Source organism: Anabaena sp. CA = ATCC 33047 (genome assembly GCF_963870205.1).
GTDB lineage: Bacteria > Cyanobacteriota > Cyanobacteriia > Cyanobacteriales > Nostocaceae > Trichormus.
Window position 1 is genome coordinate 254262 of sequence record NZ_CAWMSA010000044.1, and the last position, 43812, is coordinate 298073.

A 43812-nucleotide genomic window follows, 5' to 3' on the forward strand; every position below is an offset into this window, starting at 1 on the left:
ACCCCAACCCAGTGACAGACTCAACAGGTATTCCCATGAATGGCAACCCCGGAAACGACAAACCTGTGGGTAATGCTGGAGAAAATCCCGGAAATAGTCAGACTAACCCCAACCCCAACCCCAACCCAGTGACAGACTCAACAGGTATTCCCATCAATGGTAACCCCGGAAATGATAAACCTGTGGGTAATGCTGGAGAAAATCCGGGGAATAAGTGAGTGCTGGTTTCTTACCTCGGTTCAGGTGTTCGCGTATAAATAGGTTGTCCTTGAGGATTGTAAATAAACAAAGGCAGATTTGCATTGTCACTAATCACCGTTAAAGCTTCCTGAAGGATTTGCCAGTGATTATTCAGATCAATTTGAGCATTGGTATTCTCAGAGCTATTATCAGACATACCACTTTGCAGGATTTGGTCATACTCAGGGGTGATTCTGACAATAATGCCTTTATCGTCTACAGTAAAGTTACAAATTTTAATGGTACTAGAACAAGTTTTATTTAAATCGGCGCGGGTTTGTTGCCAAGCATTATTGAGTTGTAGTTTTTCTTGTGCTTGCTTGAGGGCTGCTGTGTATGGTGCTATGAGAGTTTGAGCTTGATTGTAGTACAAGCTATCGCGAGAAATTTGTTGAGCAGACTGTAAAGCTTGCTGCCAATAAATAACTGCGGCTTGCCATTGTTGTTGTTGCTCGTAAGCTTTGGCTTGTTTGGCTATATTGGTGAGTTGTTGATAGCTTTTGGCTGCTAGTTGTTCTACGGTGACGCGATCGCGCGCTCTTGCTAGTTTCGGTTTATACTCTATTAACAGTTGTTGTGCTTCTGCGTGTGCCGGACTATTTTGCGGAATTATATTTAAAGCATTGATGACTACTTGCCAAGTTGATTGCACTTTCTGCCAATCTTGTAAGGTTTTAGCCGTGGTTTCGCGTTTTGCCGCTACACTAGCTACAGCTTTGGCATCTGCCAACTTTTTCAGCCATTTTTCTTGTGTGACGATTTGCTGATTGATTGTTTGCAAATTGACGCGATACTTACGTAAATTTGACTGTGCCAAGTTATAGAGTTCACTATTGCGCTTGACAGATTCCAAAGGTGCGATCGCCTGCCGCCATAGGCGTTGTCTAGCTTGTAATTCCTGTTGACTATTGGTGGGTGTTTGCATTTTTTGCTCTGCCACCGTGGCTGTTTGCAAAGCTGTTAACACCTGGTTAATTTCTTCAGCCTGACCTGATAGACTTACTTTCAGTTCTTCTGCTTGTTGATAGCGGGAAGACCAACGGGGAATAGTTGTTAAGCTGTTGTTGGTTGCTTCCAGTTGCTGTTGTATAGAGGCTAATTCAGTGGCTGACTTAGCACGACGCATTAATTGTCTAGACTCAGTTTGAAATTGTGCGGCGGTTGCGATGGCTGGACACTCAGACATGACGCAAGGACGAGTCAGTAAGTAAGCACCACCACCACCTAACCCAATTACGCCCAACAAAACCGTACCCAGCAGTATAGGATTAATTTGACGCTTGGGTGGATTCACCAATAAATCTGGTGCATCCGCTAAAGGATCGAATGGTTCTTCTTGCGCCTCATCTTCAGTCTCATCTGTTGACAAAGAATCAGTCAACGAAAATGCAGAGGATGAAAAAGGTGTGGCTTCTTCAACGTCTTCGTCTTCATCTACCTCGGTGAGTGGGTTTTGTGGCTGTCCATGCCCCTTAATCATCAGGTAACGTTGAGCATAGGGCAATTTTTCGCCCATAATTCTCATAAAACATTGTATTCGCTGTTCTTTATAAGTCGTTAGCGACTGAAGAACTTCTTCAATCACAGCGAAAATCTGCTCTACGTCAGCATTGATACTGAGTGGATGTTGAGTTAAAATCATCAACTCATCTTTGTTGACAGCACACTTAATCTGGAAAACCTCACCAGATGGCACTTCTGCCAGAAATTGTTCTTGCAAAGTTCTGGCTAACAGATGTAAATCTTCCTGCTGGACTGCTACTTTCATAGAGCCTTCCTGCTGGCCTGCTATATTATGTTTTTTATCGGTGGGCGAATGAAATGGCATTTGTTCGTTTATTGAATGCAGATGCACAGTTTAACCAACCATAATCACAAAATCTGATAGACCATTTTTTAACACAAATTCTGAAATTTCACCAAAAATCAAATCAACGGGTAAAATCATCAGTCTCATGTTAGTACCAGGGGCATCTAGGTGAATAGTCTACATTTTCTGATGTTTCCCACACTAAACATTATGAGTAATTTTCAGTTTTTTACACAATAGATCATAATAATTTTTATAATTTTACCTTTGGTAGAATTCAACCTCAAACATGGGAATAATAGATGTTTAAGTCATGACTGAGAAGATAGCATTGATGTATGAACCACTAGGAAAAGGTCAAAACTCATCGTGCTGGTTGCTCAACAGTAGGAAACTCAACAGAATTACCTGTTTGGGGAAATTGCCAATCGCCTGGGTAAAGCCAGCATTTCGGCAGGTGATGCGCGGGTAAACAACATCAAAAAATCCCTGACTCTCAGCCGGGAATTACCGCCAAGGGTTGCTTCCTCCTGAGTTGTGAATTTTGAGAGTTGAGAGTTTGAGTTAATAACTGGTTTAATTATACAGTAGTGAATTCACTGGATTTACAAGTATTCAATTATAATTTAATACTCAGGATTGCCTGCTAGCAATTAATGTGCGACATTGACTGAATTCGATAAAATTGTTACGTGCAGAAGAATTTTTTATAGCTAACTAAAGCTTGATTATCTAATTAGGGTGCGCTAAAAACAAAAAAACAGCACCAGATTAATTCTCTGTAAGCGTAGATATTAGGTGCATAGCAATGGATTTATTGGAGTATCAAGTTAAAGAATGGTTTAGGGAAATAGGCATTCCTGTATTGCCTTCTCAACGTATTGACCATCCTACAGATTTGAAACGGCTGAAAATTCACTATCCCATTGTACTAAAATCGCAAGTACACGCGGGAGACAGAGAAAAAGCAGGGGGAGTGAGGATTGTTGAAACTACAATTGATGCGATCGCATCTGCCCAAACTATCTTTAACTTGGCAATTTGGGGCGAACTACCAGAAGTCATCTTAGCAGAGTCCAAGTATGAAGCCACCCAAGAATTTTATTTAGCTGTAGTTTTAGATACAGCAGTTTGCCGACCAATACTTTTAGGTTGCCAAGAACCGGACGTAGATTGGGAATCAGCCGGCGAGAAAATGCAGCACGTAGTTGTAGAACAGGAATTTTCGCCGTTTTATGCGCGCAGACTGGCGTTAAAGATGGGTTTGCAAGGCGCACTCATGAAGTCAGTAAGCGGCGTTTTAGAAAAAATGTATCAGCTTTTTATACAAAAAGATTTAGACTTAGTAGAAATCAATCCTCTAGCTGTCAACGCGGCTGGGGAAGTGATGACATTAAATGGTAAAGTCAGGGTGAATGAACGAGCTATTGGGCGACACCCAAAAATTGCGGAAATGGCCGCCAAAATAGCCACTCAACATCATGGCAGAAGTCAGATCAATAACCGATTTGGTGACTGGGATAGTTTAGAAATGCACGGTAAAATCGGCATTTTGGGCAATGGTAAAGGTTCGATGATGGCAACGGCTGATTTAGTGGCTGACGCAGGTGGTAAACCGGGTATTTGTTTGAATCTCAGACACGCTTCGATTATAGATACATCACCGACAACATTTTGCGATCGCTTAGTTCGAGGTTTAAACCTGTTGGCGGCTGACAACAGCATTCAAGTCATACTGATTAATCTTCTCGGTAGCATTCCGCAGCCAGAAGCCACCGCCACCGCCATAGGAGAATTTTTACTCCGCGACACAGGCGAACTACCTTCAGTAGTTGGGCGTTCCCATGCTAGTAGAAACTCTAGGGAGCATTCATTACCCCATTTAGTCATCCGTCTAGCTGGTTCCGAGTTAAACCCGGCTAAAGAAGTTTTAACATCTTTAAAAACGCCAAAAAATCAACTCATAATTGTGGAAAATTTAGACGAGGCGGTTGCAGCAGCAGTCAAACTCGTGAAATCACCGATTTACAAAAAAGTTTCTTAGTGTTATGGAAAGGAGGCAGGGGAAGCAGGGGAGGCAGCCGCGTGGGCGGGTTTCCCGACTTGAGCGGACTGCCGTGAGCAGGGAGCAAGGGAGAGGGGACTTTCCCCTTTTCCCCCTGCAAAGAGCCACAATTCTTCTTTCCCAGTCCCCAATCCCCAATCCCCAATCCCCAATCCCCAATTCCCGATAGTTTATGAAGTTAACGCCAGATAGTAAAGTTATCATCCAGGGCTTTTGTGAATTTATCTCAGCAAGTCATATTGCTCAAATGCGGGCTTATGGTACAAATTTGGTGGCTGGTGTCGATCCTGGATGTGGTGGGCAGGAAATTTATGATCTGCCAGTATTTGATTTGGTAGAAGAGGTAGTAGAGAAGTTTGGGGAAATAGACACCACGATTATTTGCGTACACCCTTATCAAGTTCTCGATGCTGCCTTAGAAGCGATCGCTGCTCATATCCGCCAGATTATCATCATTTCTGGGGGGGTGCCGCCCTTGGATATGGTGCAATTACTCCGCAAAGCCGAAGCCGGGGAAACTCTAGTCATCGGGCCTAACAGTCCGGGAATTATTGTCCCAGGGAAAATTCTGTTAGGCACACAACCAAGTGAATTTTATACACCCGGTTCAGTAGGAATTGTCAGCCGTAGTAGTACCCTCACCTATGAAGTGGCTTGGGAATTGACAAAAGCGGGTTTAGGGCAATCAATTAGTGTCAGTATTGGTAGTGATGCCATTGTCGGTTCTTCGTTTTTGCAATGGCTACAAATTTTAGATGAGGATGATAGTACCGAAGCGATTGTTTTAGTCGGGCAACCAGGCGGTGGCAGTGAAGAAGCCGCAGCTAGATACATTGCTGAAGCCATTGATAAACCAGTTGTGGCTTATATCGCCGGCAGACAAGCACCACCGGGAAAAACTTGGCGACAAACAGGGACTTTAGTCACCGTTGTTGGTCGTCCACCCAATTTCGGCACGGCACAAAGTAAAATAGCCGCTTTTGCAGCCGCAGAAGTCCCCGTTGCGGAACGCCCTTCATTAATTCCTGAATTACTCAAGAAGGCGATGAATTGGAGTTAGGGATTGGGGACTGGGGATTGGGGACTGGGGATTGGGGACTGGGGATTGGGGACTGGGGACAAATCAATTCAAAATTCAAAATTCGTCTTGAAAAGTTTCCTACGCCGGGAAACCCGCCTACAGAACTTTTCGCAAAATTCTTGCATTAAAGAATTCTGGGGAAAAATCTCCCTTGCTCCCCTGCTCCCCTGCTCCTCCGCTCCTCCGCTCCCTCTGCTCCTCCGCTCCCTCTGCTTCCCTGCTCTACCTGACTCGACTAGGAAATGCTATCAATTGTTAGTTGTTGTTTTTCTGTGAAATACATCGCAATACCCTTTTCATAGTAGGCAGCTTCGTTAATAAAAATGGGGTAAACTGTAGATGTACCTTGATAAGAGATCGCCTGTCCGTCGAAGGTTAAAAACATCGGTTCACCAGGATTTAACGGTTGATAATCTCGAAACTGAAGCTGCGGGTGAATCATCGCTTGTAATTCTCCGGTTTCATTTCTGGGATAATCTATAGTTTCCAAATATTTATAAAAAGTTAATGTATTATTGGTTTGTGGTGTGATGCCTTGGTTAAATTTATCTAAATAATTTAAAATACTAAAAATCAATGCTTCGGTTTTTTGAAACCACTCGGCATTTAATACACCCTGAGCTATAGGCCCCACTTCAATCACAATACCAAATTCACAGAGCGATCGCAGAAAATTACTACCTTTTTCAGCTTGTGTATAACACACCCTAACTAAAGGATTAATTTCACATAAATAAGCTGCCAATTGCAATAAAAAGGGATGTTGATTACCGATAATCATACTTAATCCCATGTTGGCAGTTGTACTATGTAAATCAATAATTACATCTACCTGGCTTGGGCTTGAATTTAGCAGTGTTTGATATATAGTTTTTGCCCTATTATCTTCATAACTATTGAGTGTGGTATCTTGCAAATTTTCAACTAAGAAGCAACGATTTAAGTCTTTTTCTATGTAGCGTTTACCTGCGGCGAAAGCTTGAGGATTGCCCAATAATGTCAGAATTTCAAAGTTATATTTTTGAATGAGATGGGGAAATTTTTCTAATTTTTTAACTAGGTATGCGCCTGTAAATTCATTCCCATGAGTACCACCAACAATCACAACCCGATTAATTTTTTTCATAGTCAATAACTTTCAGGTAAAGAACTGGGGAATGGGAAGAAGCAGGGGAGCAGGGGAGGCAGCCGCGTGGGAGGCAGGGGAGAAAAATTTTTAACCAGTCCCCAGTCCCCATTTTGAATTTTGAATTTTGTAGGCGTAAGCCTTCCCGTAGGGTATTTTGAATTTTGAATTTGTTTGCGCCATGCGCTTTTTCTGTTAACATCCCGAATTGTTTGACAGCCAAGCTTGTAAATCATCTAAACTCGTGAAATCTAACAGTGCTTCAGCAAGATTTTCTAATTGTTCGAGGGAGAGATTTTCTACCTGTTGACGCACTGGTGGGGGTAATTCTCCTAGTCTACGAGTTAATTGACGCAAAATGAGCGATCGCGCTTCCACTTCCCGCCCTTCTTCCTTAATTTCCCTGTAAACTCGTGTTTCTTTCAGTGTAATTCCTAACATCTGTTCTACCTCAACTCTACTTAATTGTTCAAACTTGTACATTATGATTGTGGTCACTAAGTCAATTATGGCGTGACTTGCGGTTTCAGGTTGTTCAACTGCGGCACGTTCGAGCAAATATCTGGCTTCTTGGGCTGCTTGTGCTTCTTCTACAGTCGTCAACACCATCAATGCTACCCACAAGGATAATTGACGAATATCCCCCAATTCATTCAAATACACCCGATGCACTTGATTACTATTGAACCATCCCCGATACGGATAAATGTCACTTTGTTCTACACTCCGTGACGGATAAATAATCACTGCTTGCCAATCACTAAATCGGTCACGGTTGCGGTAAAAATATAATGATGATTCTGCGAATAACCTTTCGTACAGTCGTTCATCTTTTTGGAATTGCACCTCACAGAAATATACCACCCCTGGACTTTCGTTTTCTGGTGGAAGAAATACCCCATCAATTTCAAATTTTGCTTCTTTGACGGCTACAGAATCAAATCGATAAGCTTCTGCATTTGTTGGTCTATTTGTCAATAGTTCAAATAGCAGACTAGGAGATTGTTGAAATAGTTGATAAAATATTGAATCTCTACGCATAAAGCATTTTATTAATTCTTAATTTGGCATGAGGCATCAAAGTAAAAAGTAAAAATGTAAAATCTTGTCTTATTTTTATTTTTACTTTTACCTTTTACCTTTTGCCTTTTACCTTGCTTACCTTACACCAAACCCCAACGTTCGAGGATAAAAGCATACTCAAAAGCTAATTCTTTTAAGCTTTCGTAACGTCCAGATGCGCCACTATGTCCAGCATCCATGTTTGTTTTGAGTAAGAGAAGGTTATTGTCGGTTTTAAGTGCGCGTAATTTGGCTGTCCATTTGGCAGGTTCCCAATATTTCACACGGGAATCATTTAAGCCAGCCGTAATCAGCATATCGGGATAATTTTGTGCTTTGACGTTATCATAGGGTGAGTATGATTTCATGTAGTCATAGTAGACGGGATCATTAGGATTTCCCCATTCTTCCCATTCCATTGCTGACAGGGGGAGAGAGGTATCTAATATTGTAGATACGACATCAACAAACGGCACATTAGCAACGACGACTTGAAACAAATCAGGGCGCATATTAATTACTGCTCCCATCAATAAACCGCCAGCACTACCACCAGTAATGGCAAGGCGATCGCTTGCTGTCCAACCTTCATTAATTAAATATTCCGCACAGGCGATAAAATCAGTAAAGGTGTGCTTTTTGTGTAAGAATTTGCCATTTTCATACCACTTGCGCCCCATTTCTTCGCCACCACGAATATGAGCGATCGCAAACACTACACCCCTGTCTAATAATGCTAGTCTATTAGATGAAAAAGATGCTGGGTAAGAAACACCATAAGAACCGTATCCTGTGAGAATCAGGGGATTTCTCCCATCTTTTTGTATTCCCTGTTTGTAAACAATTGATATGGGAACTTGAATACCATCTTCGGCTGTAGCCATTAACCACTCACTTTGATATTGAGTTTGATCATAGCCACCCAGCACTTCTGTTTGCTTTTTCAATTCCCGTTCTTTTGTCTGCATATCGTAATCAAACACCGATGGCGGTGTGATTAACGAAGTGTAATTAAAGCGCAGAATATTAGTATGAAATTCTGGGTTATTACCTTCTGAAAATTCATAAGTTGGTTCAGGAAAGATAATTTTACTTTCCTCACCTGTAGATAATTTTTTTACCCTGGCAGTTTGTAGCCCATCTTGGCGTTCATAAATTACCAAATAATTAGCAAACAAACTAATTCCTGATAACAAAACATCTTCTCGGTGAGGAATTACTGTTTCCCAGTTTTCTTTTGATGGGGCAGCTATAGGAGTCTTGACTAATTTAAAATTAGTAGCTGCTTCATTAGTAATGATGTAGAAGTAATCACTATGATGGTCTACATCGTATTCTATACCGGGCGTGCGTGGGTAAATTATCTGAAAATTACCACAAGGATGATTGGCATCTAAATAGTGAACTTCTGTGGTGATACTGCTCCGCAAAGTCATCAAAATATATGCTTGTGAGCGAGTATTATCAACATATAAAGCATAACCATCATCCGGTTCGTGATAAATTAACACATCTTCAGATGTGGGAGTGCCTAAAGTATGCCTGAATAACTGGTAAGGACGATTAGCAGCATCAATCGTGGTATAAAAACCTGTTTGATTATCGTTAGCCCAACAAAAAGAAAAATAAGTATCCTCTATTCTTTCTGGGTATAACTGCCGGGTATTCAAGTCCAAAAAGTAAAGTGTATATCGCTCAGAACCAGTAGTATCAAATGAATAAGCTAAGATTTGATGATTCGGGCTAATTTCAAAGATACCTAAATCAAAGAAATCATGTCCGGCGGCTAATTCATTTTCATCTAGTAGCACTTCTTCAGGCGCATCTAAACTACCTTTTTTACGGCAATAAATCCGATAAGCTTTTCCCGCTTCAGTACGCGAATAATAATAGTAATTATCTTTACGGTACGGCACTGATAAATCAGTTTCTTTAATGCGAGACAGCATTTCATCATAGAGTTGAGTTTGCAGCGATTCTGTATGCTGCATCATCTCCTTGGTGTAGGCGTTTTCTGCTTCTAGATATGCTATGACTTCGGGATTATCAATGTCGCGCATCCAAAAGTAGTTGTCTATGCGGCGATCGCCATGTAACTCTAAAACTTGGGGGTGTTTTTGTGCAACAGGTGGATAAATATTTGTTTGTAAAACTTGTTCTTTAGTCATTATGTTTGTCACCTTGATCCCATATCAAACAACTAGCCAGCACAAATTTAGGCGCGGCTAGCAATGCCAGCTTGACGCTGTGAGCGTTTTTTCAACCGACACAAGCCAATTGCTGGTACAACTCCGAGAATCATAGCCGTAATTCCTTGTTGACTCCAATACACTAGAGAAGTACGATGTAATTCCGGTATGAAACTTTGTCCCACAGACAGCACCCAAACCGCCATACTAATACACAAAAAAGCAACAGAGGGTAAAAAATTCCACCACCAAGCTTTGACTGTGTAACGTCGCAAAACTAACCATTGACACAACCCAAACCAAATTCCTGACAGAATATATAGAATTGTTGACAACAATCCCAAAGTCAACGCAACTTCAGAAGCTAAACTTTGCTCAAGTGAATTGGCCAGAGTGGAAATATAATTAATCCAAGCAGTAGAGACACTGTGAGCAAGCAGCCAGCCCAGGCTTGTAGCTAGCAGCCATCGCCAAAAAGGAAAGTAACGCCGCACAACTAGAGCTTGATCAGCAGCGAAAAGTACCGCAAAAACAATATTAGCAATCAATCTGATCCAAAAATTCCAAATTTGTGGCTGTGCGGCTAATGTCGCTGGAAGACTTTGCCAAATCACTCTTTCAATCGCAATGCTGGCGATACCACCGGCAACCCAACCGATAACAGTCATCAATGTGAACTGAAAACAGAACATCCGACGTTGAGAACGGGGAATTAATAACTTTCCTGAGTAATATTTACTATCAGCAGATGCAAAACTAGAGGATTTATCAGAGTTGGCTTGCATATTAAGTTAAGTTAAGAAATAAGTTAAGAAATTTGAGCATCAGTTTAGGGTGAGAAGCTAGAGACAAGAAGTGAGGAATGTGTGACTGCTGCTCACAAATTCCCTGGCTAATCTCTGTTTAATGCGGGTTTTCCAGCTAATTAGAGTCAATCAAAGCATGAATATTAAACCTCAAATTTATTTGGTTTCTGCCGCCCTCTGTCCTTTGTCTTGTGGCTGTCTATTGATAAAGCGTAATCCCAGAATGATAAGCTAAACATTGACATAAAAAAGTGACTTAGGATGAAGTGTTAAATGGGTGTTGCGACAACGGCTCCTCTTTTATTGCGGGCTGCTCGTGGTGAAATTGTAGATCGTCCCCCTGTATGGATGATGCGACAAGCGGGACGATATATGAAAGCTTATCGGGATTTAAGGGAGAAATACCCTTCATTTCGCGATCGCTCCGAAATTCCAGAAGTAGCGATTGAAGTCTCCCTACAACCTTGGAAAGCTTTCCAACCCGATGGAGTAATTTTATTTTCCGATATTGTCACCCCTTTACCCGGTTTGGGGATTGAAATGGACATTGCGGAAGGTAAAGGCCCGATCATTCATGCGCCCATTCGCACTCAAGCACAAGTTGACGCGCTGCATACCTTAGAACCAGAAACAGCTCTACCGTTTATCAAAACTATCTTGCAGGCGTTGCGTCAAGAAGTAAGCAACAAATCAACGGTATTGGGCTTTGTGGGCGCGCCTTGGACTTTAGCCGCCTATGCGGTAGAAGGGAAAGGTTCAAAAACCTACTCTGTCATCAAAAATATGGCGTTCTCAGAACCCAAGGTTTTGCATCATCTCCTAGAAAAATTAGCAGATGCGATCGCCATTTATGCCCGTTATCAAATCGATTCCGGGGCGCAGGTAGTACAGATGTTCGATTCTTGGGCAGGACAACTCAGCCCCCAAGATTATGACACCTTTGCTCTACCCTACCAACAACGGGTATTCCAGCAAATCAAAGCCACTCACCCAGACACACCATTGATTTTGTTAGTCACTGGTAGCGCAGGTGTATTAGAACGCATGGCGAAATCCGGTGCTGATGTCGTCACCGTAGACTGGACATTAGACATGGCAGAAGCCAGAGCCAGATTAGGTAAACACGTTAAAGTTCAAGGTAATCTTGACCCAGGCGTATTATACGGCTCAAAAGAATTCATCCGCGATCGCGTCATTGATACCGTTCGCAAAGCTGGTAACTGGGGTCACATTCTTAACCTCGGTCATGGTGTACTACCAGATACCCCAGAAGAAAACGTAGCTTTCTTCTTTGAAACCGCCAAGCAACTCAATGTGCTTGTGTAGTTATTAGTCAATAGTCATTAGTCATTAGTCAATAGCAAACCAGTTAATCAAGTTGTGACCAGAATGTTGACTGGGAACTATTGGCTTTAGACTAGAGACTATTGACTTTTATGTGAGACGGTAAATATTTTTGCCTTGTGCTTGTTTATGACTCAAAAACGTATTTTAGTCACCGGTGCTAGTGGCTGTATCGGTCACTATATCAGTGAAAGCTTAATTAAAGAAACAGATTACGAATTATATTTATTGGTGAGAAACCCCAGTAAACTGCAAGTTGATACTCAGGTGCGCCCTGGTCTTCATGTTTTGCAGGGTGATATGCAAAATATCAGCCAATTAGCTGAATTATTACCAACAATTGATATTGCAGTTCTCACCGCTACAGCTTGGGGTGGTGAACAAACTTTTGATATTAATGTAGTTAAAACATTAGAATTACTCAACTTGTTAGATGCTGACCGTTGTCAACAAGTTATATATTTTTCTACAGCCAGTGTTTTAGACCACCAAAATCAACCACTCAAAGAAGCAGGAGAAATTGGTACAGATTATATCAGGTCAAAATATGAATGTTTACAAAAAATTTCAGGACTAGCGATCGCACCCAAAATTACCACTGTATTTCCCACCTTAGTATTAGGTGGTGATGGCAACAAACCCTATTCACACCTGACATCAGGCATACCCGAAGTCACCAAATATATTAATATAATTCGCTTCTTAAAAGCCGACGGCAGTTTTCACTTTATCCACGGTAAAGACATCGCCAGCGTCGTTAAACATTTAATTATCCATCCTCCCCAACCCAACGCACCCCGCAAATTAGTATTAGGACAAAAACGCTTAACCGCCAACCAAGCCATAGAACAAGTTTGTGCTTATCTCGGCAAAAAGATTTACTTCCGCATCCCCTTATCCATATCCCTAGCCAACGTAATTATTGCCGTCTTTAAAATTCAAATGGCAGCTTGGGATAGATTCTGCATGAACTATCGACATTTTACTTATGACACAGTAGTTAACCCTGAAAGTTTTGAACTACCAAATTACTGTGCAACCATGAGTGATGTCTTAAAAATTAGCGGCGTTAAAAGCCCACAAATATGATTTGATCAAGCAGAGGCGAGACAGTGCATTGGGCTGCTCCACCGACTTAAAGCAACGGGCGTGCAAACACGCAGAGAAAAAGCGGAAAAACTCTCTTAAACTCTTCTTCTCTGTGCCTCTGCGTCTCTGCGTGAGCCTTTCACCCCATATTCCACAACACTACACTCTCGACTGTAAACTCACCTTAGCAGAAGCAGCATTTTTCGGTGTATACCATTGCCAAAAAGTATCACGATTTTGAAACAAAACCAACGCCGCCACCGCCAGCACAAAATAACCAAAACTCTTTTGTAACCTCGCCGCCGGAATAAATCCAGACAAATACCCACCAACTATAGTCCCGACACTAGCAGCTAAGATAAACGACAACATCAAACCCCAGTCGAGGGTGACGTGTCCCCAGTAGCCAATCAATCCAGCGATCGCATTCATGGTAATAATTAATAATGATGTGCCAATCGCTGCTTTCATCGGCACTTTACCGAGTAACACCAAGGCGGGTACAATCGCAAACCCCCCACCCACACCCACTAAACCCGTCAACGTACCGACAACTATACCCTCACTCATCAACCACAACCAACAATATTTACAAACAGGTTTCGGATATGGTATAATATCATCTGTTTTTTTAGGGCGTGCGCTACGCTGAATCATCAATAGACTAGCGACTAGCATTAACAGCGCAAACAGCAGCATTTGTATAGCATCGGTAATGAATGGTAAAGTGGCTAACTTCGCTCCCAGGAATGCACCTACCATCGTTGCTGAACCGAAAATATAAGCAGTTTTTAACCAGACATTTCCGGCGCGCCAGTGGGGGATTAATCCCAGAATGCTGACTGTACCAATGATGACTAGAGTCATGGCGATCGCATTTTTTGGTGCTACCCCCATGACATACACCAACACAGGTAAAGCTAGCACCGAACCACCGCCACCTAGTAAACCTAAGCTAATACCGATACCAACGGCGAGTAGATGACCGATAATCCAAATCATAATACCAATTCAAAATTCAAAATACCCTACGGGAAGGCTTACGCCTACAAAATTCAAAATGAAGAAATACAGATGACCTCTGGCTTTTCAAGCCAAGCATCTATTTCTTGCTTTTGGAAAATTGGTATAGTTACCCCATGCGTCGGTTATAAGGTAGTTTCGCCAATAACATTCCCATTGCACAGGTATTTGTCACCCCTGCAAACACTAAGCCACCACCAACAAAGCCACTCAAAATTAAAAACCAAGGTGAAACAAACGCACCTAACAAAGTCCCTGTTAACACTAATGAACCTGCAACAATTTGTACTTGTCGCATCATGCTAATTGGCGCACGAGGATTGATTTTAGTGGGGAAACCTGCGGCTTTCCAGGTTGGTAGTCCACCACGCAAATGATACACGTTGTTAAGACCAGCCGCTATCAGTTTATTAGCAGCTTGTCCAGAACGATTACCGGAACGACAATATAAAACTATGGGTTCTCCCTGTGAGGTGATTTGCTGCGGTTGCAAACTGGAGAGAGGAAATAACTTTGCACCGGGGATATGTTCTTCTGCATATTCTGAAGGTTCACGCACATCAATCAGTGAGATGTTGTTATAGTCTAACCACTGTTTAAGTGTGGTTGCGTCAATTTCTGGGAGTTTTGTAGTTTGTGCCATGTTCTTTATTTTGAATTTTGAATGAGAGAATTTTGAATTTTTAGCTTGCTTGACCACAGCGTTGATTAGCTGGTACTGCTTCAACTATTTTTTTCGGATTGGGTAGATTTAAATTCCCCATGAATGCGATAAAATCAGAGCGATCGCGTCCAACAAAACGTGGATTATATTTTTTCTCCTCGCCTATCGTTGAAACAGTCTGTCCCCGATAATCATGTCCTGGGTAAACCAGTGTGCTATCAGGTAGGGTGAATAAATTTTGGGTGATACAGTCATACAGCACACCTGCATTACCGCTTTGAAAGTCTGTACGTCCACAACCGCGAATCAGTAGGGAATCTCCCGTTAACAAATGGGTTTGATTCACCAAATAAGTCAGATGACTGTCAGTGTGTCCTAAAGTGGCGATCGCTTTAATTTCCACTGAGCCAATTTGCAACACTTCACCATGTTGCATTTTGCGGTCAGCACAAACAGCATCAGCCCCAAAAGGTACAATAGTCTGACATCCTGTTAACTCGCGCAATTTCCCCGAACCTGTGATATGGTCGGCGTGAATGTGGGTTTCTAAACAGTAACCCAATCTCAAACCCAATTCCTTAATTAACTGGCGATCGCGTTCCACTTGTTCCAACACCGGATCAACTAAAACCGCTATCTGACTAGCTTCATCTGCAATTAAATAGGTGTAAGTGCTGGTTTCTGGGTCAAAAAGCTGGCGAAACAACATAGTTTTGACTCCTGGGTAGTCTTCAGTCTAGTTTTGTCTACTCTACTACTATATAGTAATACAATATAACCATGTTACAATACAAAATGTCAACAAAAAAATTATTCAATTTGATTGCACTATGCTGGAACCATCTCCATTGACGCTTTCACCCATTGCAGAGTATTTCAAAGTTTTATCAGAAGTCAGCCGTTTACAAGTCTTGTGTGCGCTGAAAACAGGTGCAAAGAACGTTACAGAAATCATGGAAATTACCCAGCTAAAACAAGCTAATGTTTCCAAGCACCTGCAAATTTTGGCGCAGAAAGGAATTATCAAGCGTCAACCCCAAGGTGTGAGCGTATATTATGAAATAGCCGATCCGATTATTTTTGATTTATGTGATTTAGTGTGTCAGAGTTTAACGGTAAGATTAGAAGAACAGTCACAAACACTCAAACAACTAGAAAATAGTGCATTAGCTTTGAGTGAACGCCGTTAACATAGCCTTCAAAAGATAAAAAACATCAGATGAGCCTTGTAGGGTGCGTCAGACAGTTTAAATGCTGTCAATAAACATATTGTTGACATCTGACGCACCCTACTAATATGCCAGTTGCCTAAGTCCTGTAATAATAGGAAACCCCACCACTTTCCTCTCGTCTCTAACACCTAGCCCCTATTTTGAATGACAAAGTTGCGGTAAACTAAAGCCAATTTAGTGAAAAGTCAGTAAGTAATTATTTTCGTTAAATTGGAATCACTATCACAGCGTGAGGATTGATACGAGATGCGTGTTCTACTGGTGTATCCAATATTTCCCAAAACTTTTTGGTCATACGAGAAAATTTTGGCTTTAGTTGATCGCAAAGTGCTGTTACCACCATTGGGTTTAGTGACAGTAGCAGCGATTTTACCCCAAGAATGGGAATTTAAGCTGGTGGATCGCAACATTCGTCCAGCCACAGAAGAAGAATGGGCTTGGGCGGATATCGTGATTTTCTCCGCGATGATAGTCCAAAAACAAGACTTACTAGAGCAAATCCAAGAAGCTAAACGTCGTGGTAAATTAGTAGCTGTCGGTGGCCCTTATCCCACATCTACACCCCATGAAGTCCAAAACGTGGGCGCAGATTTCCTAATTTTAGATGAAGGGGAAATCACCCTACCGATGTTTGTGGAAGCGGTGCAACGGGGCGAAACCTCTGGTACATTCCGCACCGCAGAAAAACCAGATGTCACAACTACACCCATCCCCCGGTTTGACTTATTAGAATTTGATGCGTATGACATGATGTCGGTGCAGTTTTCCCGTGGTTGTCCCTTCCAGTGTGAATTCTGCGACATCATTGTATTGTATGGACGCAAACCCCGCACCAAAACCCCAGCCCAACTATTAGCCGAGTTAGATTACCTATATGAATTAGGTTGGCGACGGGGTGTATTCATGGTTGACGACAACTTTATCGGTAACAAGCGCAACGTGAAGCTGTTGCTGAAAGAGTTAAAAGTCTGGATGGCAGAACATCAGTATCCATTTAAGTTTGATACCGAGGCTTCCGTAGATTTAGCCCAAGACCAAGAACTGCTAGATTTAATGGTAGAGTCTGGTTTCTCCGCCGTATTCTTAGGAATTGAAACACCAGACGAGGATAGCTTGGAACTAACGAAGAAATTCCAAAATACTCGTAGTTCCTTAACTGACGCAGTGCAAACCATCATTAAAGCTGGGTTGCGCCCGATGGCTGGGTTTATTATTGGGTTTGATGGAGAAAAAGCCGGTGCAGGCGATCGCATCGTCAGATTTGCCGAACAAGCTGGAATTCCCTCCACCACCTTCGCCATGTTGCAAGCCTTACCCAACACAGCATTATGGCATCGACTGAAGAAAGAAGGAAGACTACGGGAAAATCAAGACGGTAACATCAACCAAACCACCTTGATGAATTTTATCCCCACCCGTTCCTTAGAAGATATCGCCAGAGAGTACATCGAAGCTTTCTGTACTTTATATGATCCTGTGAAATATTTAGATCGCACCTATCGGTGTTTCCTGATGTTAGGTGCGCCCCGTTACAAAACACCCTTTAAAATGCCAGAGTTAATAGTAATTAAAGCCTTACTGACAGTAATTTGGCGACAAGGAATCAAACGGGAAACACGCTGGAAATTCTGGCATCACTTATTTAGCATTATCAAGCATAACCCTGGAGTAGCCGAACATTATCTAGCAGTTTGCGCCCATAACGAGCATTTTCTAGAATACCGCCAAATCGTCCGCGACCAAATCGAAAAACAACTCGCAGAATACTTAGCCCAAGGTGCAGAGAAACCCTATGTACCAGTAGAGAAAACAGCCGAACCCATAGCTAGTTAAGTTTGTCAGGTGCGTCAGACGGCTTAAACGCTGTCAATCAACAGATTTTTGCTATCTGACGCACCCTACTGATATACCTAAACCCCTACCTACTCCCCACTCCCTTGATTGATAACAAAACATAGCAGATTACAACCGAATATAATCCAGATTCATCTGCGTCTATCTGCGTTTATCTGCGTTCAATTTTTTCCTATCCTCATCCCTAACCCCAGTGATTTCTGCGACTAATTCCGATGCTTGTCTCATCAAAGAAATATCAATATTAACTTGAAAATTTTCCCGTTGAATTGCCATCACCACCTTTTCTAAATCTGCATTTCCTTTCCTTGCACCCAAACCATTAATTGCACACTCAACTTGTCTCACACCACAATTTAAAGCCATCAGCGAATTTTCTACCGCCATCCCCAAATCATCATGACAGTGAACGGAAACAATAGCTTGCTCAATATTAGGGACTCGCTGAAAAATCATCTCTAAAAGTTGTGAAAATTCTGCTGGTGAGGATAAACCTAAAGTATCGGGTATACTAATAGTAGTCGCGCCGCTTTTGATTGCTGTTTCAATAGCTTTGCATAAAAAATCTGCATCACTTCTGGGAGCATCAAAAGCACTCCATTCCACATCATCAGTATAATTGCGTGACAAGGAAATACTATTTTTAATTATTTCTAAAGTTTCTGATTCTCGCAATTGAGAAGAATGCTTTAAATTGACAGGTGTATAAGTATGAATTCTGTTTTTTTTAGCTGGTTTTAGTGCTTCTGCCAGAGTGATGATTTCATTGGTATTTGCATTAGCTAAACCACAAATAGTAGACTTTTTAATGATTTTAGCAATATGAAATACTTCATCAAAATCCTTCGGTAGTTTCGCCGGATAACCTACTTCTATAATATCTACTCCCATTTGTTCGAGTAATTGGGAGATAGCAATTTTTTGTGTTAAATTCATCTGCACACCAGGCGTAAGTTCTCCATCACGCATGGTAGTATCAAAGATTATGACTTTATTCATTTAATATTTAATTAATTTTTTAGGGTATTTTAGCTAATACTCATTTTATGTAAAATAGGGGTTTAGCATTGCTAAACCCTTACACTAGATATTAGGCGGGGTTAAATTCCAACGCTACACCGTTCATACAATAACGTTGTCCTGTGGGTGCGGGGCCGTCTTCAAAAACGTGACCCAAATGCCCACCACAACGGCTACAATGTACCTCAGTTCTGGTCATAAAGAAAGACCTATCTACGGTAGTAGCAATTGCGCCTTCAATGGGGGCGAAAAAGCTAGGCCAGCCAGTACCACTGTTAAATTTGGTATCAGATGTAAATAGAGGCTGTCCACAACCAGCACAGACATAAGTACCCTCAGCATAGTTCTTGTCGAGTGAGCTGGTAAAAGCGCGTTCAGTACCGTGTTGACGCAAGACTTTAAATTGTTCTGGTGTTAAAATGCTGCGCCATTCTGCGTCAGTTTTGGTAATTTCAAAATTAGTATTAGAAGTTGCCATGATGTTTGACCTTTGTAAAATGTAAGGTGATAACAAAGCTGTGCTAACTAATGCAGCACCAGATTGTAAAAACTCACGTTTGTGCATATATCTATTATTTTGTATTTTTACCTAACTAAGCAAGAAATTTATGGCGTAATTTCACTACCATGAAGATTAATCCGCTTGGCGGTGGGAAATTATTGACGGAGGAAGCGGAGGAAGCCGAGGAAGCAGGGGAAGCAAAGGAGAAAAACTAATGACTAATGACTAATGACTAATGACTAATGACTAATGACTAATGACTAATAACTAATGACTAATCACTTAATAAAGCTGCCATTCTTTGTAATTTTCTGCCTACTTCTTCCATTGTATAAAAGAAGGTAAAAAACCGCAGCAACTCATCCATTTTATCATCGGTTTGTTTAGTTGCTTGTAGTTGATTTAATTCTCTGGTTGCATGAGCCAGTGCAATTTCTATTTCTGGTAAAGATATCTGCGAGTGTGTAGATTTAACAGCTATTGCTAAGGTGAGCATAGCATTTTGAGTTTCTTGTGCGAGTTCGCTAATTTGGGGTGATAGCATTTGCCAGAAGGTATCTTGATGTCGAGCTAATACGGTATGTTCCATAGCTAAAATGTGTTCCCAAATGCGGCGCATGAGAAATTCCCAAGCTTGATTGATTCGTGTTTCTGGTGGTTCGCTGGTTTGCCCGTGTCTGACTTCTTGCCAGAGTTCCTTGCCTGTGCGGAGGGAAGTGATAATATTAGCTTTTAACTCATTAGCAGCAGGGCGATCATAGATGCCTGTAAACGCACAGTGGACAACTAAGCTGTACAATTGTTGCAAATTTATCAGTGTTTGAGATAAGCAACGCCGGAGTTCTTTACCTGCACGGGCGGGAAAAATTAAATTATTTACCAGTACGGCGACACTAATACCCAAAAGTGTGTCTAGAAATCTGTGCCAAGCATATAACCAAGGTGAGTGATTGTAGCTCAAAATCACAATTGCGGAAACGTATCCTGCTAACTTGGCTGCTTCATGATATTTCCAATGGGAAGCTAGAAAGATTGTGATAAATACACATATTCCCAGTGACCAGAAATTACTGCCTAATATAACAGTAAATGCTGCACCTGCGATCGCACCAATCACTGTCCCGATTAATCGCTGAATGCCTAGCTTGAGAGTGCTACCGTGGGTAGATGACATGACGATAATCGCCGCTATCACTGCGTAAAACGGGTAATGGGATTGCAAACTCTGGGAAATTACTAAGGAGATGGCTGAGGCTATAGCCATTTTCAGAGCCATTTTGCCTTGCAAAATCAATGATAACCCTTGGGGAGTACCTGCCCAAGTTGTAACTTTCGAGAACAGTCTGTCAAAATGCGATCGCCAGCGACTGTTTACAGAACTCACCACCGTTGGAGGGTTATCTGTATGTTTTACCATGCCTGTTAGAAGAATAATATCTGATTTGTCTGAAATTTAGCGCAAATTGGGGATTGGAGATGAGGAAATGGTAAGAATTGGCCATGGAAATTTTCTAGCAGAAGGCAGGAGGCTCTTGAAACAGAAGTTATTCCATGCGATCGCGTTGCCGTAATTGCCACTACTCCCCTGACAGATAACGCAATTTGGACACCAATTCAACCGGGAGAATTGCTAGTATTTCAGGATGGGTTGCCTAAAAAATATTGATCACAACTATTTGGTTAAGACGCAAAAAATGTTATTCTCTATGTGGCTGGTTGCAGGATTTTCTATACTGGTGAAGTAATTCACAAGCGAACGCAAAACCATTTTTTTCAGATAAGAGACAGCAAATCATTAACCTTGGAATGGCTTGAAGCCTATGCCGAAAAAACGCCAATCGACGATTCTCATTGTTGATGATTTACAAATTAATCAGGAAAAGTATCAGTCTTATCTGAATGCTGATGAGAACATTTATTATACAATAATAACAGCAAAATCGGTCAAAGAAGTTTTTGATTTGTTTCGTGTTCCGGCTAACCAGCAGCAGAGTAGCAGAATCGACAGCATTATCCTGAAATCTTACCTCAATCAGCAAGAGGGCTTAGAAATTTTACAAAAGCTCAAATCCCAACTGGGAGAAATCTGTCCTCCTGTGGTGATGATTGGTGGCGAAAATACCGCCTTAGCAGTGCGCGCCATCAAAGCGGGAGCAGAAGATTATTTAGTGCAAGCACAACTGACACCAGAGCAGTTACGCAGCACGATCAAGAGTGCGATTGAGAAGAGCAAACAGTCTGAGCAACTGTATTCAAGTCAACAGCGATTCCGAGCAATTTTTGATGCCACTTTTCAATTTATCGGACTACTCACCGTTGATGGCATTGTCATAGAAGTTAATCAAACAGCACTGGATTTTGGTGGCTTAACACTGGCAGATGTGATTAATCGCCCGGTGTGGGAAACAAGATGGTGGACGATTTCACCGCAAACGCAAGCACGACTAAAGACAGCGATCGCGCAAGCTGCTAGAGGGGAATTTGTTAGGTATGAAGTCGAGATATTGGGAACAAACGATGGACTACACCCCACCGCAGGCGATCGCATCATCACCATAGATTTTTCCCTCAAACCTGTACTTAATCAATCAGGGCAAGTCAGCCTGTTAATTGCCGAAGGACGCGATATTAGTGAACTGGTGCAAATCAGAACAGAACACCAACAGCTACAAGCTGAATTGCAAAAGACAAACCAAGAATTAGAGCAACGGGTAGCACAACGTACTGCTCAATTACAACAAGCTCATGCCGCCTTAGCTCAAAGAGAAGCCACACTCAGGAGTTACTACGACAACGTGCCGATGCTCATGGGAGTTGTGGAATTAACAGAAAATGATATTCTTCACATTTACGATAACATCGCCACCTGCCGTTTTTTTGGCAATGAACCAGGTAGTACAATTGGTAAACTAGCCAGCGAACTAGGTGCGCCACCAGCTATTATTCAAAAATGGCTGACTCATTACCGGGAATCTCAACTGCAAGGTAAACCAGTGCAATTCGAGTATGTTCACGACGATAGGCAAAAGAAACCGCAATGGTTAGCAGTTACAGTCTTCCCGATTAATTCTCCCCTGTTTGAGCGTCCTCGATTTTGCTATGTAGCAACAGATATTACAGACCGTAAACAAACAGAAACAGCTTTGCGACAAAGTGAAGAACAGCTACAGCAACAACTCATTGAGATTGAATCAATTTACCAATCTGCCCCCATAGGACTGAGTGTTTTAGACACAGACTTGCGCTTTGTACGGATTAACAAACGATTAGCAGAAATTAATGGATTGTCTGTAGAGGAGCATATCGGCCGCACAGTCCGCGAGTTACTACCACATTTAGCCAATGAAGCCGAGCCATTGTTACGGCAGGTACTGGCAGGGGAAGCACGGCTAAATGTAGAAATCTCTGGGGAAACTCCGGCTCAACCTGGAGTCCAGCGCACCTGGCTAGAGCAGTTTTTACCTTTAAAGAATGGCAACCAAATTATTGGCATCAGTATTGTTTGTGAGGAAATCACTGAGCGTAAACAGCGTGAGGCAGAATTAAGACAAGTGCTACAAAAGCTGAACTTCCATGTAGAAAATTCGCCGCTAGCAGTAATTGAGTGGGATCAAGAATTTCGGGTGTCCCGTTGGTCAAAAGCCGCCGAACGCATTTTTGGCTGGCAATTAGAGGAAGTATTGGGCAAGCGATTTGATGAATGGGATTTCGTTTTTGAGGAAGATGCCGCAGGAATGACAACTGTAGCCACACGATTGGCTCAAGGCATAGAATCACAAGTAGTCATCCAGAACCGCAACTACACTAAAGCCGGGAGTGTGATTGATTGTCAGTGGTATAACTCCGCCTTAATGGATGAGTCTGGTAACTTGGTTTCAGTGCTGTCGCTGGTTTTAGATGTGAGCGATCGCCTACGCATGGAAGCAGAACGTGAGCGGCTATTACAACAAGAACAAGCCGCCCGTGAGCAAGCCGAAGCCTCGAACCGGATTAAAGATGAATTTCTCGCCGTTCTCTCCCACGAACTTCGTACCCCACTTAACCCCATCCTCGGTTGGATTAAACTACTCAGAACTGGCAGATTAAACGCCCAAAAGCAAGAAGAAGCCTTAGAAATTATTGAGCGCAATGCTCAATTACAGGCGCGTCTGATTGAAGACTTACTTGATGTATCTCGGATTCTCCAGGGCAAAATCAACCTGAATATTTCCACAGTCAATCTTGCTGCCACCATTTCCAATGCCACAGAAGCACTGCGTTTAGCATCAGAAAACAAAAAAATTCAGATTCAAAGCATTATTCAGACAAACTCTGTACAAGTAGCCGGTGATCCAGCCCGCTTACAACAAATTACCTGGAATTTGCTCTCTAATGCTGTGAAATTTACGCCTCCAGGCGGACAAGTAGTAGTCAGACTAGAGCAGATAGAAGATTATGCTCAAATCAGCATCCGTGATACAGGCAAAGGCATCAGTCCCGATTTTTTACCATACATATTTAATTACTTCCGTCAAGAAGATAGTAGTATTACCAGAAAATTCGGTGGTTTAGGATTAGGATTGGCAATTGTCCGACACTTAGTAGAATTACACGGTGGCACAATTGCAGCTGATAGCCCTGGTATTGGGCAAGGTGCTACTTTCACCGTGAGATTACCAACAACCATTCCTAATTCTGATACTCCACAGCACCATCAAAAGCCAGATATCTCGTTCGACTTCAACGGCATTAAAGTTTTAGTAGTAGATGACGACGCGGACACGCGGGATTTTGTCACCTTTGTGCTGCAAATGTATCAAGCAGAAGTAATTACAGTATCATCTGCATTAGAAGCCCTGCAAGTCCTAGCACAATCCCAACTCAATATTTTAGTTAGCGATATTGGAATGCCCTACATGGATGGCTATGAACTGTTACGCCAAGTCAGGACGAAAACCCCAGATATTAATCGACAAATTCCCGCGATCGCCTTGACTGCTTACGCAGGAGAATTTGACAAGCAACAAGCCTTAGCGGCAGGGTTTCAAATGCACATAGCCAAACCCATCGAACCAGATACTTTAGCCTCTGCCGTTGCTAGCCTTGTGGACAACGATAGCATTTATTATTGACACTCCTCGTCCTAAAGTCCGAGGATTCTTGGTTCATTGACACACCTTAAAACTAGAAGGAATCAGGCTCGCTAATTCGACTCCCTCACCAAATAACCCTACCCAAAGGTGGTATTACTTAGCTATGGCAACTAGCCCCAGTGGGCTTATCTCCCCAAGCGTTTAGGTACTTTACCGAGAGTGCCTTAAAATCTGTTCCTCTCTTTTCCCCACGTTCCTGTATGCCCTACAGTACGCTGTTTCTGGCAACGCCAATTATTGAACTTTACTGGTATCGGCACTCTTGAGAGTCCATGCGTTTTATTGAGGTATGCACGCTCCTCACGTACTAGCATCGCTTTACGTCGTAGGTTTGTGGCAGTACCGACGGATTCCTGCCTGTGCTAGACTACTTCTATAGTGTAGCACAAATACTGCCACAATGCCGAGAGAAAAAACTTTAAGAGTACGACTTTCCGAAGAAGAACTTGAAAGATTGAAAAACTATGCCGATGATACTAATAGGATGGTTTCAGAAGTTATTCGGGACTATATCAAAAAACTCCCTAAAAAGCCGTGCTAGAAGCACGGGGCTTGTATCCCATTATTTTGGTCAGGAATAGGGAACAGGGAACAGTCTTGTAGGGTGCGTCAGACTGTTTAAATGCTATCAATAAACGTATTGTCGATATCTGACGCACCCTACATTTTGGATATTTTTTTATCTGGATGTCCCTAATATGCCAGTTGCGTAAGTCATGAAACAATCAAAGCCACCGCGAAATATTTAACCCAAAATTTCTGCTTGTTTTCCGGAATTGCTAAAAATGCAGTGGTATTACTTATTAACAAAGCAAAGTACAGCGATTTATACAGAAACTTTATAACGAACCTCTTGGGGAATATATCCCCTTCACAGAATCAAAAGCCCGGTTGTTAAGACTGGGCTTTTGTCTGCGATATCTCCCCCTGGTAGCAAACAACAGACTCACATTTTTGAGTAAAGTTAACAGTAGGCTATCTTAAAGGCGGGTATGACTTTTGTAAGAGATGAAGATTTGGTATTAGTTGCTGGTGCGACTGGTGGAGTCGGACAACTGGTAGTAGCAAAGCTGTTAGAGAAGAATGCCAGAGTTCGCATCTTGACACGCAACGCCCCAAAAGCGGCAAAGATGTTTGATAACAAAGTGGAAATTGCTGTCGGCGACATCCGCGAACCCAGCACACTCACCACCGCATTAGAAAATATCACCCACATCATCTGTTGTACTGGAACTACAGCTTTCCCTTCTGCCAGATGGGAGTTTGACTCCCAGCTTAACTTATTTGACTGGCCGAAGATTTTTTTAGATGAGGACTTCAGAGAAGCCAAGGCAAAAAATACCCCGACAAAAGTCGATGCTGAAGGTGTGAGTAACTTAGTCAACACCGCCCCCCGCAGTCTCAAAAGGTTTGTTTTTGTCTCATCTGTGGGAATTCTCCGTAAACATCAGCCACCTTTTAGTATTCTCAATGCCTTTGGTGTCTTGGATGCGAAACAAAAAGGAGAGGAAGCAATTGTCACTTCAGGATTACCTTACACTATCATTCGTCCGGGACGCTTGATTGATGGCCCTTATACTTCCTATGATTTGAATACTCTCTTAAAAGCTACCACAGACAGTAAATTAGATGTAGTCATCGCTAAAGGTGACACCCTGGGCGGTGATGCTAGTAGAATTGATGTTGCTGCCGCTTGTGTAGAATCGATTTTTTATCCTGCTACTCAAGGACAAGTTTTTGAATTAGTCAATAAGGGAACTAGACCACCTGTAATTGACTGGGAAAAACTGTTTTCTCAATTATAGTGTAGGTTAGTTTGTAGTGAGGACTTCAGTCCTCAAAACCGGACTAAAGTCCTGACTAAGAACCTATTTAATCTATTGTTTTCTCAGTTATAGTTGAGGTGAGTTTGTAGTGAGGACTTCAGTCCTCAAAACCGGACTAAAGTCCTGACTAAGAACCTATTTAATCTATTGTTTTCTCAGTTATAGTTGAGGTGAGTTTGTAGTGAGGACTTCAGTCCTCAAAACCGGACTAAAGTCCTGACTACGAACCTATTTAATCTATTATGTTCTCAATTATAGAGTAGGTGAGTTTGTAGTGAGGACTTCAGTCCTCAAAACCGGACTAAAGTCCTGACTACGAACCTATTTAATCTATTGTTTTCTCAGTTATAGTGTAGGTTAGTTTGTAGTGAGGACTTCAGTCCTCAAAACCGGACTCAAGTCCTCACTACGAACTTAATATTGATAATTTTGCCTTATACCAAATTAATATGAAGCTGCATAGAATAAATATGTCAAGAATAATTGAACGCAGATGTACGCAGATAAACGCGGATAAATCAATGGATTTTAGATTATGTGCAACCTCATATAAAATTGGTCTTACCAAAAATCCCAGTATCTTGAAGATGCTGGGATTCTGAAACTTTATTAACAAATCAAGTCAAAGTCTACATTAATACTCTGGAACCGAAGGATCTACTTCCCGACTCCAAGCAGTAATACCACCTTTGACATTTGTACCCACAATTCCGGCTTCCTTGAGGATAGCTAGAGCTTTTGCAGACCGCCCGCCCATTTTACAATGAGCAATTAAGCGATGACCGTTGAGTAATTCTTTGACTTTGGCGACTCCATTACCGTTTTCAATGTCTGGTAAAGGTACTAATACCGAACCAGGAATTTTGGCAATGTCGTACTCATGAGGGTTACGCACATCTAAGAGTACAAAATCCTTAGCACCACTATCCAGTAATTCTTTTAACTGGGTAACAGTCATTTCTTGAATGTCTTGCTGTTGTTGCGCCTCTGCTGCTTTTGCTTGGGGGATTCCACAGAATTGTTCGTAGTCTATCAACTTCTCAATCACTGGGCGCACCGGGTTAGGACGCAGCTTTAACTCCCGGAATTTCATATCTAGGGCATTATACAGTAAAAGTCTACCATTCAAGGTTGTACCTTTACCTAAAATAATTTTGACGGTTTCTGTGGCTTGAATTACGCCAATGATTCCTGGCAGAATACCTAATACTCCACCCTCTGCACAGGAAGGAACCATTCCTGGTGGTGGTGGTTCTGGGTATAAGTCGCGGTAGTTCGGCCCGCCTTCGTAATTAAATACGGTTGCTTGTCCTTCAAAGCGGAAAATTGAACCGTAGACGTTAGGTTTATTCAACAATACACAAGCATCGTTGACTAGATATCTGGTGGGGAAGTTATCTGTACCATCCACGACGATATCGTAATCTTTAACGATATCTAGGGCATTCTCGGAACTTAGACGAGTTTCGTACAGGTCAACCTGACAATAGGGGTTAATCTCGTGAATGCGATTTTTCGCTGATTCAATCTTGGGTTTACCTACCCAGGATGTACCGTGAATCACTTGGCGTTGCAAGTTGGAAGTATCCACTACATCGAAATCAACAATACCGATGCGGCCGATACCTGCTGCTGCTAAGTATAACAGTAATGGTGAACCGAGTCCACCAGTCCCGATACATAATACACTGGCAGCTTTTAGGCGTTTCTGTCCTTCTACTCCCACCTCCGGTAAAATCAGGTGGCGCGAGTAGCGTTCATAATCATCTTTGGTCAACTGGATATCATCCAGATTGGGATTGAGCATAGCAGTTGAAATGAGGAAGCGCGGATTCTTGATTGTATCGAAAAATGATATCTATTTTTAAACGTAAGTGTTTAAATTATGTTATCAGTAAAGGTGGGGACTGGGGACTGGGGATTGGGGACTGGGGATTGGGTAAAAGTTCTTATCCTCTACATCCCTGCTTCTTCCTAGTCTCTAGCTTTGTGCCAAAATCTCGGCTTGAAATTGATGATTTTCGTCAAGAGTCCAACTTTTGATGTCACTAGCTACACCATGTTGAACGGACACTATTATATAAGAGTATCCTTGCCAAGCATACAGGCGATCGCATTCTGAAGGCTTGGCTGGATAATTAGGATGGGAATGATAAATACCAATGATGTTTAGTGAACGTTCCCGTGCTTGCTTTTGTACTTGTAACATGATTTGGGGAGCGATCGCATATCGTCGTTCGGTGCTATATGTGGTCTTATCCTCAGTGAAATTATCAGCTTCCCTATCCCAAACATTTGCAGTTGGTATCACCTCAACAACAGTGTTCACTCCATCTACCAGATATCCCAAAATCAACCCACAGCACTCGTTAGGGTACGTACTTTCAGCATGGTTAAAGATAGTTTGTTGATGTTCTGGTAGAAGTTTAATCATGGGCATGGGGCATTTAAATTCAAAATTCAAAATTCAAAATTAAAGCATCGTTGGGTAAAAATCTCCTCTGCTTTTTTGCCCCCCTGCCTACTTCGGCGCATCTCGGTGCATCAACAGGGGACGCAAACCATTTAACCCGGCGGCTATGGCTGAACCATTATGTACTACTGTCGCCGCTAGGGGATGTAGTCCGACGGTGGTGGCGAATCCTAATGCTGCTAAATTGGGAACGACTGCTAAACCGATATTTTGCTGAATTACGGCTTGGGTTTCACGGGCGATCGCTATTGCTTCTACAAAGCTGCTCAGGTTATCATCCATCAAGACTACATCTGCGGTTTCTCTGGCAACTTCCGAACCGCCACTAAAGGAAATGGAAACATCTGCATAGGCTAAGGCGATAGAATCATTTAAACCATCACCTGTAAATGCAACTGTCTTTCCTGCTTCATGTAATTGGCGGATAATTTCGGCTTTTTGTTCTGGGAATGCTTCCGCATGAACTTGCGCTAAGGGTATTGCCAATTGTTCCGCTACCGCTACCGCCCTTTGTTGATTATCCCCCGTCAACAGATGAATTTCCATGCCGTATTCTGTTTGTAATTGCTCAATGACGCTGGGACTTTCTGGGCGCAGGGGGTCAGTATAATAAATTACGCCTTGGAATTCCTGATTAACTGCCACATACAGCAAGGAATCATGGGCGGAAATGCGACAATTGAGGTGATGGGGACATTCTGCATGGTGACATTGATGTGGTTCATAGAGACAATCTAAGGGTACACCACATTGCCGTAAAAAGCGATCGCTTCCCACTAGCACCTGTTCCCCATCAATTTTAGCTTTCACACCTAAACCAATTTCATAGACAAATTCTTCACGGGGTAAAATTTCTAAATCTAGTTTTTCAGCATAATTTACCACTGCTTCCGCCACGGGGTGAGTCAGACGTTGTTCAGCTGCGGCGGCAAGTTGTAATAATCTCTGTGTAGACATTCTCCCCGCTACGGTTTCTACTTCCACAACTTCAATATCGCCTTTCGTTAACGTTCCCGTTTTATCAAAGACTAAGGTATCTATCTGTGCTAATTTTTCTAAAGCGTGACCACTACGAATTAACACACCATGTCTAGAAGCATGATGTAATGCGGCTAAGAATGTTGTGGGTAAGGAAACGCGAATACCCGTTACAAAGTCGAGGGTGAGAATAGATGCAGCCCTAGCCGGGTTGCGAGTCGCTGCTAAGACTAACCCGGCAAAAACTAACGCTGGCGTAATCGCTTTATCTGCAACCATCGCCGCATAATTGCCCATGCGGGTATCATGTACGGGGGCTTGCTTGACTAACTCTATACTAGCACCTGCACGGGTAGCATTTCCTACACGCTCGGCTAAAATATAAATCTCGCCTTCCCGCACTAAGGTAGAAGCATAAACTGATTGTCCTATTTCCCGCATCACAGGCATGGACTCGCCTGTAAGTTTTTGCTGGTCGATTAAAGCTTGACCCCGCAAGATTTCCCCATCTACGGGTATTTGCTCACCTGGATAAACAATTACTGTATCTTTTATTTGTACATCTGTAGCTAAGATGCGTTTTTTCTGTCCATCTGGTTGTTGTACCCAGGCGAAATGTCCGAGAGAATTGAGTAAATCGGTAGCGCGATTTTCTGTAACTCTAGCGGTGCGATCGCGGATCATATCGCCTATTTCGTGCAGTGTCATCACTAAAGCTGGGGTGAGAAGATTTCCTTGGCTGGATGTGAGTGCGATCGCCATGAAATCCAAACAATCGATATTTAATTTCTGTTCTTCGGTTATACTTGTGTATGCACGTTTAGCAATGGGTAAAGCCGCTATTGCCACAGTTAAACCAATTATAGCTCTAGGAATCGGGAAACCTAACCCCAATAAAGCTAAAACCGTAGCTAAAGCAGGTAATTTAACGCCACCGTCTGCTTTTTCTGCTACTTTCTGCCGTTTAGCTACTATTTTTTGCTTTGTCTTCCCCGTTTCTAGCAGATGTACTAAATAAGCTGGCATTAAGTCAGCATTCCCAGGAGATAATTGATATTCAATCGCAATAGAAGCCGCAGCGCGACTAATACGCACCTTAGTTATTCGACTATCAGAGGCTAGTAAATCTTGTAGATGTTGGGCATAATGGGGGTCATGAGCCAGTAAGGGAATGCGAAATCTTACCCTACCCGGAATTTTATGCACTACAAAACAATCAATTTTCTGGGCTGGGATAACTTCCCCTTGGCTGACTTCTGAGTGAGTGGCTATTGTCATCATGATTTCCCCCTCATGGTGGTGTAGCGATGTGATGGGTGGGAATTCATCCTTCAAGAGATTGCAAAATCCCACGAACCTGTTAGTTATTCACGGTAGGGTTAGGATAACAGCGAACTGTGAATCTTAGTCTATTCAATAATTTTGCTAGTTAATTTTTGACCAATGTGATTATTTTGTAAGATAACGCAACTAATTTTAAAGTTTCAACACATAACAATAGTTTCGCCGTTAATCTACATCCTATACTTTCAACATTTTTACGGTTTTTGGAATGTATTAACCAATTCTTAAACAAAAATTTAGTTTGTTCAAAATTCGTCTCAATTATATTAAAAATAATTCTCAACAAATAAAATAAAACTAACTGCAATTACCTAATTCAGTGTGAATAGCTGCAAATGAGACAAATAGGAAAGCAGTATTCGATTTGAATAGATGATGTGAGGACATTGTTACCGTCAATTATCGCCTATCAAGGACTGCTATGAGTGTAAAACTATCAATACTCAAACCAGGTCAAATTGCTACCATCACTGCAATTAATACTCAAGAATCAGGTTTGCAAAGAAGGTTAGAAGCGATGGGCTTCAAAGTAGGGCAACAGGTAAAGGTACTCCGTAAAGCGTGGTTAAAAGGCCCTTTACATCTGCGCGTGGGCTTAACTACAGAGGTAGCCATGCGCCGACATGAAGCAGAGGGAATTTTGGTGAATTTGGGGAATGTTGACGGTTGACTGATGACTAATGACTGATGACTAATGACTAAAAGAGGTGCAAAATGTCACATTGCCATAATTCTGGTTCAGGTATGGCTACACTCAAAAATCAACCCGGAGTAAAAAGGGTGGCGGTTTTGGGGATGCCGAATGTTGGTAAATCTACTTTGTTTAATCGTATTACTAAAGCGGGGGCATTTGTCGGGAATTGGCCAGGGGTGACAGTCGATCTTTTGCAAGCACAAGTAAATTTGCATGGCTACAGGGTAGAGTTTGTTGATTTGCCGGGGATTTATGACTTAGAGGGTTACTCGGAAGATGAACAGGTGGTGCAAACTTTCTTTACTAACTATCCTGTGGATTTGGTGCTGGTAATTCTGAATGCAGCGCAAATAGATCGCCAAATTCGTCTAGCTTTACAAGTCAAAGCTTTGGGAATGTCTGCTATAGTCATTCTGAATATGGCAGATGAAGCCAAGCATTTTGGCATCAAAATTCATCCCGAAAACTTAGCCGAAAAGTTAGGGATGCCAGTAGTGTTAGTGAGTGCTAAATATGGTAGCGGTTATGCGATCGCCATCCATCACATCTGTGAAAAATTGGCAGAAAATACCGCCCCTATAGCCCCTGGAGAAATCAAGCAGCAGATAGCAGCCCATAGAGAAATTCTAGAGTCGCAAATTCAAGACACCCTAGAAGATACAGTAGAAATGCCCTCCCGTTTGTTCAAGACATTTACAGAAAAGCTGGATGGGGTGTTGCTGCATCCCCTACTGGGGCTACCACTGTTTTTTCTCTCCATCTATTTAATGTTTGAGTTCGTTTGGTTGGTGGGGTTGCCATTACAAGATGTAGCGGATGGGATTACGGGATGGTTGCAACAAGTCGTAGTTACTCCCCTCACCGCTTATTTACCGGAGTTTTGGCGAGGTTTTCTCGTAGATGGGATTTATGGGGGACTAGCGACGGTTGCATCTTTTATTCCCCTGGTGATGACGTTTTTCTTTATGATGGCAATTGTAGAAGATAGCGGCTATTTTTCCAGGGCAGCTTACATGATGGATGCGTTAATGTATCGCTTTGGGTTAGATGGTCGTAGCTTTGTGTTGCTAATTATGGGGTTTGGGTGTAATATACCTGCTATCATGGGAACAAGAGTCATGCGATCGCGGGCTTTACGTTTGCTTTCGATTCTGATCATTCCCTTTGCCCTGTGTTCCGCAAGGTTAACAGTATTTATATTCATCATTGATGCCTTATTTAACCGTACCTGGGGGCCATTGGTACTATTCTCACTGTACCTATTCAGTTTTGGTGTAGCCCTGTTAACAGGATTCTTACTCAAAGGACAATTTCAAAACCAAGAACCCTTCGTTATTGAACTACCCCCTTATCGCTTCCCCACCCTCAAGCAAATCTTTCTCCGGGGTTGGGGTGAGTTACAGCAATTTCTACAACGCGCTACCGGATTTATTACGGCTGGTGTAGCTGGTGTCTGGTTGTTGAACAATTTACCCCAAGGTACAGCCAACTCTATCGGTAATGCAGGAGAGATGCTAATCACCATCCCCATTGTAGTTGGAATGGTGACTGGTTGGGATGCGTTGAAAGCATTTCTTAAGCGTGGAGGCGTATTTGTTGGGCTAGGTGTCTTAGCCATCTGGTTGTTAAGCAACTTACCAGGAAATCAAGATACCAGTTACGCTACTCGCATTGGTGAGTTTTTCGCCCCTGTTCTCGATGCTGCTGGTATTCCGCAAGAGTTAACTATTGCTTTGATATTTGGATTCATTGCCAAAGAAATTTTAGTAGGTTCTCTAGCCAGTATTTACCATCTGGCTGATCCTAATGCTGTTCAGACAGTTATCTCTCAGACTATATCACCAATTCAAGCCTATAGTTTCATGCTTTTTTGTTTACTCTATACTCCCTGTTTAGCAACGGTGGCTACTATTAAGAGTGAGTCTAAAAGCATTCGGTTTACTGTGCTGTCTCTGGTTTATAGTTTAACTCTGGCTTGGGTTGTGAGTACGTTGTTTTATCAGGGTGCGAGGTTATTCGGGTTGAGTTAGGAAAGGGAACGCAGATAAACGCAGATAAACGCGGATGAAGTATACATTCTTGTGGGGTGGGCCGGACAGCCTGCCCTGATGTATTGCGGTATGCGGGGAGTGTTTATCAAAGCTTAAGACAAGACAGAGACTTTGCCTGTCTCAATATCGTAAACAGCACCAACTATTTTAAGTTTAGTCTGACGTACTGATTGCGCTAATATTGTTGATTTTCGGAGTAATTTCTCGGCTTGGTACTGCACATTGGCAATAATAGCCTGTTCATTCATATTCTTAGCTGTAGGTTCTAATTTTGCTAAGGCTGGTTTTATCCCTTCTACAACATAGCCAATTCTACCAGGGAGCGGGTCTTTTTTCATGGCTGCGCTGACAGCACCGCATTTTCTATGACCTAAAACTACAATTAATTGTGAACCTAATACCGATGTAGCATATTCTAAGCTGCCAATAGCCATGTCACTAGCAACATTACCAGCAACTCGGACAACGAATATATCTCCAAGTCCTTGATCAAAAATAATCTCAGCAGGTACTCTAGAATCTGCACAGCCTAATATAGTGGCAAAAGGATACTGTGCTTTGGTGATTGCTTGTAGGCGTTGCCGTGATTGGTTAGGATACAGAGGTTGGCGTTTGATAAATCTTTGATTACCATTCAGTAAGCGTTTTAATGCCTGTTCGGGATTGACTGGCTGAGGGTTAGCTGAATTAACATCCGCGATCGCAGTATGGTGTCTGTCTGTAATTAGCTTACCACCAACAGCACTAGCCACTACAGCCAAGCTTCCCCCACCTGCTAACCACAAGAAGTTACGACGACCGATAAATCCATTGATGCGACTCATCTAAACCTACCTGTGAATAAACAGTTTTGTAGTCCGCTAAAATATATCAGAATCTCCCAGGCTACAAGAGTACCTTAGTACACGGTTTTAGGTCATTAGTCATTAGTCATTAGTCATTGGTCATTAGTCATTGGTCATTGGTCATTAGTCAACCGTCAACAATTCCTAATGATGCTTTCCTCCTCCTAGATACAATTCACCCACCTTTGGATCATTTAACAATTCTATGCCAGGGCCAGATATAGCATCGCGTCCTGACTCTAAAACATAACCACGGTCAGCCATTTCCAAGGCTTTGCGAGCATTTTGTTCTACCAAGACTATCGCTGTACCTGCTTGATTAACTTGTTTAATCTGTTCAAATACTTGCGTTACTAAAATCGGGGATAAAGCAGCCGAAGGTTCATCTAATAGTAATAAACTCGGTTCTAACATCAAAGCTTTACCCATCGCTAACATCTGACGTTCTCCACCTGAGAGTGTACCAGCCCGTTGACGACGGCGATCGCTTAATCTGGGAAACATGGTAAATATTTGATCTTTCAAGGGTTTAACGTTTTCATTGCGGATGAAAGCCCCCATTTCCAGATTTTCTTCCACACTCAACGATGGAAATACATTAGCAATTTGTGGGACGTAGCACATCCCCCTCCGCACAATTTGATTAGACTTTAATCCGGCAATATTTTCACCTTTGAAAGTAATTGTACCTGTATGGGGTGTCAACAAGCCAAAAATAGTTTTTGCTAAGGTCGATTTACCAGCACCGTTGGGGCCGATTACTGTCACTAATTCCCCTACTTCCACCCGAAAATTCACGCCTTGGAGAATATCCACATCTTTAATGTATCCGGCGTGGACGTTGTTCACTTCTAGCAGAGGATCTAAATGATGTGCTGTACCTGACATATAATTTTAACGCTGAACACTAAGATAGTGATTTTAACTATATGAAGATTTTCCATAATAAACTATTAGTATATCTAAATTGAACGCAGATGGACGCAGATAAACGCGGATAAATCAATGGATTATATAATTCTGTGCAACTTCACATCAAATTGGTATAACATACTTAGATTCTCAGACAAGTCAATTAAAATTAACAGTATTTATATACAAAAAAAACAGGCAATTGGAAAATTTTTCCCTATGCCTGTTGAATTAATGGTTATTTGACACTCTCCGCCCTAAAAGTGCGGAGATTCTTGGGCTGAATCCTGCCTCCACCAACGATGTTGATTTTGGTCTTACAGTTTCATGTCTAGTCCGAAACATATCTCTCGATATACCCCACTTAAGGACTACTCCCCAAGCGTAAATTTGGGTATGCCCTACCCTATTTAATTGCTTTTCGACCTTACAGTTTGGACTTATTTTTACACCATTGACTGTTAGGCATTTTGAGATCACGGAGTAGGACGTTTTACCTGTTTCCTCCCTGCGGGACGCTACGCGAACATCGTTCTCACGGTCTACAACCTACTGCTAGTATACCAGAAAGCCGTCGTAGAACGACGGGGTTTTCAACCCAAATTTTCGATAATTGAAGATTAAGGAGTTTTTTGTAAATCAGGTCTTTCTTCTGGAACGATCGCATCAGCTACCGGGCATACTTGAATACAGATGCCACAATCAATACAGGTAGCAAAATCAATCCAGTACCAGTCAGTACCCTTGACATTTTTACCAGGGCCTTCATGAATACAAGCAACTGGACAAGCGTCTACGCAGTCAGCGACACCTTCACAAACATCAGTAACTATAGTGTGTGGCATTGTTCTCGATTCCCTCTCTTTTTAATCAGCCTTTTCTAGCCTAGCAGGGGATTGGAAGGGACTGGGAAAGAAGAATTGGGGCAGGGTGCAGGGGGTAAGGGGGAGAGAACTTTCCCCGTTTCTCCCTGCTCCCTGCTCCCTTGCTCCCTCATCCCCTCATCCTCCTCATCTCCCTCATCCCCCTCATCTCCCCTACTCCCTACTCCCTACTGCCTAACGCAATGTCTCAATGGTCGGTGTGCCGTCGGCTTTTAACCAAGCGATTTGCGCTATACTGCGATCGCGTGCGTATTCTCTGACGGTGGCTGCATCTTTGCCACTTAGTTCCATTTCTACTCTAACCAAATGCGTAGAATCACGCAATTTATCGGCGTAGGCAAAAGCCGCAGCATAAGCCGTGGGTGCTTCTGGGACTACTAACCAGTTAGTCGCCGGAGTTTCCTGTGGTAATTGCTGTGTAGACAATAACACTTGATACAGGTCTTCTATGTTGAGGACAAACCCAATACCGGGGATATCTTCGCCTTGGGGGTGATACAGTCCTAAAAGCTGGTCATAACGTCCACCTCTGCCTAATACCCGTGCCTGTGATTCGCTGCTACTGACGATTTCAAACACTATGCCGGTGTAGTAATCTATGGTTTGAATCAGACTAAGGTCGAGAATGAGACGGAATTTCCCTTCGGATTCTAATAATTCTACCAGAGATTTCAGGTGATTAACTGCCTGTTTTTGTTGAGCATCTAAATCGAGACTGCTGACTTTTTGCAAGACATCGGCACTGTTACCACGCAAATCGAGCATGATTCTGGCGCGATCGCGCAGTTCCTCACTTAAAGGTAGATTGTCGATAGTAATCCGGTCGAGATGAGCGATCGCATGGCGAACTTTAGGGCGTAAATTTTCAGGAAAAACATTGAATAGCGAGCGAGTAATTCCCGCTTCGCCTAAAATTAAATGCCAATCCTGTAAATCTAAAGCCGCCATGCAATTACTCACCAACAGTAACACCTCTGCATTGGCAAGCAATCCGCCTACACCTAACAACTCTACCCCAGCTTGATAAAACTCCTGTTGGCGATTGTGTCGGTTTTCCCAGATGCGCCGGAACACATTGGCATTGTAATACAGTCGTTGGGGATAAGTAGTCCCCGCCATTCGCGTCACCACAGCACGAGCAATAGAAGCTGTCAACTCTGGGCGCAGTCCTAAATCTTCATCTCCAGTATTTTGGAGTTGAATCACCATCTGACGCTGAATTGCTTCCCCTGCCATCAGAGTATCCATACGTTCCAACGTTGAGGTAATAATCCGGTGATATCCCCAACGGTGAAACACCTGCTGTAATCTATCTTCAATCCAGCGTTTTTGAGCCACATCTAGAGGTAATAAATCCCTCGCTCCTGCGGCTGGTTGATACACCATTATTTTTTCTTCCCACCAAACAAACCACCAAACAAACCACCTCCTGATTTATCTGGTTGTTTATTTCCAGAGTTAGGAGGTGATTTAACATGAGAACTACTAGGTTGTATTCCTAGAGCCTTATCTATTTTAGGTTTCCATGTCAACGCTGTTTGATCATTGGGGTCTAATTTTAACGAATTATCAAGGTGTATCTTTGCCATTTTCAACTGATTTTGCTTCAAATATACAAATCCCAGCAAACTGTGACAACGGCTATTCTTCGGTTCTATTTTCAGTGCATCTTGTAGTTCTACCTTAGCGGATGCAAATTGGTTTTTGTCAATCAAAGTTTGAGCGCGACGTAGATACTGTTCAATCGCGGCATCTTCTTTAGGTGGTGCGGGTGGTGGTGGAGGTGCGGCGGTGGTGTTGGGTTTGGGTGTAGTGGAGTTAACTGGAGGTTTAGCCACTGGTGTAGATGAGGATAAAGCCTTGCCAGCACAGCGCATCAAATAAACTAAATTTAATTCACTGATTTGGGCGATAATCGGGATGACTTGCTGTAAAGAATGGTATTGAGTTTCAGCAATTTTAGCGATCGCCGTTTTATAAGCATGATCAATATTGGGTGCTGCTGCTAGTTGCTTCGCTAAATCGGTACTCAGTTCCAGCGAAGGCGATTCTTGCACTAAACGCTTACCCATTTGCGAGAGAACTATAATATACTCTGCACGAGTGCGTTCTACTGATAATTTTTCGTAAGCGGGGTTAACTAACTTTGATAATAATTCAATAGCTAGTTTTTTTTCTGCCTGATTATGAATCGCACTACTATCAGGATGTAGATGACGAGCAATTTTCAGATATCTTTTACGAATCTCTTTAACATCGGCATCAACTGGCGCACATAATATGGCGTGATAGTCGATGAAATCATATTTAAATAAACCAAGTTCTATTTTTAAAGACATAGAGCAGTTGCACCAAAGCAGCCGTAAGGTTTTTCTAGTGTACTTCGCTTATACAGATAAGCGTCAGGATTTTCATATCCTTATTGTTCCCTTTGGTGAATGCTGATTTATCTTTTAGTATGTAATTATTGCCAAGCTGAGAGGCGTGGGACTTGCATCAATGCTCGACTGAGGTGATCATGAAGATAGCCATTAGTCGCCAGAATTCTCCCAGATGGGATGTTCAAGGGCGTACCATCATAGGCGGTAACTTTACCCCCTGCTTCTTGTAACAAAATCACACCAGCCACAATATCCCAAGGAGAAATTCCCCGTTCCCAATAACCATCAACCCGCCCACAGGCGACATAAGCTAAATCTAAAGCTGCCGAACCACTACGGCGAACACCTTGGGTAAGATGGGTGAGGTGACAAAATTCCGCATAATTATTATCTGAAGTTTCGCGTCGGTCATAGGCAAATCCCGTTACCAACAAGCTTTTACTCAATTCAGAGGTTTCAGATACCCGAATCTGACGACGGTTACGTGTTGCACCCAAACCAGCCGCCGCGCGGAAAAGTTCATTGTGAGATGGATCATAAATCACTCCCACCTGCGGCTCACCATTAATTAACAAGCCAATGGAAACACAAAAAGCCGGGTATTGGTGAGCGTAGTTAGTTGTACCATCGAGCGGGTCTATTGCCCAAAGATATTGATGATTTTGATCACCAATTTTACCTGATTCCTCCGCCAAAATGGAATGGTCAGGAAAATGACGACGCAAAACCTCTAAAATCACCGACTCTGAGGCTTTATCAGCGACGGTAACTAAATCACCAGGACGACCTTTTTCAGTAACAGCATCTTCTAACTTACCCAAGTACCCTTGTAAAACCGCACCCGCAGCCAGCGCAGCTTCTGTAGCAATATCAAGAAAAATTTCGAGGTTAGTCATTAGTTATTAGTCATTAGTCATTAGTCATTAGTTATTAGTCATTAGTTATTAGTCAACCGTCAACCGTCAACAATCCCTAACGATTAAAACGACGAAACTCAGCCGGGGTTTGACGCATGGGTTTGTCTGGGTTCCAGATGCCTATACCCATAATTCTCGCCCATTGTTGAGCGCGTTCTAGACGTTGATCGTATTTGTGATTAGGCGATCGCTCTACAAACAAAGCATACCCTTGTTTGATCACTTGTTCATTTAACAACTGGTTATCTTTCCACAGGTAGGCTAAAGTCCGCCCCATTTTGTCTTGCGCTGCCATATCCAACTCCAACCTCACCGGTTGTGTGAAATCACCCACTAACTTTGTTAACAATTCCTTAGATTCTTCCCCCCAAGGATACTGGCGCAAGTCTGGCGCATCTAAACCAATTAACCGTACCTGAGACATCATGTTGGGTTGTTGAGCCATCCCCACAACTTCCAAACTCTGCCCACTCACCACCCGCGCCACCCTCACCTCTACCTGATTAGCGACTGATGAATTTTTAGCTTGACAACTCACCAGCAGCAATAAACAAGCTATCAGCGCGATTTTTGACAGCCAGATGCGGAGGGATTGGGGATTGGGGATTGGGGATTGGGGATTGGGAATCAGGTAAAAGTTTTTCTCATCCGCTCCCCTGCTCACGGCAGTTCGCTCAAGTCGGGAAACCCGCCCACGCGGCTGCCTCCCCTCCTCCCTCATCTCCCTCATCTCCCTCATCTCCCTCATCCCCCTCATCTTCCTCACCCTCATTTAATCTTCATCTAACGGTAAACCCGCTTTCACTCGTCCTTTAGCGAAGTAGCGTCCGAATTGCAGTTCATAAACTTCATCTTCGTCTTGGGTTTCTACTTCCAAGTCAGAACGAGCATAACTGACGCACAACAAAGCATAACCTTGGCGGCGCAATTCTAGGGATAATCCTACGGCTTCCGGTTGGTAGATTTCCCCGGATACCACCCGCACAGCGCAAGTAGTACAAGCTCCATTCCGACAGGAAAATGGCAATTCTACTCCTTGCTGTTCGGCGGTGTGGAGGATGTAGCGGTCATCGGGTACTTGTAGGGTATACTCTTTGCCAGTGGCGCGATCGCGTACTTTAATCGTGTATGTGTCGGACATCTTGCTATGGTTTTGGGACGTTCAGAAGAAAATTTCAAAAATATCTTCTTTTATCTTTGCATTTTTTAGAATTTTATATTATCATGATAAATCGTGACACCTGGAGAGGTGGCCGAGTGGTTGAAGGCGCAGCACTGGAAATGCTGTTTGGGGGCAACTTCAACGAGGGTTCGAATCCCTCCCTCTCCGTTCAATTCTCAGTCTGTAATATCGCAAATTCAAGGGTTTCAGATTTAGTTTACTAAATTTGCAACCCTGAAATAATTTGTACATTTGACACTCTCCGCCCTAAAAGTGCGGAGATTCTTGGGCTGAATCCTGCCTCCACCAACGATGTTGATTTTGGTCTTACAGTTTCATGTCTAGTCCGAAACATATCTCTCGATATACCCCACTTAAGGACTACTCCCCAAGCGTAAATTTGGGTATGCCCTACCCTATTTAATTGCTTTTCGACCTTACAGTTTGGACTTATTTTTACACCATTGACTGTTAGGCATTTTGAGATCACGGAGTAGGACGTTTTACCTGTTTCCTCCCTGCGGGACGCTACGCGAACATCGTTCTCACGGTCTACAACCTACTGCTAGTATACCAGAAAGCCGTCGTAGAACGACGGGGTTTTCAACCCAAATTTTCGATAAATAAATAGTCGATAAATTCTGCTAAAATCTCATAAAAAGCAATACGGTTCAGTTATTTTGAAAGAAATTCTGTAGCTATTTGCTGTAGTTTTTGGCGATTAATTTTACCTTGGGCGTTGCGAGGTAAATTAGTCTGAGGAATCCAATATTTAGGAATTTTAAACTTACTGATTTGATTGTAGAGTGCGTTTTTAATTTCTCTAGCAGTAATATCTGAGTTTCTGGGAATATAAACGGCTGTTAATGCTTGTCCCCACTCTTGATGTTTTATCCCAATCACACACACATCAGTAACCATACCAGTGTTACGGATAGCTGCTTCTACTTCTGCTGGATAAATATTTTCTCCGCCTGAGATGATTTTATCACTGTTGCGTCCGACAATGTTTAAATAACCTTGCTCATCGATAAAACCTAAATCATCTACTGCAAAATAATTTTGATGATTCCAGATGTGAGGATAGTAACCAAGGGCTAAAGATTTAGCTTGAATGGTGATGTTACCTATTTGATTTGCTTGTAAAACTTGCCCTTGGGAATTACAAATTTTAACTTGAGCGTGGGGCAGAATTTGACCACTGCCTGTTTTATGATTTAAGAAATCCTCTGGTTTGAGGGTGGCAATTTGGGAAGCAGTTTCAGTCATTCCATAGGTTGGTGCTAGTCTGATACCGTGAAATCTGGCTTTTTCTAGTAATTCCTCCCAAGCTGGCGCACCGCCTAAAAGTACAGTTTTAAATTGTGCTAGCCATGCAGTTAATTCGGGATTTTGTAAGAGACGTTGTAATTGTGTTGGTACTAAAGATATAAAAAAGTCTTGCGGTTTAATTTGGTATTTTTGACCTAATTCTATTGATTTAAATGGCAGAATTACTAATTTACCACCAGTAGTAAAAGAACGGATAAATTGCATTAAACCACTGACATGATATAAGGGTAAAACACAAAATGAATTTACTTGTTGTAACTGAAAGTATTCTGTAAATCCTGCCACTGATGCGGTGAGTGTTTCCCAAGTGTGCATGGCAAATTTAATTTCTCCCGATGAACCACCTGTAGGAATCATAATCAGGGGAAATGAGGGGGATGAGGGGGATGAGGGAGAATAACTTTTACCCAGTTCCCAGTACCCAGTTCCCAGTACCCAGTCCCCAGTACCCAATCCCCAAATAATATCAGGTTTAACTAAATTAAATACCTGATTTAATTCCTGTTCTCCCCAGTCGGGGTTACACAGAAAAACGTTGCAATTAGCTGCACAAGCGGCGATAAATCCTGCTATAAATTTGACTGGTTCTCGTTCGGCTAGGATGATGTTTAGGGGTTGATTTTGCTTTACTAATTGGGTGAGTTGTGCATATAAACTTGTAGTTGTTTGCTGAAATTCTTGGCTGTTATAACCAATTAACCAATCATGGTGATTCAGGTGATGTAAATAAACTTTGCAGCCAGGTTTCATCTTGTTCTTGGGTAAAAAAATGATTGATGCCAAAACCAACAGCGCGATTGTGGTGAGATAATTCTGCTGCTAGTTGGAGTGCGGCTTGTCTGGCGATCGCAGTTTCAAATACTGATGAAAATACAGCGTCTATTTCATTCTCTTGACAAAATCGCCGCAGTCGTGAAGGATAGCCAGCTATAGCAGGTTTAATCACAAAAATTCCTCGCCAACCTTGTTCATAACACGCAGCTAATTGCTTGAGGGTGGCGACAGATTCATCTAAGGCGATCGCAGTTGCATAACTCTGACTCAACTCCAACATCTTGGGAAACTCTGCCACAGATAGCGGCTGTTCAATAAACTCAATTTCGCAAGTTAATTCTTGATTTTTTGACAAATTATCACAGGTTTCTAGCCATAACTGAGCTTCTTCATAGTTAAGCCCACCGTTAGCATCTAAGCGCAATTTTGCGGAGCTTGGTAAGGCTTGCGTCAATAAATCAAAAACTTTGAGTTCTTGGGCGATATCATCAACGCCAATTTTCCATTTAAACGTGTTGTAACCCTGTTGTCTGAGAGTTTGCCATTGACTCAATGCTGCTTCCCCGGCTGGAAGTAACGCGCTGTATTGGGTATGGGACATTGGCAGGGGTGCAGGGGAGATTTTTTCCCACAAACTCTTTAGTTTTGAATTTTGAATTTTGAATTTTGAATTGATTAGTCCCTCCAATGCTGACTCAAAGGCAAATTGACAAGCGGGTAAATTATCGGGGATGGAATAAATGTTTTCGGGGGTGATTTGTTGGGGAAGTTGGTGACAAAAATCTAAAGCCTGTGGGAGAGTTTCAGAACCGAACCAACTAATGGGGGCGATTTCTCCCCAGCCAACTTTACCTGTAGCGTCACACAGCCGCAAAATAATGGCTTCGCGGGTTTCCCAGACACCGTGACTGGTGACAAGCGATCGCGCAAATTTTCTAGCTATGGGACGAAATTCAAATTGGTAAAGCATGGGATTGGGGATTGGGGATTGGGGATTGGG

36 protein-coding genes, 1 tRNA gene and 1 pseudogene are annotated in these 43812 nt (G+C 42.5%); 14 read left to right on the plus strand and 24 right to left on the minus strand.

Translation table 11 applies throughout. The features are described 5' to 3' along the window. Nucleotides 1-218, plus strand: a pseudogene (locus AACS98_RS13020) (FecR family protein); the annotation flags it as partial. 11 nt (nt 219-229) lie between these two features. Here AACS98_RS13020 and AACS98_RS13025 read toward each other — a convergent pair. Continuing rightward, complete coding sequence (locus tag AACS98_RS13025; protein ID WP_066380421.1) at nt 230-2008, minus strand: phage tail tape measure protein; 1779 nt, start codon at nt 2006-2008, stop codon at nt 230-232. Nucleotides 2009-2858: 850 nt separating this feature from the next. On the opposite strand from AACS98_RS13025, the gene AACS98_RS13030 reads away from it, so the two are divergent. Then, nucleotides 2859-4094, plus strand: a complete 1236-nt coding sequence (locus tag AACS98_RS13030) for a succinate--CoA ligase subunit beta (RefSeq protein ID WP_066380422.1) — start codon at nt 2859-2861, stop codon at nt 4092-4094. A 193-nt stretch (nt 4095-4287) separates the two neighbouring features. Next, complete coding sequence (locus tag AACS98_RS13035) at nt 4288-5175, plus strand: succinate--CoA ligase subunit alpha (protein WP_066380424.1); 888 nt, start codon at nt 4288-4290, stop codon at nt 5173-5175. 256 nt (nt 5176-5431) lie between these two features. On the opposite strand, the gene AACS98_RS13040 is transcribed toward AACS98_RS13035, so the two are convergent. From AACS98_RS13040 to AACS98_RS13055, 4 genes are all read right to left on the minus strand, one after another. Continuing rightward, nucleotides 5432-6322, minus strand: a complete 891-nt coding sequence (locus AACS98_RS13040) for an aspartoacylase (RefSeq protein ID WP_066380426.1) — start codon at nt 6320-6322, stop codon at nt 5432-5434. Nucleotides 6323-6517: 195 nt separating this feature from the next. Further along, on the minus strand, nt 6518-7363 hold the full coding sequence (locus tag AACS98_RS13045; protein WP_066380428.1) for an Rpn family recombination-promoting nuclease/putative transposase: 846 nt from the start codon (nt 7361-7363) through the stop codon (nt 6518-6520). A 122-nt stretch (nt 7364-7485) separates the two neighbouring features. Next, entirely contained in the window at nt 7486-9552 is a 2067-nt protein-coding gene (locus AACS98_RS13050) for a S9 family peptidase (RefSeq protein ID WP_066380429.1), read from the minus strand. A gap of 47 nt (nt 9553-9599) precedes the next feature. Then, nucleotides 9600-10358, minus strand: a complete 759-nt coding sequence (locus tag AACS98_RS13055) for a hypothetical protein (RefSeq protein WP_066380436.1) — start codon at nt 10356-10358, stop codon at nt 9600-9602. A 294-nt stretch (nt 10359-10652) separates the two neighbouring features. Between AACS98_RS13055 and hemE the strand changes: the two genes are divergently transcribed. Further along, the gene (gene hemE / locus AACS98_RS13060; RefSeq protein ID WP_066380438.1) at nt 10653-11705 is read left to right on the plus strand and encodes a uroporphyrinogen decarboxylase; all 1053 of its coding nucleotides are present in this window, start codon (nt 10653-10655) and stop codon (nt 11703-11705) included. A 147-nt stretch (nt 11706-11852) separates the two neighbouring features. Then, nucleotides 11853-12812 (plus strand): NAD-dependent epimerase/dehydratase family protein, encoded by a 960-nt coding sequence (locus tag AACS98_RS13065; RefSeq protein WP_066380440.1) that lies wholly within the window; start codon nt 11853-11855, stop codon nt 12810-12812. A 159-nt stretch (nt 12813-12971) separates the two neighbouring features. Here AACS98_RS13065 and AACS98_RS13070 read toward each other — a convergent pair whose 3' ends face one another. From AACS98_RS13070 to AACS98_RS13080, 3 genes are all read right to left on the minus strand, one after another. Next, entirely contained in the window at nt 12972-13814 is an 843-nt protein-coding gene (locus tag AACS98_RS13070; RefSeq protein ID WP_066380442.1) for a sulfite exporter TauE/SafE family protein, read from the minus strand. Between the two features lie 130 nt (nt 13815-13944). Beyond that, on the minus strand, nt 13945-14478 hold the full coding sequence (locus tag AACS98_RS13075) for a rhodanese-like domain-containing protein (RefSeq protein WP_066380444.1): 534 nt from the start codon (nt 14476-14478) through the stop codon (nt 13945-13947). Between the two features lie 40 nt (nt 14479-14518). Beyond that, entirely contained in the window at nt 14519-15208 is a 690-nt protein-coding gene (locus tag AACS98_RS13080) for an MBL fold metallo-hydrolase (protein WP_066380446.1), read from the minus strand. Nucleotides 15209-15329: 121 nt separating this feature from the next. On the opposite strand from AACS98_RS13080, the gene AACS98_RS13085 reads away from it, so the two are divergent. Together AACS98_RS13085 and AACS98_RS13090 are read left to right on the plus strand one after the other, a co-directional pair. After that, a complete protein-coding gene (locus tag AACS98_RS13085; RefSeq protein ID WP_066380448.1) occupies nt 15330-15689 on the plus strand; it encodes an ArsR/SmtB family transcription factor in 360 nt (119 codons plus the stop codon). Nucleotides 15690-15977: 288 nt separating this feature from the next. After that, nucleotides 15978-17564, plus strand: a complete 1587-nt coding sequence (locus AACS98_RS13090; RefSeq protein ID WP_066380450.1) for a B12-binding domain-containing radical SAM protein — start codon at nt 15978-15980, stop codon at nt 17562-17564. Nucleotides 17565-17726: 162 nt separating this feature from the next. Here the strand turns inward: AACS98_RS13090 and AACS98_RS13095 are convergent, their stop codons facing one another. From AACS98_RS13095 to AACS98_RS13105, 3 genes are all read right to left on the minus strand, one after another. Next, a complete protein-coding gene (locus AACS98_RS13095; RefSeq protein ID WP_066380452.1) occupies nt 17727-18584 on the minus strand; it encodes a 2-isopropylmalate synthase in 858 nt (285 codons plus the stop codon). 91 nt (nt 18585-18675) lie between these two features. Beyond that, nucleotides 18676-19170, minus strand: a complete 495-nt coding sequence (gene msrB / locus AACS98_RS13100; protein ID WP_066380454.1) for a peptide-methionine (R)-S-oxide reductase MsrB — start codon at nt 19168-19170, stop codon at nt 18676-18678. A gap of 211 nt (nt 19171-19381) precedes the next feature. Continuing rightward, a complete protein-coding gene (locus AACS98_RS13105) occupies nt 19382-20524 on the minus strand; it encodes an FUSC family protein (RefSeq protein ID WP_066380461.1) in 1143 nt (380 codons plus the stop codon). Between the two features lie 129 nt (nt 20525-20653). On the opposite strand from AACS98_RS13105, the gene AACS98_RS13110 reads away from it, so the two are divergent. From AACS98_RS13110 to AACS98_RS13120, 4 genes are all read left to right on the plus strand, one after another. After that, the gene (locus tag AACS98_RS13110; protein WP_445206785.1) at nt 20654-20773 is read left to right on the plus strand and encodes a class II glutamine amidotransferase; all 120 of its coding nucleotides are present in this window, start codon (nt 20654-20656) and stop codon (nt 20771-20773) included. 154 nt (nt 20774-20927) lie between these two features. Then, nucleotides 20928-24218, plus strand: coding sequence for a PAS domain-containing protein (locus tag AACS98_RS13115; protein ID WP_066380463.1), 3291 nt, complete (start codon nt 20928-20930; stop codon nt 24216-24218). 421 nt (nt 24219-24639) lie between these two features. After that, complete coding sequence (locus tag AACS98_RS23620) at nt 24640-24780, plus strand: ribbon-helix-helix protein, CopG family (protein ID WP_156481671.1); 141 nt, start codon at nt 24640-24642, stop codon at nt 24778-24780. Between the two features lie 451 nt (nt 24781-25231). After that, entirely contained in the window at nt 25232-26044 is an 813-nt protein-coding gene (locus AACS98_RS13120; RefSeq protein WP_066380465.1) for an SDR family oxidoreductase, read from the plus strand. 655 nt (nt 26045-26699) lie between these two features. Here AACS98_RS13120 and moeB read toward each other — a convergent pair. The 3 genes from moeB to AACS98_RS13135 all read right to left on the minus strand — a co-directional run bounded on the left by moeB (nt 26700) and on the right by AACS98_RS13135 (nt 30794). After that, nucleotides 26700-27872, minus strand: a complete 1173-nt coding sequence (gene moeB, locus AACS98_RS13125; protein ID WP_066380467.1) for a molybdopterin-synthase adenylyltransferase MoeB — start codon at nt 27870-27872, stop codon at nt 26700-26702. A gap of 174 nt (nt 27873-28046) precedes the next feature. Beyond that, complete coding sequence (locus AACS98_RS13130) at nt 28047-28499, minus strand: Mov34/MPN/PAD-1 family protein (RefSeq protein WP_066380983.1); 453 nt, start codon at nt 28497-28499, stop codon at nt 28047-28049. A gap of 87 nt (nt 28500-28586) precedes the next feature. Beyond that, complete coding sequence (locus AACS98_RS13135; protein WP_066380470.1) at nt 28587-30794, minus strand: heavy metal translocating P-type ATPase; 2208 nt, start codon at nt 30792-30794, stop codon at nt 28587-28589. Nucleotides 30795-31281: 487 nt separating this feature from the next. Here AACS98_RS13135 and AACS98_RS13140 point away from each other — a divergent pair, with 487 nt between their 5' ends. After that, the gene (locus tag AACS98_RS13140) at nt 31282-31530 is read left to right on the plus strand and encodes a FeoA family protein (RefSeq protein ID WP_066380474.1); all 249 of its coding nucleotides are present in this window, start codon (nt 31282-31284) and stop codon (nt 31528-31530) included. 44 nt (nt 31531-31574) lie between these two features. Beyond that, entirely contained in the window at nt 31575-33584 is a 2010-nt protein-coding gene (feoB, locus tag AACS98_RS13145) for a ferrous iron transporter B (RefSeq protein ID WP_066380475.1), read from the plus strand. A gap of 113 nt (nt 33585-33697) precedes the next feature. Here the strand turns inward: feoB and AACS98_RS13150 are convergent, their stop codons facing one another. The 8 genes from AACS98_RS13150 to AACS98_RS13185 all read right to left on the minus strand — a co-directional run bounded on the left by AACS98_RS13150 (nt 33698) and on the right by AACS98_RS13185 (nt 40685). Beyond that, complete coding sequence (locus AACS98_RS13150; RefSeq protein ID WP_066380481.1) at nt 33698-34429, minus strand: carbonic anhydrase; 732 nt, start codon at nt 34427-34429, stop codon at nt 33698-33700. 165 nt (nt 34430-34594) lie between these two features. Further along, nucleotides 34595-35338: an ABC transporter ATP-binding protein gene (locus tag AACS98_RS13155; protein ID WP_066380483.1), complete on the minus strand. Its 744-nt coding sequence runs from the start codon at nt 35336-35338 to the stop codon at nt 34595-34597. Nucleotides 35339-35982: 644 nt separating this feature from the next. Beyond that, nucleotides 35983-36207: an indolepyruvate ferredoxin oxidoreductase subunit alpha gene (locus AACS98_RS13160; protein WP_066380485.1), complete on the minus strand. Its 225-nt coding sequence runs from the start codon at nt 36205-36207 to the stop codon at nt 35983-35985. Between the two features lie 213 nt (nt 36208-36420). After that, the gene (locus tag AACS98_RS13165) at nt 36421-37632 is read right to left on the minus strand and encodes an ATP phosphoribosyltransferase regulatory subunit (RefSeq protein WP_066380486.1); all 1212 of its coding nucleotides are present in this window, start codon (nt 37630-37632) and stop codon (nt 36421-36423) included. Continuing rightward, the gene (locus AACS98_RS13170) at nt 37632-38585 is read right to left on the minus strand and encodes a J domain-containing protein (protein WP_066380493.1); all 954 of its coding nucleotides are present in this window, start codon (nt 38583-38585) and stop codon (nt 37632-37634) included. The genes AACS98_RS13165 and AACS98_RS13170 overlap by 1 nt, the downstream gene beginning before the upstream one ends. A 125-nt stretch (nt 38586-38710) precedes the next feature. Continuing rightward, nucleotides 38711-39523 (minus strand): inositol monophosphatase family protein, encoded by an 813-nt coding sequence (locus AACS98_RS13175; RefSeq protein WP_066380495.1) that lies wholly within the window; start codon nt 39521-39523, stop codon nt 38711-38713. Nucleotides 39524-39599: 76 nt separating this feature from the next. Beyond that, nucleotides 39600-40151, minus strand: a complete 552-nt coding sequence (locus AACS98_RS13180; RefSeq protein ID WP_066380984.1) for a thermonuclease family protein — start codon at nt 40149-40151, stop codon at nt 39600-39602. A 165-nt stretch (nt 40152-40316) separates the two neighbouring features. After that, complete coding sequence (locus AACS98_RS13185; RefSeq protein WP_066380497.1) at nt 40317-40685, minus strand: 2Fe-2S iron-sulfur cluster-binding protein; 369 nt, start codon at nt 40683-40685, stop codon at nt 40317-40319. Nucleotides 40686-40787: 102 nt separating this feature from the next. Here AACS98_RS13185 and AACS98_RS13190 point away from each other — a divergent pair. Next, nucleotides 40788-40874 (plus strand) — tRNA-Ser (locus AACS98_RS13190). Nucleotides 40875-41381: 507 nt separating this feature from the next. On the opposite strand, the gene AACS98_RS13195 is transcribed toward AACS98_RS13190, so the two are convergent. After that, nucleotides 41382-42788 carry a 2-succinylbenzoate--CoA ligase gene (locus tag AACS98_RS13195; protein ID WP_066380499.1) on the minus strand — a complete coding sequence of 469 codons (1407 nt, stop codon included), beginning with the start codon at nt 42786-42788 and terminating at the stop codon, nt 41382-41384. Beyond that, nucleotides 42742-43782 carry an o-succinylbenzoate synthase gene (locus AACS98_RS13200; RefSeq protein WP_066380502.1) on the minus strand — a complete coding sequence of 347 codons (1041 nt, stop codon included), beginning with the start codon at nt 43780-43782 and terminating at the stop codon, nt 42742-42744. Before AACS98_RS13200 ends, AACS98_RS13195 begins: the two co-directional genes overlap by 47 nt. Between the last annotated feature and the right edge of the window lie 30 nt (nt 43783-43812).

What these genes read in the sequence shown, in the direction of transcription:
- AACS98_RS13050 (WP_066380429.1), bottom strand. Translation starts at nt 9,552, where the DNA reads ATGACTAAAGAACAAGTTTTACAAACAAATATTTATCCACCTGTTGCA.
- AACS98_RS13030 (WP_066380422.1), top strand. Translation starts at nt 2,859, where the DNA reads ATGGATTTATTGGAGTATCAAGTTAAAGAATGGTTTAGGGAAATAGGC.
- AACS98_RS13055 (WP_066380436.1), bottom strand. Translation starts at nt 10,358, where the DNA reads ATGCAAGCCAACTCTGATAAATCCTCTAGTTTTGCATCTGCTGATAGT.
- AACS98_RS13130 (WP_066380983.1), bottom strand. Translation starts at nt 28,499, where the DNA reads ATGATTAAACTTCTACCAGAACATCAACAAACTATCTTTAACCATGCT.
- AACS98_RS23620 (WP_156481671.1), top strand. Translation starts at nt 24,640, where the DNA reads ATGCCGAGAGAAAAAACTTTAAGAGTACGACTTTCCGAAGAAGAACTT.
- AACS98_RS13095 (WP_066380452.1), bottom strand. Translation starts at nt 18,584, where the DNA reads ATGAATAAAGTCATAATCTTTGATACTACCATGCGTGATGGAGAACTT.
- AACS98_RS13150 (WP_066380481.1), bottom strand. Translation starts at nt 34,429, where the DNA reads ATGAGTCGCATCAATGGATTTATCGGTCGTCGTAACTTCTTGTGGTTA.
- AACS98_RS13115 (WP_066380463.1), top strand. Translation starts at nt 20,928, where the DNA reads ATGCCGAAAAAACGCCAATCGACGATTCTCATTGTTGATGATTTACAA.
- AACS98_RS13035 (WP_066380424.1), top strand. Translation starts at nt 4,288, where the DNA reads ATGAAGTTAACGCCAGATAGTAAAGTTATCATCCAGGGCTTTTGTGAA.
- AACS98_RS13040 (WP_066380426.1), bottom strand. Translation starts at nt 6,322, where the DNA reads ATGAAAAAAATTAATCGGGTTGTGATTGTTGGTGGTACTCATGGGAAT.
- AACS98_RS13075 (WP_066380444.1), bottom strand. Translation starts at nt 14,478, where the DNA reads ATGGCACAAACTACAAAACTCCCAGAAATTGACGCAACCACACTTAAA.
- AACS98_RS13185 (WP_066380497.1), bottom strand. Translation starts at nt 40,685, where the DNA reads ATGTCCGACACATACACGATTAAAGTACGCGATCGCGCCACTGGCAAA.
- AACS98_RS13090 (WP_066380450.1), top strand. Translation starts at nt 15,978, where the DNA reads ATGCGTGTTCTACTGGTGTATCCAATATTTCCCAAAACTTTTTGGTCA.
- AACS98_RS13120 (WP_066380465.1), top strand. Translation starts at nt 25,232, where the DNA reads ATGACTTTTGTAAGAGATGAAGATTTGGTATTAGTTGCTGGTGCGACT.
- AACS98_RS13165 (WP_066380486.1), bottom strand. Translation starts at nt 37,632, where the DNA reads ATGGTGTATCAACCAGCCGCAGGAGCGAGGGATTTATTACCTCTAGAT.
- feoB (WP_066380475.1), top strand. Translation starts at nt 31,575, where the DNA reads ATGTCACATTGCCATAATTCTGGTTCAGGTATGGCTACACTCAAAAAT.
- AACS98_RS13070 (WP_066380442.1), bottom strand. Translation starts at nt 13,814, where the DNA reads ATGATTTGGATTATCGGTCATCTACTCGCCGTTGGTATCGGTATTAGC.
- AACS98_RS13025 (WP_066380421.1), bottom strand. Translation starts at nt 2,008, where the DNA reads ATGAAAGTAGCAGTCCAGCAGGAAGATTTACATCTGTTAGCCAGAACT.
- AACS98_RS13085 (WP_066380448.1), top strand. Translation starts at nt 15,330, where the DNA reads ATGCTGGAACCATCTCCATTGACGCTTTCACCCATTGCAGAGTATTTC.
- AACS98_RS13045 (WP_066380428.1), bottom strand. Translation starts at nt 7,363, where the DNA reads ATGCGTAGAGATTCAATATTTTATCAACTATTTCAACAATCTCCTAGT.
- hemE (WP_066380438.1), top strand. Translation starts at nt 10,653, where the DNA reads ATGGGTGTTGCGACAACGGCTCCTCTTTTATTGCGGGCTGCTCGTGGT.
- AACS98_RS13105 (WP_066380461.1), bottom strand. Translation starts at nt 20,524, where the DNA reads ATGGTAAAACATACAGATAACCCTCCAACGGTGGTGAGTTCTGTAAAC.
- AACS98_RS13170 (WP_066380493.1), bottom strand. Translation starts at nt 38,585, where the DNA reads ATGTCTTTAAAAATAGAACTTGGTTTATTTAAATATGATTTCATCGAC.
- msrB (WP_066380454.1), bottom strand. Translation starts at nt 19,170, where the DNA reads ATGCACAAACGTGAGTTTTTACAATCTGGTGCTGCATTAGTTAGCACA.
- AACS98_RS13065 (WP_066380440.1), top strand. Translation starts at nt 11,853, where the DNA reads ATGACTCAAAAACGTATTTTAGTCACCGGTGCTAGTGGCTGTATCGGT.
- AACS98_RS13135 (WP_066380470.1), bottom strand. Translation starts at nt 30,794, where the DNA reads ATGACAATAGCCACTCACTCAGAAGTCAGCCAAGGGGAAGTTATCCCA.
- AACS98_RS13080 (WP_066380446.1), bottom strand. Translation starts at nt 15,208, where the DNA reads ATGTTGTTTCGCCAGCTTTTTGACCCAGAAACCAGCACTTACACCTAT.
- AACS98_RS13160 (WP_066380485.1), bottom strand. Translation starts at nt 36,207, where the DNA reads ATGCCACACACTATAGTTACTGATGTTTGTGAAGGTGTCGCTGACTGC.
- AACS98_RS13200 (WP_066380502.1), bottom strand. Translation starts at nt 43,782, where the DNA reads ATGCTTTACCAATTTGAATTTCGTCCCATAGCTAGAAAATTTGCGCGA.
- AACS98_RS13175 (WP_066380495.1), bottom strand. Translation starts at nt 39,523, where the DNA reads ATGACTAACCTCGAAATTTTTCTTGATATTGCTACAGAAGCTGCGCTG.
- AACS98_RS13140 (WP_066380474.1), top strand. Translation starts at nt 31,282, where the DNA reads ATGAGTGTAAAACTATCAATACTCAAACCAGGTCAAATTGCTACCATC.
- AACS98_RS13155 (WP_066380483.1), bottom strand. Translation starts at nt 35,338, where the DNA reads ATGTCAGGTACAGCACATCATTTAGATCCTCTGCTAGAAGTGAACAAC.
- moeB (WP_066380467.1), bottom strand. Translation starts at nt 27,872, where the DNA reads ATGCTCAATCCCAATCTGGATGATATCCAGTTGACCAAAGATGATTAT.
- AACS98_RS13195 (WP_066380499.1), bottom strand. Translation starts at nt 42,788, where the DNA reads ATGAAACCTGGCTGCAAAGTTTATTTACATCACCTGAATCACCATGAT.